This window comes from Duganella violaceipulchra, from assembly GCF_019166075.1.
Taxonomy (GTDB): domain Bacteria; phylum Pseudomonadota; class Gammaproteobacteria; order Burkholderiales; family Burkholderiaceae_D; genus Rugamonas; species Rugamonas violaceipulchra.
In genome coordinates this window covers 57,672-114,095 of record NZ_JAHTGR010000002.1, presented here as the reverse complement: position 1 = coordinate 114,095, position 56,424 = coordinate 57,672, and the positions used below count along the sequence as shown (strand labels likewise).

Here is a 56,424-nt window from a genome sequence, read left to right as displayed (position 1 = left end):
GACCTGGGTGATCGGGGGCTACAACCCCTACAACTGGAATTCCTCAGGCACCCCGACGATGACCGTGCCGCAATATCATCGCATCGGCCTGCTTTTCAATCTCACCTCGGGCAAGATCTACAACCAGATCCCGCGCTATGACATTCCGGACGATTTCGGTGCGGTACTGGCGTTCAACGATCCTTCGAGCGGTCCCATCTTTGGTGCCGGCGCCGACCTGGCGGTGGACTACAACCTGAACACCGGCTCGTCGTCCATGGTCAGCTATTGCAGCAATTCCTGCAATAGCGCGTGGACCAGCCTGCTGGACAATTCGGCCGACACGTCGATCACCTACGGTCGCATCGAGGTGTATAAAATCGCGGCGGTGCCCGAGCCGCAGTTATGGCAGTTGTTGGTCGCCGGCCTGGCGCTGGTCGGTGTCGCGCGGATGCGGGCGGGCCGCCGGGCTTGAGTGGACTCGGGCGGGCCTGATAACCCTTGGTGACTGCCGGTGTAGGCGGTACAATACCAGCCGATTGTGGTCGCCATAGTACAATGGATAGTACAAGGTCCTCCTAAGACTTAGATACAGGTTCGATTCCTGTTGGCGATACCAGCGCCGCGGTCAGCGCAAAGCGCCGGCGCGCGCCATCTGTTGGTACAGTGTCGGTAGCGACAGCCACACCACCAGGTCGTCGAATTCCCCTCCGGGCACATCGCTGTCGGTGCTGCCGGGACGGACGATGAAGTCATTGCTGGCGCTGTCGTTGTGTTGCTCGTCGATGTTGCGGGCCGCGCCGTTGGCCAGTCGCGCACCCTGTTCAGTCACGCCAAAGTTTTTGCGCCCGCTGGAATAGACGATGGCCGGCGCGCACTGCGCGGTGACCTCGCACACGGTTCGCCCCAGCAAAAAATATTTCTCTCCGGTCGCGTTGCGCGTGACCAGGCGCTTGGTCGCCACCGTTTCCACCGCACTGAAGTTTTTCCTGCTCATCGGCGGCGTCACGCTGTAGCGCAAGCGCTTGCCCCAGGCATCGGTGGCGGGAATGCCCAGCGCCTTCCATGGCAGCAAGCCGGTGCACGCGATTTCGTCGGCGCAGTCGGCCTCCCGCTCGCGGCCGTCGGTGGCGGAGATCGCGGGGCGGGGTAGCCGTCCATTGCGCAGCGCAAAGCCGGTCAGCGCTTCGCGCGCTGCGCTCAAGGTCAGCAGCGTTTCGCGCTCGCGCCGCTGGTCGCCCTGGCGCACGTTGAAGCTGTTGATCGCCGCGACGGCGGCGCCCAGGCCTATCGTGGTGACCAGCACCAGCAGCGCGGCGCCGCGCTGGCGGGCAAGGAGGGGGGCAGGTGTCATGGGTTCCTCATCGGATGGCCTGTGGCGATGCTACCCCATCCTGGCGCGCAAGGCCATCCCGTCAAGCTTGTCGGCGCGCTTCGATCTGTTCCCAGCGTTCCAGCGCGGCCAGCAACTCGGCTTCGATCGCCTCGACGCGGGCGTTGACCCGCTTGGCTTCGGCCGCGTTCTTTTTGTAGAAATCGGGCGCCGACAACTGCAGCGCCAGCGCGGTCTGCTCGTTCTCCAGCGTGGCGATCAGGGCCGGCAACTCTTCCAGTTCGCGTTGTTCCTTGAAGCTGAGCTTCTTGGACTTGGTCGCCGCCGCCGGTGTGGAAGGCTCGACCTTGGGCGCCGCCTTGCTCGCCTTGGGCTGCGCGGCGATGGTGTCGCGCACGCGTTCCCAGTCGCTGTAGCCGCCGACGAATTCGCGCCAGTGGCCCTCGCCTTCAGCCACGATGACCTGGGTGACCACATTGTCGAGGAAGGTGCGGTCGTGACTGACCAGGAACACCGTGCCGGGGTAGTCTTCCAGCAGTTCCTCCAGCAGCTCCAGGGTCTCGATGTCAAGGTCGTTGGTCGGCTCGTCGAGCACCAGGCAGTTGGCCGGCTTGGCGAACAGGCGCGCCAGCAGCAGGCGGTTGCGCTCGCCGCCGGATAGCGACTTGACCGGTGAGCGCGCGCGTTCCGGTGCGAACAGGAAGTCGCCCAGGTAGCTCATCACGTGTTTGCGCGCACCGTTGACCTCGACCCAGTCGCTGCCTGGGGCGATGGTGTCCATCAGGCTGGCTTCCTCGTTGAGTTGGCTGCGCATCTGGTCGAAGTACGCCACTTGCAGCTTGGTTCCCAGCTTGGCCGTGCCGCTGTCCGGCGCCAGTTCGCCCAGGATCATCTTGAGCAGGGTGGTCTTGCCGGCGCCGTTGGCGCCGATCAGCCCGACCTTGTCGCCGCGCAGGATGGTGCCGGTGAAATTGTTGACGATGACGCGCTCGCCGAAATGCTTGCTGATGTTTTCCAGTTCGGCGACCACCTTGCCCGAGCGTTCGCCGGCCGTCACCTCCAGCTTGACCTGGCCTTGCTGGTCGCGGCGCGCGCTGCGCTGCAGGCGCAGCGCTTCGAGGCGGCGCACACGGCCTTCGTCGCGCACGCGGCGCGCCTTGACGCCCTTGCGTATCCAGACTTCCTCCTGCGCCAGCACCTTGTCGAACTTGGCGTTCTCGACCTCTTCGTTCTCCAGCAACTCGGCCTTGCGTGCCTGGTAGGTGGTGAAGTTGCCGGGGAAGGACAGCAGCTTGCCGCGGTCCAGTTCGATGATGCGGGTGGTCACGTTGTCCAGGAAGGAGCGGTCGTGGGTGATGAACAGTACGCTGCCCTTGAAGTCGCGCAGCAGGCCCTCGAGCCACAGGATGGAGCTGAAGTCCAGGTGATTGGTCGGCTCGTCCAGCAGCAGCACGTCCGGCGCCGACACCAGCGCGCGCGCCAGCGCCACGCGCTTTTGCATGCCGCCCGACAGGGTCTTCATCTGCATGTCGCCGCGCAGGTTCAGGCGGTCGAGCACGGTTTCGACCTTGTTCGGCAGGTTCCAGGCGTCGGCCGCGTCCAGCTTGACCTGGATGTCGTGCATGCGTTCCATCAGCGCCTCGTCGTTGCCCTGGCCGAATTGGCCGGTCAGCGCGTCGTATTCCTTCAGCAGGCCCGGCAACTCTCCCATGCCGGCGGCCACGGCGTCGTGCACCGCCATGTCCGGATCGAACACCGGCTCCTGCTCGACATAGGCAATTTGCAGGTTTTGCTGCATCACCAGCAGGCCGTCGTCGAGCTTGAAGCGGCCGGAAATGATTTTCAGCAGCGATGACTTGCCGGTGCCGTTGCGGCCGATCAGGCCGACACGTTCGCCAGCCTCCAGGGAGAATTCTGCGTGGTCAAGCAGGGCGACGTGACCGAACGCCAGTTGGGCGGAAGATAAAGAGATGACAGCCATAGGGAATATGAGGGGAAGAGACGTGCCGCGCGCCCGGAGCGGGCCGCTGTTGCGGATGGGGAAACCGGCATTGTACCGGTATCTGCGCTCTGCTGCCATGCAGTTGTCGGCCAGCGTACGCCACACCGGCGCTATGGACAGCCATACTTGCTCCTATTACAATACCGACGGTAGCCACCAGCCCCCCGAGTCTTCCATGCGCCTTCCGTCCTCATGTCCGCCGCCGTGCCGGAGTCCCCGTGTTTGAGCGCGACGCGCTGCCGCGCGTGCTGCCGTTCGCCTGTTACATGGCGTTCATCGCCATTGCCGATCTGTTGCAGCGGCTGCTGGGGGAGGGGGTGGACCTGCGCTGGCTTTATCCGCTCAAGATCACCGTCGTGGCGGCACTGTTGTTATACTACCGGCGCCGCTATAGTGAATTGGCGCTGGCCTGGCCGGCGGGACGCCAGTTGCTGCTGGCGCTGGGCGCCGGCGTGCTGGTGTTGGTGCTGTGGGTTAATCTCGACGCCGACTGGATGCTGATCGGCCACGGCAGCGGCTACGATCCGCGCGACGCGCAGGGGCAGGTCCAATGGGTGCTGGTGGCGCTGCGCATCGTCGGCGCCGCCATCGTGGTGCCGGTGATGGAGGAATTGTTTTGGCGTTCGTTCCTGATGCGGTGGATCGACGAGCCGCAATTTCTCGACGCCCCCCCCGCGCACGCTAGGCTGCGGGGCTTTGTTGTTGCTGTGATATTATTTGGCTTCGAACACAACCTGTGGCTGGCCGGAATGGTTGCCGGCTTGGTCTATGGCTGGTTATATGTGCACAGCGGCAATCTTCGTTCCCCGATATTGGCCCACGGCGTGACCAATGGCTTGCTCGGATTGTGGATTGTTTTCACTGGGAATTGGTCATACTGGTAATTGTCGTCAGTATGCCTGCCCAGCCGACGGACCTTCTCAAAAGAAAATTTTAATGTCGAGATCTTTGCCTAATGTCCCAGTCCGCATGTCCGGACTGCTGACCGTTGTTTTGGGAGTGGCGTGCGTCGCGCCTGCGCGCGCCGAGCTCAGTGATACCATCCATCCCTTCGCCGCCGTCTCGCGCAATTATGACGCCAACCTGTTTCGCCTGCCCGACGGCGCGGCTGGCGCGGGTGGCGAGCGCGACGACACGACGACGCAATATCGCGGCGGCGTGGTGTTTGAGCGGCCGCTGGGCCGGCAACTGCTGACGGGGCGGGTCGAGGCTTCGCGGGTGGCGTTCGCCCGCAATGACTCGCTGGACTACAACGGCAAGGATGCGGCGGCCGATCTGGCCTGGATGCTGGGCAATCACCTGGACGGCCACCTGGGCGTCACCTATGCGCAGACGCTGACCTCGTTCAGCGATTTCCACATCTCCGAGCAGAACTTGCGGGTGCAGCGGCGCGAATACGTGGACGGCGGCTGGCGGTTGCATCCGAGCTGGCGCGTGCACGGCGCCTACAGCACGCAAAAGTCCACCTACAGCCTGGCCGCGCAAAAATTCAATGACCGCACCGAGGACGACGCCAGTGTCGGCCTGGATTACCTGGCCAGCAGCGGCAGCCGCGTCGGCCTGCAGGTGGGGCGGCAGAAGGGGGCCTACCCCAACCATCTGTTGTTGGGTTTCATCCCCATCGACGACAGTTACACGCAAAATGACGTCAAGCTCAACGTGCAGTGGATCTTCAGCGCCACCTCGCAGTTCCAGATGCTGGCCGGACGCGCCCGCCGCACGCACAACTTCCTCGATACGCGCGACGCCAGCGGCGTCAACGGCTCGGCCAGCTTCAACTGGTCGATGCTGCGCAAATTGCGCATGAACAGCAGCGTGTGGCGCCGCTTTACGGCGGTCGAGAGCACCTCGGTGAGCAACAGCATCAACACCGGCGCCTTGCTGACGGGCGACTGGGAATTGACCGGCAAGACGGCCGCGACGTTCTCGGCGCGCCAGGAAAAGCGCGACTTCATCGTCATTCCCGGCGTGACCGCCTTGCGCTCCCTCGACGACCGCACGCGCAACGTCTCGGCCGGCCTGAGCTATCAGCCGACGCAGCAGATCCAGCTGGCGCTGAACCTGTTCCGTGAAACGCGCTCGGGCAACGAGCTGACCAATTACCACACGCATGGCACGTCCTTCTCTGCCAGTGTTCAATTCTAAATAAGTCACCATGACGGTTACCGATATTCCCTTTCTCTCCTTTATCCAGCGCGTGCTCGATCCGCTGCTCATCATGGGGATGCTGTACCTGGTCATCATTCTCGACGGCCAGCAAATGAACGGCTATTCGCTGATCCTGCTGATCCTGGGGTTTTTCATCTCGACCGCGGTGTACCAGCATATTGATCCATACCAGGCCTGGCGCAACGGCCGCATGCTTGCCTACGTGCGCGATCTGATCGGCGGCTGGCTGGTGACGGTGGCGCTGCTGGTGCTGCTGGGCGTGGTCACCGGCATGCGCAGCCACATCGATGGCCAGCTGGCGATGCAGTGGTTCGTCGCCACGCCGCTGTTGCTGCTGGCCGTGCACGGCGTGGTGCGCCGGCTCGGCGGCGGCAAGGGCATGGGCATGGAGCCGCGCTCGGTGGTGATCGTCGGCGCCAACGACGTCAGCGTCAAGTTCGCCAACCGCATCGAGACCTATCCCAATCTCTTCATGTCCGTGCGCGGCTATTTCGACGACCGGGTCGAGGCGCGCCGGCCGGCGAACATCCGCCATGCCATTCTCGGCAACATGAACGACATCGCCGGCTACGTGCGCGAGCACAAGACCAAGATGATCTTCATCAGCCAGCCGATTTCGGCCCAGCCGCGGATACGCAAGCTGATCGACGAGTTGCAGGACACCACGGCCTCGGTCTATTTTTTGCCCGACATCTATGTGTTCGACCTGATGCAGGCGCGCTTCGACAGCGTCGGCGGCATGCCGGTGATCGCCATCTGTGAGACGCCGTTTACCGGCATTAACAGCCTGGTCAAGCGCGTCAGCGACATCCTGCTGGCCTTCGTGATCCAATTGATGCTGTTGCCGGTGATGCTGGTGATCGCGGTGGCGGTCAAGGCCAGCTCGCCCGGGCCGGTCATCTTCCGCCAGCGTCGCTACGGCCTGTACGGCGAGCAGATCATCGTCTACAAATTCCGCTCGATGACCGTCACCGACGACGGCGCCAAGGTGGTGCAGGCGACCAAGGGCGACGCCCGCGTGACCCGGGTCGGCGCCTTCCTGCGCCGCACCTCGCTCGACGAGCTGCCGCAGTTCATCAACGTGCTGCAGGGGCGCATGAGCATCGTCGGACCGCGGCCCCACGCGGTGGCGCACAACGAGCAGTACCGCAAGCTGATCAAGGGCTACATGCTGCGTCACAAGGTCAAGCCCGGCATCACGGGGTGGGCCCAGGTGAACGGCCTGCGCGGCGAGACCGAGACGCTCGACAAGATGGAGGCGCGGGTGCGTTTCGATCTGGACTACCTGCGCAACTGGTCGCTGTGGCTGGATTTGAAGATTATCATGCGCACCGTGCTGGTGGTTTTGAAGCGCGAAAACGCCCATTAGGCGCACGGTTAAGCGAGGCTTAATAGAGCAACAATAAAATTGCACTCTGATAAGTGTTTTGTTGCGCGGCAGGGTTAAGGCTTTGGCATTACTGTAGTATTGTTTATAATCTAATGCGGGTTGCCGTCATGGCGGCGCGCGCACATCGAGTTGATTGTTTTCCATCCTTAAGGACATATCTTGAATCATACTGCCACTGTACGTTTTGGGCGCGGTGCCATCTACCTCGCCGTGGTCGTTGCGCTGGGCCTGGTAGGGTGCGGCAACAGCAAGGAAAAGAAACCTGGCCAGACGCTGGTCAGCGTCAATGGCGAAGAAATCACCATTTTGCAGTTGAATGAAGAGTTGGCGCGCGCCAACGTGCCGGTGGCGCAGCAGGCCGCCGCCCGCAAGCAGCTGATCGAGTCGCTGGTCGACCGCCAGCTGTTGCTCAATCAGGCCGCCAAGGACAAGACCGATCGCGATCCCAAGGTGGTGCAGGCGATCGAGCGCGCCAAGGCGCTGATCGTGGCGCAATCGTATTTGCAAAAGCAGGTGGGGGCGGTCGCCCGTCCGACCAAGGCCGAGATTGGCGAGTATTTCGACAAGCATGCGGACCTGTTCGCGCACCGCAAGACGCTCGACATGCGCCAGCTGGTGGTGGCCAGCGCCGATATGAACGATGCCGCCAAGGCCGCGATCGACGCCAGCAAGTCGCTCGATGAGCTGGCCGGCTGGTTCGACACGCACGGCGTCAAGTACGCGCGCGCCCAGTCGGTGCGCAGCAGCGCCGATCTGCCGCCCGAGTTGGCCGCCAAGCTGCTGGCGATGCCGAAGGGCGAGCGCTTCATCGTCCGTGAGGGCGACCGCAGCATCATCGCCAGCATCAGCGAGGTGCGCGAAACCCCGGTCACCCTCGAGGCGTCGAGCAATCAGATTGAACAGTTTTTGTACAACAAGAAAATCAAGGATGCCAGCGATGCGGAAATCGCCCGCCTGCGCGCCGCCGCCAAGATCGACTATGTGAACCCGGCCGACCAGCCGGGCGCCAAAGCCGCACCGGCCGCGGCGACGCCGCCGGGCGCCGCGTCGGCCGCGCCGGCCTTAGCCCCGGCCGCCGCGCCGGCAACCCCGGCCGAAGACATCAATGCGCGTGGCGTGGCCGGCCTGAAATAACCCCGGCTTTCCGGTCTTTTTTTAAGAAATGAGCACATGATGAAACGATATGTATTGCGGATGGCGCTGTTCCTGCTGGCGCTGACCGGCCAGGCGATGGCTGCGGAACTGACGCTGGGACCGAGCGACGTGGTCAAGGTGACCGTGTATAACAACCCCGATCTGGCGGTGGAGACGCGCGTCAGCGAATCCGGTTTCATCACGTTCCCCTTGTTGGGCCAGGTCGCTGTCAGCGGCCTGACGGTGTCGGCTGCCGAGAAGAAGCTCGGCACGCTGTTGGAAACGGGCGGTTTTGTCAAGAAGCCGCAGGTCAATATGCTGTTGACGCTGGCGCAGAGCCAGCAGGTGTCGGTGCTGGGCCAGATTAACCGTCCAGGGCGCTACCCGATGGACGCGCGCCGTGGCCTGATGGACGTGCTGGCCATGGCGGGCGGCATCGCCGCCGACGGCGGCGACCTGGTCACCGTGGTCAGTACCCGCGGCGATAAGCTGAGCAAGGAAACGGTCGACATCATCCAGATGGTGCGTTCGGCCAATTTCGACCACAATGTCGAACTGGCGCCGGGCGATGTGGTCTATGTCGAGCGCGCGCCGCGCTTCTACATCTACGGCGAGGTGCAGCGGCCGGGTCCGTTCCGCCTGGAACGCAATATGACGGTGGTGCAAGCCTTGTCGGCCGGCGGCGGCCTGACCGCGCGCGGCACCGAGCGTGGCATCCGCATCAAGCGCCGCGACCAGGCCGGCGTGCTGCAGACCATCGACGCCAAGCACGATGACTTGGTGCAGGCCGACGACGTCGTCTATGTCAAGGAAAGCCTGTTTTAAAGTGGTGGCTGGCCGTTTCCAGCCTTTACTGCATTGATTGAAAGCGCACCCATGAATTTCTCACAGTTCTTTTTGATACTACGGGCACGCAAGAAGATTTTCTTGTGGACCCTGCTGGTGACCCTGGTGCTGACCATCGTCGTCAGTCTGGTCATGCCCAAGACCTACAAGGGCATCGCCTCGGTCCTGCTCAATTCCAAAGGCGTCGATCCGGTCACCGGCATGGCCTCGCCGGGCCTGCTGATGCCGGGCTACGTGGCGACCCAGATCGACGTGCTCGGAAGCAAGAACGTCGCGCTGCGGGTGGTCGACCGGCTGCACCTGGCCACCAACCCGGTCATCATCCAGCAGTTCCAGGACGACGCCGACGGCAAGGGCACGGTGCGCGACTGGCTGGCCGAACTGCTGCTGAAAAAGCTCGATATCACGCCGTCGCGCGAGAGCAGCGTGGTGGAGATCAGCTTCAAGGGCGCCGATCCGGATTTTGTGGCGGCGATCGCCAACGCCTTCGTCGAGGAATACCAGAAACTGAGCATCCAGCTCAAGGTCGATCCGTCCAAGAAGGCGGCGCTGTACTTTAACGACCAGATCAAGGTGTCGCGCGACGCGGTCGAGGCGGCGCAGAGCCGGCTCACCAAGTACCAGCAGGAGCACGGCATCGTCAGCATCGACAACCGCCTCGACGTGGAATCGAATCGCCTCAACGACTTGTCGGCGCAGCTGGTCATGGCCCAGGGCCAGTCGATGGAAGCGGCGTCGCGCAAGCGCGCCGCCGGCAGCAGCGATTCGCCCGACGTGGCCAACAACCCGCTGATCCAGAATTTGCGCGCCAGCCTGAGCAACGCCGAGAGCAAGCTGGCCGAGCTGGGCCAGCGCCTGGGCAAGAACCATCCGCAATACCAGAGCTCCAAGGCCGAGGTGGACCAGCTGCACGCCAATCTGGTGACGCAGATGCAGGCCGCCTCCAACAGCGTCGGCAACAACGCCAGCATCCTGAGCCAGCGCGAAGGCGCGATCCGCGCCGCGCTGGCCGAGCAAAAGTCCAAGGTGCTGGAACTGAACCGCACCCGCGACGAGCTCAACGTGCTGCAAAAGGATGTCGAGGGCGCCCAGCGCGCCTACGACACGACCTCGATGCGCCTGTCGCAGACCCGCCTCGAGGGCCAGGCCGAGCAGTCGGAGGTGGCCATCCTCAATCCGGCGGTGCCGCCGGTCGATGCCTGGATGCCGCGCCTGCCGTTGAATATTGCGCTGGCACTGGTGATCGGCACGATGCTCGGCCTGGGCTTCGCGATGCTGGCGGAAATGCTGGACCGCCGCGTGCGCTCCGCCGCCGACCTGGTCGACCTGGCGCAGTTGCCGGTGCTCGGTAGCATCCAGTGGGGCGCGCCTCAGCGTCCCCGTTCCAAACTGGCGAAGGCGTTCGCGCCGCGCCGCGCACGCTTGAATTGAACCATGGATACTACGATGAACCAACCCACCGTTTCCCCTCCGTCGCCGGTCGCAGCCGGCGGGCGCGATTCCAGCATCGGCGCGCTGCTGCTGGCGTCCGGCAAGATCACGCCGGAAAACGCCGAGCGGGTGCTGCGCATGCAAAAAGAGCTGGGCATCCGCTTCGGCGAAGCGGCCCAGCGCCTGGGCCTGATCACCGAGGCCGACATCCAGCAGGTGCTGGCGCGCCAATTCGACTATCCCTACCTGCAGGCCGGCGAGGGCAAGTTCTCGCCGCTGCTGGTGGCCGCCTATGAACCGTTCTCGGCCCAGGTCGAAACCCTGCGCGCCGTGCGTAGCCAGTTGATGTTGCGCTGGTTCGCCCGCGGCCGCAAGGCGCTGGTGGTGGTCGGGCTGGAAAGCGGCGATGGCGCCAGCCTGTTTGCCGCCAATCTGGCGGTGGTGTTCTCGCAGCTGGGCGAGCAGACGCTGCTGGTCGACGCCAACCTGCGCACGCCGCGCCAGCACGAGATTTTCGACTTGCCCAACCGCCACGGCCTGTCCGACATGCTGGCCGGTCGCGCCGACGCCGAAGCGATCCAGAAGGTCGACTCGTTTGTCGCCCTGTCGGTGCTGAGCGCCGGCACGCTGCCGCCCAATCCGCAGGAATTGATCAACCGCAGCAGCTGTGCCAGCGTCAACCTGATGCTCGAGTCGCGCTACGACGTGGTGCTGTACGATGTGCCGGCTGCCGAGCTGGGCTCGGATGCGCTGGCGCTGGCGGCGCGTGCCGGCGGCGTGCTGATCGTGGCGCGCAACAACAAGACGCCGATCGACAGCATCGCCGCGCTGGCGGAGCAAATCTCCCATACCGGCGCGGAGATCGTCGGCTCCGTGCTGGTCGACTTCAAGTGAGTGCTGTGATGCGTAGCCTGCGGATTGGGGAATTGGCCCGTGGCGACGGTATCCGCCTGTGGTGGCCGGTGCTGTTGGGCATGTTGGTGATGTATGTGCCGACCTTCTACGACATGTTCACCGGCATCTGGAGTACCGAGGAGCAGGCGCACGGACCGATTATTTTCGGCGTGGCATTGTGGCTGATCTTCCGCAACTGGCCGGCCATGATGGCGGCCAGCGAGGGCCGCCGCGGCAGCGCCTGGGGCTGGCCGGTCGTGGTGTTGGGCGTGCTGTTCTACATTGTCGGCCGGACCCAGGAAATTCAGATCGTCGAGATGGGTTCCTTCCTGTGGCTGCTGGTCGGTTGCGCGCTGCTGGTGCGCGGCGCCAGGGCGCTGAAGGCCCAGTGGTTCCCGCTGTTTTTCATGCTGTTCATGTTGCCGCTGCCCGGCCCGCTGGTCGACGCGGTGACGATGCCGATGAAGATGGCGGTGTCGTATGTGGCCGAACACGTGTTGTACCAGGTCGGCTATCCGATCGCGCGCACCGGCGTGATCCTGCAGATCGGCCAATACCAGCTGCTGGTGGCCGACGCCTGCGCCGGCTTGCACACCTTGTTTACGCTCGAAGCGCTGGGCTTGCTGTACCTGAACATCGTGCGCCACACCTCGTTCTTCCGCAATGTCACCCTGGCGATCCTGATCGTGCCGATCTCGTTCACCGCCAACGTGATCCGGGTCATGACGCTGACGCTGGTCACCTACCACATGGGCGACGCCGCCGGACAGGGCTTCCTGCACGGATTCGCCGGCATGGTGTTGTTCATCAGTGCATTGCTGCTGATCGTGACCACCGATACGCTGCTGCGCTTTAGCGACCCTGACCGCAAGTCTGCGGCCGCCACCTGATACGCGGGCGCCCGGCGCCCCCCTTTGAGACGAGACGAGACGTGAACAAAACCAAGCTGAGTACGATGATACTGATGTCGCTGATGCTCGCATCGAGCGGCGCCGCGGTGCTGCTGCACCCCGAGCGCCAGGCGGTGGCGCAGGTGGAAAAGTTGGGCTTGGAGACCCTGGTGCCGGCCGCCTTCGGCGACTGGCGCATCGACGACAGCGTGGCGCCGGTACAGCCGCCGCCGGAGGTGCAGGAAAAGGTCGCCAAGATCTATGACGAGACCCTGGCGCGCACTTATATCAACAGCCGCGGCGACCGCGTCATGCTGTCGATCGCCTATGGCGGCGACCAGACCGGCCGGCTGCGCGTGCACCGGCCTGAATCGTGCTACACGGCGCAGGGATTTTCGGTCAAGCAGCTGGCGATCGAGAACCTGCATTTCGGCGACGTGACGGTGCCGGCCAAGCGCCTGATGGCGCAGATGGGCGGGCGCCAGGAACCGATCACCTATTGGATACGGGTCGGCGGCGAAACCGTCACCGGCATGCTGGGCCAGCGCCTGGTGCAGCTGAAGTCCGGTCTGCTGGGGCAGGTGCCGGACGGTTTGCTGTTCCGCGTCTCGTCGCTGGGTGCCGCGCCGGCCGAGCAATACCTGCTGCAGGACGCCTTTGTCGGCGATCTGGTGCGCGCGCTGGGTCCGCAGAAGTCGGAAAAACTGGTCGGCAAGAGCCTGGACGTGGCGAGCGCAAAGCCTGAATAGATGAGTAAGAATTATTCGGGCAAGGTTTTTCGGCTCAGCATTATCTACTACACCGGCGGCCGCCTGCTGAACGCGCTGGCCGGCTTCAGCATCCTGATCTGGATCTCGCGGCGCCTGTCGGCGGCCGAGTACAGCAATTACATCGCCGCGTATGCGATGCTGGAAATCGGGATGCTGGTGTCCGGCTTCGGGCTGGAATGGGTGACCGTCATTTTTCTGCCGCAGATGCAGCAAAAAGCCAGCGGCAGGGCGATCCAGGTGTTTGTCATGCAATGTGTGGCGGCCCAGGCCTTGCTGTTGTTCCTGGGCGGCGCCGTGTTGTTCGCGCTGGCGCCGATGCTGGCTGGCTGGTTGGGGCTGGGCGGCGCCGTGGCCGTGGTGCGCGCGTACGCAGTGGTGATGTGCATAGAAGGTATCAGCCGGGTCTTCCGCGACCAGTTGCTGGCCTGCCTGATGATGCAGAGCGCCGCACAGACCAGCCAGCTGGCCCGCAACGTCTGCATGCTGGGCTTCGTCTTCTTCGCGCTCGAGCATGAGGCGTGGCGCACCGCCGAGGCGCTGGCGGTGGGCGAGCTGTTCTCCAGCACCTTCAGCCTGCTGATGGCGGCCTGGTATCTGTTCCGCAAGCTGGCGCCGACGCGCCATGATCCGGCCAGCGAACCGGGCTGGACCCATCCCGGCTGGCGGAAGATGCTGCAGACCGGCCGCAATGCGTGGATCGCCAATTTCGCCAACCTGACGTGGGGCCCGCAGGCGGTCATCCTGCTGGCGACCCGTATTTTCGGCACCGACGCCACTGCGCCGCTGGGTTTCGCGCGCAATCTTGCCGAGCAGGTGCGCAAGTATATGCCGATGGAATTCCTGTTCTCCATCGTTCGCACCTTGCTCGTGGTCCGCTACGCGGCCGAAGGCAGCGTGGCGCGCCTCGGCGCACGCATCAGCATGATGTATAAGGGTAATCTGCTGTTCTTGCTGCCGCTGATGGTCGTGGCCATCGTGCGCGGCGACCAGGTGTGCGACTTGCTCAGCGCCGGACGCTATGGTTCGGCCCACTGGCTGCTGGTCGGCTGGCTCAGCGTTTTCGTCATGCTGGCCCACCGGCGGCTGACCGATTTGCTGGCGCACGCCCTGGGGCGTTCCATCGTCACCACCCGCGTCAGCCTGGTACTGTTGCTGACCCCGGTTTGTGTCTGGCTGGCTTTGCAAACCCGTCAGTGGCCCTTGCTGTTCCTGATACTGTTCGGCGTCGAGTTTTGCTACACTTCGCTGGTCATCGGCCGCATGAAAACCGAGGCGTGGCGCTATGCGCCGTACTGGCCGGGTCTGCTCAAGTGCGCGATTGCAACGCTTGCCGCCACGCTGGCGCTATGGGTGCTGCCGCTTGGGAATGGTGCGTGGGCCTTGCTGCTGTGCAGCGCGGTCTCCTGCGCCGTTCTCTGGGGGCTGCTCTATGTGCTGGGAATCTGGTCCCGCGAGGAGCTGGAACTGGTCCCCGCCAAGCTGCGCAAGTACGCAGCGTTGCCGTAACGCCATAGCCGACCATAAAAGTCGGACCCGCCACTGGATTAGTGCCATAATTACAGCAGGTAACTAATCTTGTGCCTGGGTCCGTCCGGACTGTTTCAATTTAAATAACAAAGTTGTTGTTTTTGCCTTTAATTATTGTTTGGCAATCTTATGAGTATAACTCCATTCACCTGCTTTTAATCAAATAAAGCTCAGAATGTTGCTAATCGGCAGCGAAAGTTGCTTCGCGCCGTGCTATCGTAGTGGCCTCGGTACCGCACCAATACATGAAGGAGCACGTAATGCCTGAATCTAAATGGAAATTATTGCTGGTTGGCCTGATGGCGAGCGCTGCGGCGCACGCCCAGGTCGATAAATTGGTTGGTGGAACGACAACGCAGACGGACCTGGGTAGCCGGTATGCCGTCGTCAGCGGTGTGGCCGCCAATGTGTCGGTCGAGACCGACCCGATCGGCACCAAGCCGGTACTGAAGATGCGCGTCATGAGCGGCGACCCCACGGTGGCCGGTGCCTCGGGCTCGTATGTCGCGCCGACCAACGAGAGCGTCAAGAGCGGCTTGCGCTGGTATGCGATGAGCGTTTATTTCCCTGCCGGCTGGACCAATAGCGCGAACCCGGTGTCGGTGTTGCAAATCGCCACATCGCAGGCTTCCGGCCTGGCGCCGCCGCTGTCGATCCAGGTGCGCAACGGTAATCTGGAGGTCAGCCAGACCAGCAACCATCTGATGTCGGGCTCGGCCACCCCCGCCAACTCGGCGAATGAGACCTTTCGTCTGGCCAAGCTCGTCACCGGCAAGTGGTATTGTTTCGTTGTCAAGGCGGAATGGTATCAAACCCTGGGCTCGGGCAATATGACGCTGTGGATGAATGGCGACAAGATTTACGATGCCTACCGCGCGATCAACAACTATGGCACCGCCTTCGGCAACACGCCGCGCGTGGGCCTGATGTATCCGGGTGTCGCCGACGTGGCGGACCGAACCATTTACACAGACTTTGTGCGCCTGGGCGGCGCCACCACCTACGTCGAGCAGATTTATGCCGAGACGCCGTGTGCGGCGACCGCGACGACCAGTTTTAGCGCGGCCAAGGCGGCGGCGACCGCGACCTCGGCTCCGGTCAAATAGACGTGCGCGCTTTCCCGCGCGGATACATATCGTTGGCTGGCCGACTGCCGGCCGCGCAGAACAAAGAGAGGTGTAAGATGCGTTTCGCAAAACTAGCAATGTTGGGACTGTGTGGCTTGGCCGGAAGTGCGATGGCTCAAGTCGATCTGGGGCGCGCCGGCCTCGTCACCACGATGGCGCCCAGCACGGTGGTCGTGCCTTCGATCTCGGCGCTGCTGACCTATAATTCCACGGCCACGGTGCGCTACTTCGGTGACTTGTACTCGCTCAATGCCGGCTTGACGGACGCCGTCAAGCTGGTCCCCGATCCTAGCGGCAAGAGCCGCAATGTCTTTAAGATGAGCCGCCTGCAAAGCGATCCGCTGTGGAGCAGCACCGCGCGGACCGAGGTGGCGGCCCGGAACGAGTACATCATCCAGGGCGTGCGCTGGTACGGCATCAGTGTCTATTTCCCGACGGACTGGTTGTTCAATCCGGCGCCGACGGTGGTGGCGCAGTTGCACACCAGCCAGAAGACGCTGGCGGTTTCGCCGCCGGTTTCGATCGTGGCGTCCGGTGCGAACATGTCGTTGGAGCTGAACTACAATCACCGCGCGCTGGACGGCACCGACCCCGCCACCAAGGCCAATTCGGCGCTGAAATCGATACGCCTGGGGTCGATCCAGACCGCCAAGTGGTATTGTTTCGTGGTGCGGGCGGATTGGAACAACAACGCCGGCGCCGGCAACTTCAGCTTGTGGATGAATGGCGATAATGTCTATACGGCAAGCAACCAGACCAACGACTACAGCACTTGGCTGGGCAATTATCCCAAGACGGGCATCTATATGCCGGGGTCGATGACAGTGCCGTATCGCAACATCTACACCGACTTCATCTGGCTGGGCGGGCCGAGCACCACGTTTGCACAGATGTACGCGCAGACCCCTTGCGGCTCCTGAAGCGCTGACTGATTGCCCGGCTGTCACCACTGACGGTCGCCTCCCTTGGCGACCGTCAGTTTTTTTTTGCCTGGACGGCCGCGCCGCCCGGCGCGCACTGCACGCGTATCGGAGCGGCGACATAATGTGTAGAATGATGCTATTATTTCATGTTGATTTTTCACATGCGTCGGCGATGCGGCTCCCTGGGTCGGGTCGGGGCGCCAGTTTGAGGGCTTGCTAGGCAATGGTACTTAAAATTCATCGTATCGCCCATTGGTTGCATTTGCGCGGCGTGCCGTTGTTGCCCTGGATGTTGCGTGCCTTGAATCGTATCGTGTTTTCGGTGGTCTTGCCGCCGGCGACGCGCATCGGCAAGGGTGTGACGCTGGCCTACGAAGGGCTGGGCACCGTCATTCATCGGGCCGCCGTCATCGGCGACAACGTCTATATCGGCTCCGGGGTCACCATCGGCGGCCGCTCGGGCCATCCCGACGTCGCGGTGATCGAGGAGGGCGCCATGATCGGCACCGGCGCCAAGATACTCGGGCCGGTGCGCATCGGCCGCTACGCATCGATAGGCGCCAACTCGGTGGTGCTGGCCGACGTACCGGCGTTCGCCGTCGCCGTCGGTGCGCCGGCCAAGGTCGTCCGTATCAATCGGGAAGAAGATATTCCCACCTATATCAAACAGTAGAGCGGTTGTCTCCGGCTGGGCAGACCAGGTGCGCCGCTGGCGTGCGCCGGCTAGTTGCAAGGCAGCGCAACGCGGCACGCAAGCACCGGATCAGGACCGTGAACAGCCCGGCTGGCAACGAGCGCACAGCGCGACGGAGAATAGAATGAAATGGTTTAAGAAAAAGTCCGCGGCGCAACCCGGTGTGCCGGCGGCGCCGTCCCAGGGCGCTCGCCGCAAGCGTAGCGGGGCGCCGGTGGCGCTGGTGATATTGCTGGTGTTGTCGACGGTGTTTTTCTCGTTGTTGGTCGGCGTGGGCGGCGGGATTTTCGCGGTGGCGGCCTTGCTGCCCGTGGCGCTGTTCTTCGTCATGGCGATGACCGGGTCCTTCAGCAGTTTCCATTTTGGCGGCGAGGGCGCGTTCTGGGCCATTTTCCTGAGCGTCGTCGGGACGGCGTTCCTGGATACCATTTCGCCGGTGCACACGCGCGGGCTGGTGACGGTGATCCTGATGCTGTTGTCGTTTATGGCGGCGCGCGGGCTGCGCGTGTTCATCGGCGAATCGTCGATGGGCAAGGCCATGGTCTTGCTGATCGGCGTCTTCTTCATCACCGGCCTGGCCGGCGCGATCCACTCGCATCCGCATCTGCGCGCCACGCTGTACCAGGCGGCATACAACCTGAAGCTGCCCTTGATGATCGGTCTCGGCTTCGCCGTCACGCTCGGCGACCGGAGCCTGCGCCGTTTCTGGCGCGTGCAGCAGGCCGTGCTGTTCATCTCGGTGCTTGGCTGCCTGTTCCAGCTGGCCAGTCCGCACCTGTATCACATGGTCGCGCGCGGCGGCGCCAATCTCGGCGGCGCCAACCCGCTGATCCCCTTCCTGCCGCTGATGGCCGGTCCGTTCTCCCATCCGGGCGTGATGGCGTTCACGGCATCGCTGTTCTTCTGCCTGTTCGTGGTGCGCCAGCTGTGCGGCGACGGCAATCGCTGGGAGAACTATTTCACGATGGCCGGCTTCCTGGGCATCATGCTGATTTCGGGTGAGCGCCAGGAGACCTTCGATGGCCTGATCGCCGCCCTGATCCTGGTCTTCATTTCCCGCGTCCGGTATTCGATCCGCGCGATGGTCGCGGTGTCGCTGCTGGTGGTGGTGGCCGCCGCGACGTTGCTGGCGGCGCTGGGCGAAGACCGCGTGACGCGCATGGCGGCCGAACACGGCCTGGCGCCGTCGACCCACGCGCTGGAAATGCCGCGCGCCATCATGTACAACGATGCCTTCTACCTGGCGCGACGTGAATTCCCGCTCGGTACCGGTTTCGGCACCTATGGCGGGGATGCCTCGAAGAACTTTGATCGCTCGGTCTACGAGTCGCTGGGCTACCACCGCTACTGGTGGTATCGCGCCGACCTGTATCTGCTCGACACCTACTGGCCGAACCTGTTCGCCGAAAGCGGCTTCCTCGGCGGTGGCGCGGTGCTGCTCTTCGCCATGATGATGCTGGGCTACGCCTTGTACCAGGCCTGGCGGGTGACCGATCCGGGCGCGCGCCTGTGGTGGCGGATGGCGCTGGTGGGGCAGTTGCTGGCGTTCGGCAGCGCGCTCACCGGTCCCAGCTATGGCGACCCGAGCACGGTCGGCGTGCCCTTCCTGTTCTTCGGCATGGCCTATATGCGCGCCCGTCAATTGCGCCTGGCGCAGGGCGCGGCCGCGCCGGCGCCCTCGAACGGCACGGTGGCCGCGGTGCCGATGCGCTTCGCCTGACTTGCTCCATGCAAGTTCTTGTGTTTCCAATTGTGCGCTGCACCGTTGGCCACATCGGTGATGATATACTCATAACTTGAATGAAACATTTGCAATGAAGGGCGACGGCGCCGCAGGCGTCGGGCCCGGCTCGGGTAATGGCGATAGACGATAGGGGGTGGTGGTGGGGAAGCGGCGTATTTTGATGGTGGGAACCAGTTTCCAGGCGCAGGGCGGCATTACCTCGGTGGTCAGGTCGTATGTGGATTACGGAATTTTCGACGCGTGGGGCATCAATTATGTGGTGACCTATGAGAAGTCGGCCAAGTTGACGCAAGTGCGCGTCATGTGCGCGGCCTTGTGGCGCATCTTTTGGCTGCTGGCCTTGGGCCGGGTCTCGCTGGTGCATATGCACAGCGCGTCGCGCGGCAGTTTCTGGCGCAAGTCGCTGGTGGCGGGGATGGCCTGGCTGTTCCGCGTGCCCTATGTTTTTCATATCCATAGCGGCGAGTTCCCGGTGTTCTATGGCGAGTGCGGTCCGCGCGGCCAGGCGTGGATACGCTGGGTGTTGCGCCACGCCGGCCGCGTGGTCGCCCTGACCGGCCATTGGCAGCGCACCATACAGGCCATCGAGCCGGCCGCGCGCATCGCGCTGGTGGGCAACCCGGTGCACGTGCCGGGGGCGCTGGCGCCGCTGCGGGAACCGGCCAAGACCGTGCTGTTCCTCGGCCGCATGCAGCTGAAGAAAGGCATCTTCGACCTGGTCAACGCGATCCCGGCGGTGCTGGCCGCGGTGCCGGACGCGCATTTCGTGCTGGCCGGCGACGGCGAACTGGCCGCCGCCAAGCAACGGGTCGCCGAACTCGGGGTCGGCCACGCGGTCGAGTTCACCGGCTGGGTGGACGGCGTCAAGAAGCAGGCCCTGCTCGAGCGGGCCGACCTGTTCGTGCTGCCGTCGTATTTCGAGGCCTTGCCGGTCGGCCTGCTGGAGGCGATGTCATCGGGTATCCCGATCGTCAGCACCGCCGTCGGCGGCATCCCGGATTTCATCGGCCACGAGGTGGACGGCATGCTCGTCACGCCGGGCGCGGTGGCGCCGCTGGCGGCGGCGATGGTGGCGCTGCTGGGCGACGCCGGCATGCGTGGCCGCTTGCGCGAGCACGCCTTCGGCCGGGTGGGACGCGAGTATTCGTTTGCGGCCGTGATGGCGCAATTGCAGCAGATTTATGTGGAATTGGGCGAACCGGTCGGTGCCATCGTACCCAAGCGGGCGTAAAGACAGACAGGATGGAAGGCCGCGGCAGCTCGCGGCCCGGATGGAATCGACAATTATTTAAGGAGTGCTATTTTGAAAATCAGTATTTTTGGCCTGGGTTATGTGGGCGCCGTGTCGGCGGGTTGTCTGGCAAGCGATGGTCATGCCGTGATCGGCGTCGACCCGAATGAGACCAAGGTCGCCTTGATCAACCAGGGCCACACTCCCATCATCGAGAAGGACATCGGCGAGATGATCGCCGCCACGGTCAAGTCGGGCCTGCTGCGCGCGACCACCGACGTGCGCGACGCCGTGCTGAACTCGGACATGTCGCTGATTTGCGTCGGCACGCCGTCGCAGCTGAACGGCAACCTCGACCTGAGCCACGTGCGCAAGGTCTGCGAGCAGATCGGCGCGGCCATCAAGGACAAGGACGCCTTCCACGTGGTGGTGGCGCGCAGCACCATGTTGCCGGGTTCGATGAGCAGCGTGGTGATCCCGACGCTGGAAGCGGCCTCGGGCAAGAAGGCCGGCGTCGATTTCGGCGTCTGCAACAATCCGGAATTCCTGCGCGAAGGCACCGCCGTCTACGACTACTACCACCCGCCGAAGACGGTGATTGGCGAGAGCGATGAAAAGGCCGGCGCCATGCTGGTCGAGCTGTATGCGAAGATGGAGGCGCCGCTGGTGCGCACCAATGTCGAGACGGCCGAGATGGTCAAGTACACCGACAACACCTGGCACGCCGTCAAGGTGGCGTTCGCCAACGAGATCGGCAATATCTGCAAGGCGGTCGGCATCGATGGCCACAAGGTGATGGAGATCTTCTGCCAGGATACCAAGCTCAACCTGTCGTCCTACTATATGAAGCCGGGCTTCGCCTTCGGCGGCTCCTGCCTGCCCAAGGACGTGCGCGCGCTGACCTACAAGGCGCGCAGCCTGGACCTGGAGCTGCCGCTGCTGAACTCGATCCTGCCGTCCAACGAGAAGCAGGTGGCCAAGGGCTTGAAGATGATCATGGACAAGGGCGCGCGCAAGGTCGGCATCCTGGGCTTCTCGTTCAAGGCCGGCACCGACGACCTGCGCGAATCGCCGCTGGTCGACGTCATCGAGCACCTGCTGGGCAAGGGCTACGAGCTCAAGCTGTACGACAAGAACGTCAACCTGGCCGCCCTGACCGGCGCCAACCAGGATTACATCCTGAACCACATCCCCCACATCTCCAAGTTGATGGTCAACTCGATGGACGAGGTGCTGGCCTTTGCCGACACCATCGTCATCGGCAACGGCGCGGCCGAGTTCAAGACCGTGCCGGGCCAGCTGAAGGCGGGGCAGCACCTGGTCGACCTGGTGCGCATCAGCACCGAACAAAGCGGAGGACAGTACGATGGCATCTGCTGGTAAGCGCCGGGTCCTGATCCTGGTCGAGAACCTGCCGTCGCCGTTCGACCGCCGGGTCTGGCAGGAGGCCACCACGCTGCACGCCAACGGCTACCTGGTGTCCATCATCTGCCCGACCGGCAAGGGCTATGAAAGCCGCTACGAGGAGATCGACGGCATCCATATCCACCGCTACAGCCTGCCGCTGGAGGCGGAGGGGGCCAAGGGCTATCTGGTGGAATACTCGCTGGCGCTGTTCCACACCTTCCGCCTGGCGTGGAAGGTGCATTTCGCGCGCGGCTTCGACGTCATCCACGCCTGCAATCCGCCCGATCTGCTGTTCCTGATCGGCGGCTTCTTCAAGCTGACGATGGGCAAGAAGTTCCTGTTCGACCACCACGACATCAACCCGGAACTGTACGAGGCGAAGTTCGGGCGGCGCGACTTTTTCTACAAGCTGATGGTGCTGTTCGAGCGCTGGTCGTTCAAGACCGCCGACGTCTCGATCGCCACCAACGAGTCGTACAAGAAGATCGCCATCGAGCGCGGCGGCATGCCGGCCGATAAGTGCTATGTGGTGCGCAGCGGACCGAAGCTGGACCGCCTGCGGGTGTTGCCGCCGGTGCCGGAACTCAAGCGCGGCCGCCAGTTCCTGGTCGGCTACGTCGGCGTGATGGGCGCGCAGGAAGGCATCGACCTGCTGCTGCAGGCGGCGCAATACCTGATCCAGACCCTGGGCCGCACCGATGTGCAGTTCGGCCTGGTCGGCGGCGGCACCTCGCTGGAACAGATGAAGCAGATGGCGGTCGAGCTGGGCATCGCCGACTATGTCACCTTCACCGGCCGCGTGCCGGACCAGCAACTGCTGGAAATGCTCAATACCGCCGACGTCTGCGTCAATCCCGACGTGGCCAACGACATGAACGACAAGTCGACCATGAACAAGATCATGGAGTACATGGCACTGGGCAAGCCGATCGTGCAATTCGACCTGGTCGAAGGCAAGGTGTCGGCGCAGGAAGCCTCGCTGTACGCACTGAAGAACGACCCGGTCGACATGGCGCGCAAGATCGCCGCGCTGCTGGACGATCCCGCCCAGCGCGAACGCATGGGCGCCTACGGCCGCCACCGCGTGGTCAACGAACTGGAATGGGAATACGAGGCGCCCAAGCTGCTGGCCGCCTACGAGCGCCTGTACTCGGCCAACGCGCCGTTGCCGGGCGCGGTCGCGTCGTTACGGAAAGAGGGCAAATGAAGATACTCGTGACTGGCGGTATGGGCTATATCGGCTCGCATACCGTGGTGGAACTGCTGGCGGCCGGCCACGAGGTGGTGGCGCTGGACAACCTCGCCAACGCCAAGGCCTCGGTGCAGCAGCGCGTCGAGCGCATCGCCGGCCGGCCGTTCACCTTCGTCGAGGCCGACGTGCGCGACCGCGCCGCGCTGGAGGCGGTGTTCGCCGCCCACCGCATCGACTCGGTGATCCACTTCGCCGGCCTGAAGGCGGTCGGCGAATCGGTCGAGCAGCCGCTGCGCTACTACGACAACAACGTCACCGGCAGCCTGGTGCTGTTCGAGTGCATGGCCAAGGCCGGCGTCAAGTCGCTGGTGTTCAGCTCCTCGGCCACGGTGTACGGCGACCCGGCCTCGGTGCCCATCCTCGAGCACTTCCCGCTGTCGGCCACCAATCCCTACGGCCGCAGCAAGCTGATGATCGAAGAGATGCTGCGCGACCTGCACCGGGCCGATCCGGGCTGGCGCATCGCGCTGCTGCGCTACTTCAACCCGGTGGGCGCCCATGTGAGCGGCCTGATCGGCGAAGAGCCGAACGGCATCCCCAACAACCTGCTGCCGTATATCGCCCAGGTGGCCGATGGCCGGCGCGAGCGCCTGTCGGTGTACGGCGGCGACTATCCGACCCCGGACGGCACCGGCCTGCGCGACTACATCCACGTGGTCGACCTGGCGCTGGGCCATCTGGCCACGCTGGCCAAGCTGGCGACCGGCGCCGGCATCTACACCTACAATCTGGGCACCGGCCGCGGCAACAGTGTGCTGGAGATGGTGCGCGCGTTCGAGGCGGCCAGCGGCCGTCCCGTCCCTTACCAGGTGGTGGCGCGGCGCGCCGGCGACATCGCCGCCTGCTACGCCGACGCCAGCCTGGCCGAGCGCGAGCTGGGCTGGACAGCCCGGCGCGATGTACAACAGATGTGCGTCGATTCGTGGCGCTGGCAGACCACGGCAACGGAATAGGACTACGCATGAAAGCAATGATACTGGCGGCAGGCAAGGGGACCCGCGTGCGTCCCCTGACGTACGATTTGCCCAAGCCCATGATACCCATCCTGGGCAAGCCGGTGATGGCCTATCTGATCGAACACCTGCACAAGTACGGGGTGACGGAGATCATGGTCAACGTCAGCTACCTGCATGAGAAGATCGAGGAGTATTTCGGCGAGGGCCACCAGTACGACGTCCAGATCGGCTACTCCTTCGAAGGCTACACCACCGACGACGGCGACGTCGTGCCGCAGCCGCTCGGCTCGGCCGGCGGCATGAAGAAGATCCAGGAGTTCGGCGGCTTCTTCGATGACACCACCATCGTGCTGTGCGGCGACGCGCTGATCGACCTCGACATCAAATCGGCGCTGTTCGAGCACCGCCGCAAGGGCGCGCTGGCCTCGGTCATCACCAAGGAGGTGCCGTGGGATAAGGTCTCCAACTACGGCGTGGTGGTCGCCGACAGCAACGGCCGCATCACCGAGTTCCAGGAAAAACCCGGCCAGCAGGAAGCCAAGTCCAACTTCGTCAGCACCGGCATCTATATCTTCGAGCCGGAAGTGATCGACCTGATCCCGTCCGGCCAGACCTTCGACATCGGCTCCCAGTTGTTCCCGCTGCTGGCCGAGAAGGGCATGCCGTTCTACGCCCAGACCCGCAACTACAACTGGATCGACATCGGCAGCGTCACCGATTACTGGGAAACCTGCCAGAGTGTGCTGATGGGGGAAGTGGCGCACCTGCACATGCCCGGCATCCAGATCAACGACGGCCTGTGGGTCGGCCTGAACACCAGCATCGACTGGGAGGGCACCACCATCGAGGGTCCGGTCTACATCGGCTCGGGCACCCGCATCGAGGCCGGCGTGCACATCGTCGGCCCGACCTGGATCGGCCACGGCAGCCATATCTGCGCCGGCGCCAGGGTGGTGCGCAGCGTGCTGTTCGAGTACACCCGGGTGTTACCGAATGTTTCGCTCAATGAAATGATCGTGTTTAAGGACTATAGTGTCGACCGCGCCGGCGAGATGAAACACGTGTCCGAGACCGATCCCGACTCGTGGGCCAATGCCCGCGACCGTCGCAGCAAGCGCCGTACCGAACATCATAATGAATTAACAGATAAGAGAATACGCACATGAAAATTTATCCAGTGATCCTGTCGGGCGGCTCCGGCACCCGTTTGTGGCCATTGTCGCGCGCCGTGCTGCCCAAGCAACTGCTGCCGCTGGTGTCGGAGCGCACCATGTTGCAGGATACCGCGCTGCGCCTGCACGGCCGCGCGCAGATGATGGCGCCGCTGGTGGTGTGCGGCAACGAGCACCGCTTCCTGGTCGCCGAGCAGATGCGCGAGATCGGCGTCGCGCCGCTGGGCATCCTGCTCGAGCCGGTGGGCCGCAACACCGCGCCGGCCGTGGCCGCCGCCGCCCACTATCTGCGCGCCATCGACGCCGACGCCGTCATGCTGGTGCTGCCGGCCGACCACGTGATCGACAACGTCGACGCCTTCTACGCCGCCATCGAACACGCTTGCACCATGGTCGACGGCGGCGCGCTGGCCACCTTCGGCATCGTGCCGACCGCGCCGGAAACCGGCTACGGCTACATCCAGAGCGGCAAGCCGGCCGCCGCCGCGCACTGCTACAGCGTCGACCGCTTCGTCGAGAAGCCGGACCGCGCCGCCGCCGAGGGCTTCGTCGCCGCCGGCAATTACTACTGGAACAGCGGCATGTTCCTGTTCCGCGCCGACAGCTACCTGAAGGAATTGCAGGAATACGCGCCGGCCATCGCCAGCGCCACCGAAGCGGCGGTCGGCAAGGATTACCGCGACCTCGATTTCTGCCGCCTGGACGAAGCCTCGTTCACCGCCTGCCCGTCCGACTCGATCGACTACGCGGTGATGGAACACACCCGCCACGCCATCGTGGTGCCGGCCGACATCGGCTGGAGCGACGTCGGCTCGTGGTCGGCGCTGTGGGAAGTGCAGCAACAGGACGCCCAGGGCAACGCCACCCGCGGCGACGTCTACCTCGACGACGTCAGCGGTTCGCTGGTGCGCGCCGAGAGCCGCATCGTGGCCGTGGTCGGCGTCAAGGACGTGGTCGTGGTGGAAACCAACGACGCCGTGCTGGTCTGCCACAAGGACCAGGTGCAGCGCGTCAAGAACATCGTCGAGCACCTGAAGACCCAGCAGCGCACCGAACACCTGCACCACACCAAGGTCTACCGTCCGTGGGGCTGCTACGAGGGCATCGACATCGGCGAGCGCTTCCAGGTCAAGCGCATCACCGTCAATCCGGGCGGCAAGCTGTCGCTGCAGATGCACCACCACCGCGCCGAGCACTGGATCGTGGTCAGCGGCACCGCCCGCGTGACCTGCGGCGAGCAGGTGACCTTGCTGACCGAGAACGAATCGACCTATATCCCGATCGGCACCACCCACCGCCTGGAAAATCCGGGCAAGCTGCCGCTGCACCTGATCGAAGTCCAGTCCGGCAGCTACCTGGGCGAGGACGACATCGTGCGCCTGGAAGACGTCTACCAGCGCGCCTGATCCCGGCGGCGGCCACGGCCGACACAGCGCGGCCGCCGTTTTCCCGTCTTGACGTAGGGCGTTTCCTACGTCGCCTGCAACATCGCTCCCCATCGCCGTTTTTCCCTCTCAGCGCCGGCGCCGCGCGGCCGTGCCCGCCTGGCGGGCCCGGCCGCGCGCGATTGCGGTTCGCGTCACGCCGCCGTTAGCGCCGGTGCTAGGATAAATCCGCAGTATTTATTCATCCATCGGCGGCCGCGCGGGCTGCGGCCGCCTTTCTTGAGGGAGGTGATTTATGAAGCGTACACCAACAGTCGTGGCGGCGTTGATCCTGGCGGCCGCCACCGGCCTGCCGTCAGCGTGGGCAGCCGATATCAGCCAGGGCGTGCAGACCTTGGACCTGAGCAGCGGCAGCGCGGTGCTCATGCATGCGTTTGGCGCCGGCAACGCCGGCAACACGTTCAGCGACCGCTACAACTTCACGGCCGGCTCCACCGAGATGCTGGGCGCCCTGGTCAGCAGCCTGGACCGGCTGGGCCTGGGCGGGGTCAGCTTCGACAGCTTCCGGCTGTACGACTCGGGCGGCCTGTCGATCGACGGCGTCCGCCAGTCGGCGCCCGGCGCGACGGCCGAAGTGTGGACCCTGAGCTCGCCGCACCTGGTGGCCGACAACTACTACCTGCTGGTCAGTGGCACCGTGCGCAACGCCGCCGCCGGCAATTATGTGGGGTCGGTGGCCATCAGCCCGGTGCCCGAGCCGGCCACCTACGGCATGCTGCTCGGTGGCGTGGGGATCGTCGGCTGGCTGGCCCGCCGTCGTAAGCGGTGACAATGGCGCTATAATTCCAACGGAAGCCGCCGCTTCCGTTTTTTTTTGCCACCTTCACCTGCGAACGACACACTTGCGATTTTTCCTACCTCTCCTGGCCTTCATGCTGACGCTGGCCGGCGCCGCTCAGGCGCAATTCGTTCCGGTCGCCGGCCTCGGCGCGGCTCAGCTGGCGGTGGTCGTCAACGATGACGAAGCCAATAGCGTCGAGATCGGCGAGTATTACCGCAAGGCGCGCAATATCCCCGCCGCCAATATCGTCCATGTGCGCATCCCGCACCGGCCGCACAAGCTCGACGCCGAGCAGTTCGAGGCGCTGAAGGCGCAGATCGACGCCAGGCTGGGCCCCGAGATCCAGGCGGTGCTGATGGTCTGGACCGCGCCGTACGCGGTCGAGTGCAATTCGCTGACCTCGGCCTACACGCTGGGCCTGGATAGCGGACTGTGCGCCAAGAGCTGCGCTCCAAGCAAACCCAGCAGCTACTTCAATGCGCCGCAGGGCAAGCCTTACGCCGACTACCAGCTGCGCATTTCCATGCTGCTGCCGACCGAGTCGGTGGAAGCGTCGAAGGCCTTGATCGATCGCGGCGTGCTCGCCGGCTTCGCCACACCCGCCGCCACGGCCTATTTTCTGCAGACCAGCGACGTCGCGCGCAGCAGCCGCGCGCGCTTCTTCCCACGCTCGAACAAGGTGCCGTCGAAGAAGCTGACCATCAAGACCTTGCAGGCCGACAGCGTCGAGCAGGTCGGCGACATCATGGTCTACGAGACCGGCCTGGCCCAGGTGCCCAAGCTGAACACGCTCAAATTCGTGCCGGGCGCGCTGGCCGATCACCTGACCTCGTTCGGCGGCGACTTGCTGGCCGAGGGCGGGCAGATGAGCATCCTGCGCTGGCTGGACGCCGGCGCCACGGCCAGCTATGGCACCGTCAGCGAGCCGTGCAATCATTGGCAGAAATTCCCCAACCCGGCGGTGCTGCTGTCGCATTACCTGCGCGGCAACAGCGCGATCGAGGCCTACTGGAAAAGCGTGGCGTGGCCGGCGCAGGGCGTCTTCATCGGCGAGCCGCTGGCCGCCCCTTACCGCCGCTGATGCCGTTTTGGCGGCGGGCCGCCAGCGCCAGCAGGCCCAGTCCGGCCAGCCACAGCAGGTAGGTGGCCGGTTCCGGCACCGCGGGCAGGGCGCCGCCCTGCGCCAGCCAGGGGTGGCGGCCATCGCGCAGCGCCAACGGCAGCGCCGCCAGCCCGGATGGCGGCCCGGCGTTCGCCTGGGACGGCGGCTGCGGCGTGTCGAACCACCATACGCCCGCTGGCGCGCCACCGCCCTGGCTGCGGTTCCATGCCATCCAGCTATCATATTCCTGCCGTTTCTGGTCCTCCGACAGCGCCGGCAGATTGCCGTGGCGGGCGTCGCGTTCGGCGTCGCTGACGCTGCACGGGTCGAACGGGAAATCGATATTGATCCTCCTGGCGGGCTGGGGCGCGGGCGGATTGGCGGCCTGGGCGGCGTGATCGGGCGCCGGCGCGGCGGGCGCGGCCAGCACGCAGGCGCCAGCGGCGGCCGGGGCGGCTGGCGCGGCCGCGAAGGCCGGCGCCAGCCAGGGATGCAGCAGGCTGCAGGTGATGAGGACGGTGCGTAAGGTGCTCATGATGCGCGCTCCATGGCGATGGTGCGAGGCCCGGAAAGACGGCAGTCCGCAGGGTTGCTGGCTGATAATTCAAATTTCCTTAAAGTAATCCTAGCACGTGCCTGCCCTGGATGCGAGGAAAAACGGCGTTGCCGCTGAAACTATCCTTAGTCCGAACGGACTAAGGGGGTGTCATCAAGGCGTCAAGCCGGCCGTCTAATATGCAAAATGCAATGTTTAAAATCATTTTGTTAAGACCGCCGCGCCGACCTTTTCTCTCCACCAGGATCTACTCATGAAAAAAACTCCCCACCTGCCAACCGCCCAGGCTGTCGCCACGCCGGGCCGGCGCACCATCATCGCCGCAGCCCTGATGGCGGGCCTGTCGGCGTCGGCCCACGCCGATTCGCCGGTCGTGATCAGCCAGGTGTATGGCGGCGGCGGCAACTCCGGCGCCACCATCAAGAACGATTTCATCGAACTGTTCAACCGCGGCACGCAAGCGGTCAGCCTGGCCGGCTGGAGCGTGCAATACGCCAGCTCCGCCGGCTCCTCGTGGCAGGTGACCAAGATCAGCGGCGCGCCGGTGCTGCAACCGGGCCAGTACTACCTGGTGCAGGAAGCGGCCGGCACCGGCGCCGGTTCCTTGCTGACCCCTGACACCACCGGCACCATCCCGATGAGCGGCACCGCCGGCAAGATCGCGCTGGTGAACGACGCCAACGCCCTGTCCGGCGCCGCCCCGTCCAGCGCCACGCTGGTCGACCTGCTGGGCTATAACGCCGGCTTCTTCGAGGGCACGAACGGCCCAGGCCTGAGCAACACCACCGCCGCGCTGCGCGCCAACGGCGGCTGCACCGACACCGACAACAACGGCAGCGACTTCACCACCGGCGCGCCGACCCCGCGCAACAGCGCCAGCGAGCTGCATTCGTGCAGCGTGCCGCCGGCGCCGCCCATCGTCGCCAGCTGCCCGGCCAACCTGGCGATGGCGGTCGGCTTCGCCGGCTCCGCCGACCTGAGCGCGACCGACGCCGACGGCGTGGTCAACAATGCCGTCATCACCTCGACCGCTGTGCCGGGCATCAGCCTGGTGAACTTCCTGGCCGCCTCGGCCGCCGGCGCCAACGCCACCGTCAGCCTGAACGTGGCCGCCGGCGTGCCGCAGGGCAGCTACCCGGTGGTGGTGCGCTTCGATAACGACCAGGCGCAACAGACCAGCTGCACCATCAACGTCAGCGTGGCCGTGCCGACCGCCGTCAGCCACAGCATTCCGCAAATCCAGGGGCCGGGCGAGACCAGCCCCTACGCCGGCACCGTGCAGACCACCGAGGGCGTGGTCACGGCCAAGGTCGGCTCCGGCTTCTTCATCCAGGATGCGGCCGGCGACGGCAATCCGCAGACCTCGGACGGCGTGTTCGTCTACACCACCGCCGCCAACACCGGCACCGTGCAGGTGGGCGACCAGGTGCGCATCACCGGCACCGTCAGCGACTACGCGCCGGTGGCCGGCGGCCACGCCTACACCGAGCTGCAGAACATCACCGCGATCGTCAAGACCGGCAGCGGCATCGCCATCACCCCGACCAACATCGCGCTGCCATACGCCAACCTGGGCCAGGTCGAAGGCATGCTGGTGCGCTTCACCAACGCGCTGACCGTGTCGCAGCTGGAGTTCCTGGGCGACCGCGGCGAAGTGACGCTGTCGTCCGGCCGGCTGGAAGCGCCGACCAACCACTACCGCGCCGGCTCGGACCAAGCCAAAGCGCTGGCCATCGCCAACGCCGGCAACCAGATCGTGCTGGACGATGGCGTCTTCGTCACCCCGGCCACCATCCCCTACCTGGGCGCGGACGGCTCGCTGCGCGCCGGCGATACCGTCTCCGGCCTGACCGGCGTGGTCGACTTCGGCGCCAAGGGCGGCGGCGGCGCCGGCTTCAAGCTGCAGCCGACCGTGGCGCCGGTGTTCTCGCAAGATAATCCGCGCACCGCGCCGCCTGCCCTGGTGGCCGGCAACATCAAGGTCGCCAGCGCCAACGTGCTGAACTACTTCACCACCTTCACCAACGGCAGCGACGTCGAAGGCCGCAGCGGCCAGGGTTGCGCGCTCGGTTCCAGCGTCAGCAAATCCAACTGCCGCGGCGCCGACAACCTCAACGAGTTCAACCGCCAGACCGCCAAGATCGTCGGCGAACTCAAGGCCATCGACGCCGACGTCTTCGGCCTGATGGAAATCCAGAACAGCGGCGAGTACACGGTCGGCTACCTGGTCAAGGCGCTCAACGAGGCGATCGCGCCGGGCACCGGCTTCCAGACCTACGCGGTCGTGCCCAAGCCGGCCGCCACCGGCACCGACGCCATCCGCGTCGCCATGATCTACAAGCCGGCCACGCTGACCATGGTGGGCGGCGCGCTGTCCGACGCCGACAGCATCAACAACCGTCCGCCGATGGCGCAGACCTTCGTCGCCGCCAACGGCGCCAAGTTCTCGCTGATCGTCAACCACCTGAAATCGAAGGGCAGCTGCCCGACCGGTTCCGGCGCCGACGCCGACAGCGGCGACGGCCAGAGCTGCTGGAACGCCACCCGCGTCAACCAGGCCAAGCGCCTGATCAACGTGTTCGCGCCGCAAGTGGCGGCCGCCGCCGGCGACGCCAAGCTGCTGATGATCGGCGACTTCAACTCCTACGGCATGGAAGACCCGATCAAGGCCATCACCGACCTGGGCTACGTCAACCAGCTGGAGCGTTTCGTGCGCGGTGGCGGCGGCATGCCTTACTCCTTCGTCTTCAACGGCGAAGCGGGCTACCTGGACCACGCGCTGACCAACGCCGCGATGAGCGCCTCGGTGGTGGACGCGGCCGAATGGCATAACAACGCCGACGAGCCGACCGTGGTCGACTACAACACCGACGGCAAGCCGGAAGACAAGTACAGCGCCGCGCCGTACCGCGCTTCCGACCACGACCCGGTCGTCATCAGCCTGAACCTGGCCGCGCCGTACAGCGACGTCAGCGCCAGCGTCAAGGCGGTCGGCAGCGGCCTGGTGTTCAACCGCGCCACCGGCAAGTACAGCTCGACGTTCTCGGTCACCAACACCGGCGGCGCCGCGCTGAGCGGTCCGTTCCAGGTCGAGTTCGACGGCCTGCCGGCCGGCGTCACGCTGAGCAACGCCAGCGGCAGCCATGCCGGCGCGCCTTACATCACGGTCAACGCCGCCAGCCTGGCGCCGGGCGCCACCGTTTCGTTCGCGCTGAGCTTCAGCAAGACCGGCACGGCCAATATCAGCTACACCACCAAAGTCTACAGCGGCACTTTCTAAGGATACGACCATGTTCAAACCAAACTTCTCCCTGACCCTGCGCCATGCCGCGCTGGCGCTCGCGCTGAGCGGCCTCGCCGGCCTGGCTACGGCCCAGACCATGCACGTGGAACTGAACACGGCGTCGCTCGGCAGCAGCGGCTTCCTGGACCTGCAGTTCAATCCGGCGAACACCCCGGCCGCCTTCGCCAGCGCCACCATCAGCCACCTGAGCGGCTTCGGCGACCTGAGCGGCGTCGGCCTGACGGGCGACGTGCAGCAGAGCGCCGGCGGCTTCGCGTTCGGCAACACCACCGATTACAACGACCTGTTCCAGGCGTTGTCCTTCGGCGGCAAGGTCAGCTTCGACGTCACCTTCGGCGGCCTGGCCGATCCGTCGCCGGCGGCGATCCCGAGCAAGTTCGCCGTGTCCTTCTACGGCGCCGACGGCATGACGGTGCTGGGCAACGCCGAACCGGACGGCAGCCTGATGTCGCTCAGCTGGCAGCCGACCGCCGGCGCCGGCGCGCTATCGCTGGCCATCACCGACCAGACCATCGCCAACGTCAGCGCGGTGCCGGAACCGTCGGCCTGGGCCATGCTGGGCGCCGGCCTGGCGCTGGTCGGTTACGCGCGCCGCCGCAAACTCGCCGCCTAAGCTTCGTGCTGGTAAAAAAACGACACCTGCGGGTGTCGTTTTTTGCGTTTAGACAGTGTCTTCTAAATGGCAAGCCATGCAGGCGGGGACTGGATATATATCGCCAAACTCTGAATCCCGCTTGGAAATCATATTAGTAATGCCAGATTGCCTGTTGCATAGTTCTTCCTTTACACGGATTTGCCATGCGACCCGCCCCTATCCTTGTCATTGAAAACGAGCCTGCGATCCAGGAACTCATCGCCCTCAACCTGAGCATGGCCGGGCACGGCGTCCAGCGTGCGCGCGACGCCGAAAGCGCATTGCTGATGCTGGAAGACAGCCTGCCGGCCATGGTCATGCTGGACTGGAACCTGCCGGGCCAGTCCGGCCTGTCGCTGATACGCCGCTTGCGCGCGCAGCCGCGCACGCGCGACCTGCCCATCATCATGGTGACCGCCCGCTGCGGCGAGCCGGACAAGATCATGGCGCTGGAAAGCGGCGCCGACGACTACATGACCAAGCCCTTCAGCCCGCGCGAGATGGTGGCCCGCGTGCACGCGCTGCTGCGCCGCCTGCAGCCGGCCACGCAGCCGCAACTGGAGGACGCGGTGCAGATGGCCGGCCTGCGGCTCGATCCGCACACGCTGCGCGTGACGGCTGGCGCCCGCGAGCTGGCCATGGGCCGGGTCGAATTCAAACTGCTGAGCTTCCTGATGAACCACCCGGAGCGGGTCCACACCCGCGCCCAGCTGCTCGACCAGGTGTGGGGCAACGCCGTCTACCTCGACGAGCGCACCGTCGATGCCCACGTCGGCCGCCTGCGCAGCGCGCTGCAGCCCAGCGGCCACCAGGAGCACATCGAAACCGTGCGCGGCAGCGGCTACCGCTTCGTCGCTTGGGAGCGGGGCGCCAGGGCAGCGCGCGCGACGGCCAGGATCTGAGCATGGAACAATTGGTCATCTTGAGCAAGCTGGAGCAGGAATACCTGCTGCACGCGATCGAAGCGGTGCTGCCGGTGCGGCAGGCGCGCCAGCTGTGTCTGTGGACCCAGGGCCAGTTCCAGGCGCTGCTGCCGCACCGCATCATGGTCTGCCTGCAATTCGGCGCCCAGGACGAGCTGCAGCACGTCGAATGCATGCACAGCACGGTGCTGGACGCCGGCCTGCTGGCCCGCCTGGCCGACAAGGCCGACGGCCTGGCGTTGCGCCTGGCGCGCCACTGCCGCGACGGCGTGCGGCTGCCGGCCCTGCTGGACGCCAGCGCCACCACTACCGGGCCGCTGGACGCGCCGCGCCAGCCATTGGCGCCGTTCCAGGGCGAACTGCGCGCGCTGGGCCTGGACAACCTGCTGCTGCACGGCACCGAGCGCCTGCCGGGCGGCTCGACCTTCTTCGTGCTGTTCGGCCTGCCGCACCGGCCGCGCCCGCGCCACGCCTATTTCTTCGAGCTGCTGCTGCCGCATCTGCACCTGGCGCTGCAACGGGTCGGCCAGCAGCAACGCCAGGCCCGCGCCGGCGCGTTGGCGCGGCCGGTCAGCGCGCGCGAAATGGAAATCCTGCACTGGGTGCGCGAGGGCAAAAGCAACGAGGAAATCGGCCTGATCCTCGGCATCAGCGGCCTGACGGTGAAGAACCATCTGCAGCGGACGTACCGCCTGCTGGGCGTGTCCAACCGCGCCCACGCCATCGCGCGCGGCATGGCCTTGCACTTGTTCGAGCAGGCGCCGGCGCCGCTGGCGCGCGCCGCCTGAGCAAAAAAAAAGCGCCGGGCCTCGCGGCCCGGCGCCATGCACTACGTCGACAGCTTACTGGGCGCCGACGCCGCGTGCGATCCGGTCTGGCTGCGCCAACGGCACCGGATTATTGGTTTCCACTTTCAGCACCGTGGTGGCGGCGACGCTACTGTCGAGACCGAGGTACTGGATGCCACCGTAGTAGCGGGTGCCGGCCGCCAGGCCGGACCAGCTGGCGCTGACCGACGCCGTGCTGGCCGCGTACACCTGGCTCGGCACGGCGACCCGCAGCGCGCCACCGGTATCGCTGCGGTTCACCACGGCCGACGACAGCTTGAAGTCGGTCGCGCTGCCGTTGGCGGCGGCGTAGCCGATCACGCACACGCTGTAGCTGCCGGCGTCCGGCGAGGTCAGGATCACCGCCTCGTTGGCGCCGCCGTGTCCGCTGTAACCGACGACGTTTCCGCCGCTCAGCACTGCCAGGTCGAGATCGTCACCGCCGTTGCCGGAGCTGGTGTCGGCATTGAACAGCTCGAACGCCGCCACCACCGTGTTGGCGGCGATGCTGACCGGCACCACCGTGGTGCCGGTGGCGCCGCTGTTGCAGGCGGCCTTCACCTGGTCGAGCGAGTCGACAGTACCGGTGACCGCCTCGGCCACCGTCATGATGGCGCTCTTGGTGACGGCCTTCATGCCGCCGCTGGCGACGTTCATGCGGCCCGAGAAGCCGGTGCCGATGCTCAGCGAGGTGTTGCCGGTGACCTTGGTGCTGGCCAGCAGCGCCGGCGCGGTGATCGGCTTGCCGCTGCGGGCCGTGACCGGGATGCGCACGATGTGGCTGCCATCGGTCCAGGTCAGCGCACCGTACTGCCAGACGTTGTCGGCGGCGCTGGTGCGGGTCAGCTTGACGGTGAAGCTGCCGGTCGCGCCCGGCGCCAGGCTCAGCGACGACGGCGTGACCACCGTGGTGTAGCCGCTGACGCTGGCGCTGGCGCTGTAGGTGGCCTGCGCCGTGCCGACGTTGGTGACGCTGCGGCTGACGGTGACGTTGCCCAGCACATTGCCCAGCGTGATGGACGGCAGGTTCAGGTTGTAGCCGGCCAGGGTGCCGCTGCTGCACTGGCTGGTGACGCCGGCGCCGCACAGGTATTTCTTGTAGTCGGTCGCACCGGCGTCGTACACCAGGCCCGGATCGGTGGCGCCGTTCGGGTTGTAGGACTTGCCGTCGGCCGGGTGCAGCATGGTGCCGAACGGATTGATGTGGCCCGCGCCCTGCGCCCATGGCAGGATGCCCTGCTGGGTGCCGGCCAGTGCGTCGGCAAAGGTCGGGGTGGCGCTGGTCATCAGCGCCGACTTGATCGCCGCCGGCGACCAGCCCGGATGCTGCTGGCGCAACAGCGCGGCCACGCCGGCCACGTGCGGCGCGGCCATCGAGGTGCCCTGGTACAGCGCCCAGGCGGCCTGCGGCGCCAGGGTGCCGGTGTTGAGCGAGGCTTGCTGCGCCGGCGTCAGTTCCGGCGTCACGCCGGCCAGGATGTCGACGCCGGGCGCCGCCATGTCGGGCTTGAGCACGTTGCCGTCGTTGAGGTTGGGGCCGCGCGACGAGAAGTTGGCGATCACCGGCGCCGGCGACGAGCCGACCGCGTTGACGAAGTGGGTCAGCGCGGCGCTGCTGTTGGCCAGCTGGGCGTAGGCCTTGACCAGCGCGCCATCGGCGGCCGACAGGTGGACCGTCGGCACCGAGTGCACCTCGGCCACCAGGCCGGCGCCGTTGTCGACCATCACCATGCCGACGCCGCCGGCCTGCTTGACGGCCAGGCTCTTGTCGACGCGGGCGTTGGTGCCGCGCACGCAGGTGACGATCTTGCCGGCCACCTTGGCCGGGTCGAGCACGGCCACGCCGCCGTTCGAGCCGGCGCTGTAGCACAGCGTGACGAGGCTGGCGTTGGCGCCGGCCACGGCGGCGTCTTCCGAGCGGATGATCGGGGTGCCGGCCGGCAGCGCGTCGATGTTGAGCGAGGCGCCGCTGTAGGTGGCGCCGCTGCCCAGCTTGACGTCAGCCTTGAGGAAGCGGTTGTGGCTGGCTGCGGCGATGGTCGACAGCCACGGTCCGATGTGGTTGACCGTTTGCGCCGGGCCGTCGTTGCCGGCCGAGGCCGAAACGAACACGCCGGCGTTGGTGGCGCGCAGGAAGGCTTGCTCGACTGCGTCGTTCGGCGTGGTGCCGCCGCTGATCGAGTAGTTGATGACGTGCACGCCATCCTGCACGGCGCGGTCGATCGCGGCCACGCTGTCGTCGGTCCAGCAGCTGTTCTTGCCGCCGGTGGCGTCGGTGGCGTCGTTGTAGGACCAGCACACCTTGTACATGGCGATGCGCGCGCGCGGCGCCATGCCCGACAGGGCGCCCATCGGGATGCCGTTCAGCACCGAGGGCACGCCGTTGTTGCCGCCCGCCGTGCTCGAGGTGTGGGTGCCGTGGCCGCCGTGGCCGACGGTGCCGCCGATCGAGTCGCGCGGCGAGACGAATTCGGTCCAGTGCAGCGATTTGCCGGAGGCGTCGAAGCCGCTCTTGAAGTAGCGTGCGCCGATCAGCTTGTTGTTGCAGGCGGCCACGGTGAAGCCTTCGCCGGTCTGGCAGGTGCCGTTCCAGTTGGCCGGCGCGCTGTAGGCGATGCTGCCGCCCTGGTCGAAGGTCGGCACGCCGTTGCCGTCGACGCGGTCGGCGTAGGACGGGTTTTCCGGCCAGATGCCGCCGTCGACCACGCCGATGACGATGTTCTCGCCCGCGTGTTCCTTGCCGCCCAGCTGCGCCCACAGGCCGTTCGGGCCGTCCAGGCCGAGGAAGGTCGGGGTGTAGTTGGTCAGCAGGTGGTTTTCGGTGTTGGCGGTGATGGTCGACACGGCGCTGTTCGCTTGCAGGGTGCGCACTTCACCGTCGGTCAGCATGGCCGAGAAGCCGTTCAGCACCACCTTGTAGTCGTGGTTGATCGGCGCGTTCGGCACCAGCGCCTTGACGTCGGACTGCTTCTGGTCCAGGTAGTCCATGTACAGCTGCACCGTTTGCGCGCCCATCTGCAGGCGCGAGCCGGGCGCCGGCTGGGTGGCGGCCAGGCCGGCCACTTCGCCGTTGTAGGCGGCGACCGGTTTGTCGGCCAGTTGCACGATGTAGGAACGGCGGGTGTCGTCGGCGTGGGCCAGCGACGCGGCGCCGGCCAGCAACAGCGCCACGGCGGCGGCGACGGGATTGAGTTTCATCATTGTTGTTATCCTTGAACGTGAGGGGGCTTCAGGCTTTGCGGCGGCGGGCGGCGGCTGCCAGGCCCAGCAGGCCGGCGCCAAGCATCATCCAGCTCGACGGCTCGGGCACGGCCGAGGTGAGGATGTTGTCGATCGCGAACTGGCCGCGGTCGCTGTTGAACGCGGTGCAGGAGCCGCCGGCGTTGCAGGCGTAGCCGTAGACATAGAACTCGGAGAACAGCGTGGTGCTGAAGGCGCCGCTGGTGGTGTAGTTGGCGAACTCGAAGCCGTTGGCGCCGGGGGCGCCGAGGTTGAAGGTGGCGGTCTGGGTGCCGAACGCGCCGCTGGCCTGAATCTTGAGCAAGCCCGTCACGCTGGGATTGGTCGGGTCGACCGGTCCCAGGAAGGCGGCCTGGAACGACTTGATCAGGAAGCTCTGATGGTCCTGATTGCGGGTGGCGTACATCACGCTGTCGTTGACGGCGGCCAGGTAGGGGCTGTTGGTGATCGGGCACTGCAGGCTCAGCGCGCACTGGTTGGCGCCGTCGTCGACGATCATGCCGACGTAGTCGCCGGGCTGGGCAAAGGCGGAGGTGGAGAAGTTTTCAATGTAAAAGCCGTTGTTCACGTACGACGTTTCACCGTTGTACATCGCCGCGCCGGCGAGGTTGTTGAAGTCGATGGTGGTATTGGCATGGGCGGCTGGCAGGATAGCCAGCGCCAGCGAGCCGGCCAGTGCCGCTTTGATATAGCGGGACAGCACGCGGTGCAGCGGTGACTGCACAACGGTAGAGACGAAATCATCTTGCATGGAAAAACCCCTTTGATGTTTTTAATTTATTGACAACACCCACAACCCCTGATTTGCTCATTGATCAGGTTGCCTTCGAGTATAGGCATAATTGCAATTGAAGTAGGCAATTGGTCAACGATTTTTATACTAGTTAAAGGCCGTTTTTCCGCGCTTAGTTTGGTTTTGACAATGACAGTTTGATGACGGAATTCTTATAGTTTTATTTTGGAAACGTGATGAAATCACCACAGATTGCCAGAAATGAAAAGATGGAAGAGTTGCCATTTTCGTGGCGTCATGTCGACTTTCAAGAAAAGATTGTCCGGTGTGCAATCCGCGTGGTAGCCTCTGACATCTCGCCCTCAAGGCGTGCGAATTAAGGAGTGGTTCGGATGGAAGTTGCAAAGAAATACCGTCAGTCCGCGGCTCACAAGGCTGGCGGCTTTACCCTGCTGGAATTGTTGGTCGTCATCGTGATCATCGGTTTGCTGGCTGCCTATGTCGGTCCCAAGTATTTCGCCCAGCTGGGCAAGTCGGAAGTGACCATCGCCAAGGCGCAGATCGAAGCGTTTGAAAAATCGCTCGACACCTACCGCCTCGACGTCGGCCGCTACCCGACCACCGACGAAGGCCTGGCCGCCTTGCTGGTCGCGCCGGCCACGGCGGGCGCCAAGTGGAACGGGCCGTACCTGAAGAAGGGCGTGCCGCCGGACCCGTGGGGCCATCCCTACCAGTACAAGGCGCCGGGCAGCAAGTCCGAATTCGACATCACCTCGCTGGGCCGCGACGGTCAGCCCGGCGGTACCGGCGAAGACGCCGACATCACCTCACAATAAGTCTCGCCGTCACGGAAAGTAGTTTTCGCCATGCAGTTCGATGTCCGCACCTTGTCGGCCGATATGGCCATCTCCCATCTGGTGATCGATGGCCGTGATGAGGCCGACGCGCGCCGTCAGGTGGAGGCGCGCGGCCTGTACGTCAGCGCCATCGCGCCGGTGCGGGGAGGGCTCGGCCTGCGGGGTGGCAAGGCGCGCGGCAAGGGCCTCTCGCTGGTGCTGTTCAGCCAGGAGCTGCTGGCGCTGCTGACCGCCGGCCTCGGCATCGTCGAAGGCCTGGAGGCGCTGCTGGAAAAGGAAACCAGCCCCGTCACGCGCAGCGTGCTCGAGCGCCTGCTGGCCGGCCTGCGCGAAGGCCAGCGCTTTTCCGCCGTGCTGGCCGAGCAGCCCGAACTGTTCCCGCCGCTGTACATCGGCATCGTCAAGGCCGCCGAGGGCACCTCGGACCTGCCGCGTTCCCTGTCCCGTTTCATCGACTACCAGCAGCGCATCGACCTGGTGCGCGGCAAGCTGGTGTCGGCCGCGATCTATCCGTGCATCCTGCTGCTGGTCGGCGGCGGCGTCAGCCTTTTTTTAATTGGCTACGTGGTGCCGCGCTTTGCCGAGGTCTACCAGGGCGCCGGTCGCAACCTGCCGTGGCTGTCGCAGCAGATGCTGAACTGGGGCCAGTTCGCTGGCGCGCATACCACCGTGCTGCTGGGCGGCATCGCCGCCGTGCTGGGCGCGCTGGTGCTGGGCGTGCGCCAGCTGATGGGCAACGGCGGCTTCGCCCGCCTGATGGGGCGCTTGCCCGGCATCGGCGAGCGGGTGCGCATCTACGAATTGTCGCGGCTGTACCTGACCTTGGGCATGCTCAGCGAGGGCGGCATCACCATCGTCCATGCGATCGAGACCGTGCAGGGCATGGTCTCGGCCGGCATCCGCCAGAACCTGCAGGCGGCGCGCGCCGACATCGAATCTGGCCTGCCGCTGTCGACCGCCTTCGAGGCCAGCCACCTGACCACGCCGATCTCGCTGCGCATGCTGCGTGTGGGCGAGCGCACCGGCGACATGGGCCCGATGCTGACCCAATCCGCGGCCTTCTACGACGGCGAAATCAGCCGCTGGATAGAACGCTTCACCCGAACCTTTGAACCGCTGCTGATGGCCGCCATCGGCCTGGTGGTCGGCGCCATCGTGGTGCTGCTGTATATGCCGATTTTCGATCTGGCCGGAGACATGTCATGACGGCCCAGGCCACCCCGCACCTCGTCGCCGCAACGCCGGCGTTGGACATGGCCCTGGTCGCGCGCGCGCGCCACCTGCGCCAGCAATCGAAGCGCACGCTGGTCGAGGAACTGGTCGCGCTGACCGACATGGAGCCGCGCCTGGCGGTGCAGGCGCTGGCGCAGCCGTTCGGCATGGCCGTGCTGGAGACCATCGACATGCTGGGCTACACGCCGGCCTTCGAGCTGCTGCCGTTGTCGCAGGCCCTGGCGCGTCACTGCGTGCTGCTGCGCGGGCATGACGGCACGGTGGTCGGCGTGATCGCCGATCCCTTCGACCTGGACCTGCAAACCTGGCTGGGCACGCAGGCGCGCGCCACGCCACACGCGCCGCTGCAAACCCGGCTGGCGCTGCAAGCCGATATCCAGGCCTATCTGTCGAAGCAGGAAGAGTCGGCGCGCGCCACCGACACGCTGCTGCCCGGCGCCAGCGAAGGCCGGCGCGACGGCAAGACCGCCGCCGTGCTGTCGTTCGCCTCGGTGTCGGAAGCGGCCAGTCCGGCCGTCCGCCTGGTCAACTCGACCCTGTACGACGCCCTGAAGGCCGGCGCCTCCGACATCCACCTGGAAAGCACCGCCGGCGGCCTGGCCGTCAAATACCGGGTGGACGGCGTGCTCGATCACGCCACCTCGGTCAACGGCATCGACGTCGCCGAGCAGATCATCTCGCGCCTGAAGGTGCTGGCGGAGCTGGACATCGCCGAACGCCGCGTGCCGCAGGACGGCAGCTTCCGCGTCGAGGCCAACTCGCGCGAGATCGACCTGCGCGTCTCCATCATGCCGAGCATCCACGGCGAGGATGCGGTGATCCGTATTCTCGACAAGCGCGCCATGATCGAGGCCTACGGTTCGCTGACCTTGGAGGCGCTGGGCTTCGACGCGCCGTCGCTGGCCACCTTGCGCGTGCTGGCGCAGGAAGCCTACGGCATGCTGCTGGTGACCGGCCCGACCGGCTCCGGCAAGACCACCACGCTGTACGCGGCGCTGACCGAGATCCACAACGGCCGCGAAAAAATCATCACCATCGAGGACCCGGTCGAGTATCAGCTGCCGGGCATCCTGCAGATCCCGGTCAACGAGAAGAAGGGGCTGACCTTCGCCAAGGGCCTGCGCTCCATCCTGCGGCACGACCCGGACAAGATCATGGTCGGCGAGATCCGCGACCGCGAGACGGCGGAAATCGCCGTGCAGTCCGCGTTGACGGGCCACCTGGTGCTGACCACCGTCCACGCCAACAACGTGTTCGACGTGTTCGGCCGCTTCACGCACATGGGCATCGACCCGTATGCGTTTGTGTCGGCCCTGAACGGCATCTGGGCGCAGCGCCTGGTGCGCATCAACTGCCCGCATTGCGCGGCGCAGTACACGCCGGACGATCACGAACTGGCCAGCGTGGGCCTGGCCCGCGCCGACGTCTACGACTACCGCTTCATGCAGGGCAAGGGCTGCGGCGACTGCCGCGGCACCGGCTACAAGGGCCGCCGTTCGATCGCCGAGATCCTGACCTTGAACGACGAGATCCGCGAACTGATCGTCGACAAGCGGCCGATCCGCCAAATCAAGCAGGCGGCCTACGAGAACGGCACGCGCAGCCTGCGCCTGGCGGCCTTGGAACTGGTCAAACGGGGCGGCACCACGCTGTCCGAAATCAAACGAGTAACCTTGCATGCGTAGAGCAATTGGACAATCCCTGCGCATCGGCGTCTCCGGCTTCGCCGTCAGCCTGCTGCGCACCAGCCGCTGGCGCGGCGAGCCGGTGACGGTGCTGGCCGAGCATGCGTTCGCGCCCTCGGGCGAGCATCCGTTCGACGCCATCGCCAACGCCCTGCGCGCGCTGCTGGGCGAACAGCTCGGCGACAAGAGCGTGGCCGGCTGGCCGGTCAGCATCGTGCTGGCCGACGACCTGACCCGCTTGTGGCGCGTGACGCCGCCGCCGGCAGCGGCGCGGCTGGCCGACATCGAAGCGGCGGCCGGCTTCCGCTTCCAGGCGCTGTACGGCGAGGCGCCTGCGGCCTGGCAGATCTCCGGCGACTGGAACGCCACGCAACCGTTCTTCGCCGCCGCCGTGCCGCGCGCCTTGCTGGCCGTGCTGCGGCTGGTGGCGCAGGAATTCAAGCTGCACGTGGTCGGCATCGAGCCGCACTTCATCACCGCCTACAACCGCTGGCGGCGCGGCGTGAAACCGGGCGCGTGGTTCGGCCTGGTGCACGACCACCTGCTGACGCTGGCCGCCATCGAAGCCGACGGCAAGAGCATCCGCGCGATCCGCGCCTTGCCGATGCCGGCCGGGCAGGGCGCCGATCAATACTGGCTGGGCCAGACGCTGAAGCGCGAAGCGCTGCTGCTGGACATGCCCGAGCCGGAGCTGCTGCAAGTGTGCGGCGCCGCGCCGGCCGCGTGGAGCAAGCCGGTGAGCAATCCCGCGCACATCGCTTGCGCCGTGTTGGACCAGGTGCAGCAGGCATCCAGCGGCGGGCTGTCGACGATGGCGCTGCTGGCGCGCGGCGGGAGCCTGACATGAAGAGCATGAATATCGATTTCGCGCCGCGCAGCCTGCGCCGCACCTTGTTTCGCACGCATCCGGCGCTGCTGGCGCTGGCCGGCGCCGGTCTGCTGCTGTGCGCGGCCGCTGCCTTCGGCGGCTGGAAGCTGGTCGAGCAGAAGCGCCTGCGCGAGCATGAGCTGCGCCACCTGCAGGAACGCGCGGCGGCCATCTCGGCGCGGCCGGTGGAAGTGGCGCAGGTGGCGATACCGGAAGGGCAGGCCGCCTTCGTCAACGGCGCCATCCTGCAACTGAACCTGCCGTGGCGCGAGCTGCAAGATGCGGTGGCTGCGGCCACGCCGCGCAACGTCGCGCTGGTGGCGATGGAGCCGGACCCGCGCAAGCAGGTGCTGAAGATCACCGCCGAAACCAAAAACAGCGACGACATGGTGGCCTATGTGGCGGAGTTGAAGCAGCAGGAACTGTTCAGCGGCGTGATGCTGACCCGTCATGAAATCAATGAGCAGGACCCGAACCGGCCCTTGCGCTTCCAGCTGGAGGCGACATGGATAGCACGATGACCAGGATCAACGTGGCCGCCATCGTGCTGCGTGCGCGGCTGGCGCTGGTGCGCCTGGGCGCGCCGGCCTGCATCGCCATCGCATTGTGCGTGGCCGGCGCCGCGGCGTGGGCCTGGCTGCTGCCGCAGCGCGCGGCGCAGGCGCAGTTGATGGCGCGCCCCTTGCCGACGCCGGCCTCGCTGGTGACGGCGCCACCGCCGCCGTCGGCCAACCAGAACCTGGCCGGCTTCTACGAAGTGCTGGGCGAGAAGCGCTACGCCGAGCAGCAGGTCAAGGTGCTGTTCGACCTGGCGGCCAAGAACAACCTGTCGCTGAGCCAGGGCGAATACAAGGCCGCCTACGACAAGGCCAGCCGCGTCAGCACCTACCAGATCCTGCTGCCGGTGAAGGGGCCGTATCAATCGATCTGGCAGTTCGCCATGCAGGGCTTGCGCGACATGCCGTTTGCCTCGCTGGACGAAGTCGGCTTCCGCCGCGAAGTCATCGCCGAGGCCACGGTGGAGGCGCGTTTGCGCTTCACCTTGTACCTGAAGGACGGCGAGCCATGAAGCCTTATCAAATCGCGATGGGTCTCGCGCTGGCCGTCGCCGCTGGCCTGGTGCTGTTCGGCGATAACTCGCCGTCGGGAGACATCGCCGAGCCGGTGGCGCGCGGCCGCGCCACGCCGGCCGCTGCGCCTGCTCCGCGCGCCGGCAAGGAAGCCAAACCGCAGGCCGAGGTGGCGATCCTGCGCCTGACGCCGCGCCCCATGCTGGTCGGCGAATCCGGCGAGGCCACCTTCGCATCGGGCGAGGGCGTGTTCCAGGGACAGAACTGGAATCCGCCGCCGCCACCGCCGCCGCCTGTGTCCAACGCACCGCCGCCAGCGCCGGTGGCGCCGCCGATGCCGTTCACGGTGATCGGCAAGGCCGTCGCCGACGGCGCCTGGGAAGTCTACCTGGCGCGTGGCGACAAGACTTACGTCGTAAAAAACCAGACCGTCATCGACGGCACGTATCGGGTCGAGAAGATCGCGCCGCCGCTGATGTCCGTGACCTATCTGCCTTTGAACCAGGTACAACAGATCAATATTGGAGTCCTCGACTGATGGCTAGTCATCTGAAGAATTTGGGCCGCCGCGCCGCGCTGCCTGCCATGCTGGCGATCGCCCTGAGCGGTTGCGCCGGACAAATGGCCTATCGCGACGGCCGCGACCTGATCGCCAAGGACCAGCTGGAAGCGGGCCTGCTCAAGTACCAGGAAGCCGTCAAGGCCGAACCGGGCAACGCCGAATACCGCTCGGCCTATCTGCTGGCGCGCGACCGCGCCACGCTGCGCTTCCTCGACCAGGCCGAGCGGCAGCAGTCGGAAGGGCAGCTGGCGCTGGCGGAGCAGGGCTTCCGCCGCGTGCAGGCGCTGGACCCGCTCAACGAGCGCGCCCGCGCCGGCCTGCGCGCGCTGGAGCGCGACGACCGCCAGACCAGGCAGATGGCCGCCGCCGCCGAACATATGAACAAGGGCGAGTACGAACTGGCCAGGCAAAAGCTCAACGCGGTGCTGACCGAGAATCCGGCCAACGACAAGGCGCGCCTGATGCTGCGCGAGGCCAGCGACAAGATCGCGCCGCCGGCGGCGGAGCCGGGCCTGTCGAAAGCCTACAAGCAGCCGATCTCGATCGAGTTCCGCGACGCGCCGCTCAAGCAGGTGTTCGAAGTGATCTCGCGCCGCTCCGGCCTGAACTTCGTGTTCGACAAGGACGTCAAGACCGACCAGCGCACCACCGTGCTGCTGAAGAACAGCACCGTCGAATCGGCGATCTATTTCCTGCTGCTGACCAATCAGCTGGAGCAGCAGGTGATGGATGCGAACACCATCCTGATCTACCCGAACGTGGCGGCCAAGCTGAAGGAATACCAGGAGATGACGGTCAAGACCTTCTTCCTGGCCAACGCCGAGGCCAAGCTGGTGGCCAACACGCTCAAGACCATCCTCAAGTCGCGCGACGTGGTGGTCGATGAAAAACTCAATCTGCTGATCGTGCGCGACAGCCCGGAAGCGATCCGCCTGGCCGAAAAGCTGGTGGCCCTGCAGGATGCGCCGGAAGCGGAAGTGATGCTGGAAGTGGAGATCCTGGAAGTGAAGCGCGGCAGCGTGATGGACCTGGGCGTGGTGTGGCCGACCGGCGTCGGCTTGACGCCTTTGTCGACCTCGGGCGGCACCGGCATCACCATCCGCGACTTGAATAACCTGAACCAGCGCACCATCGGCGTGACCGGCATTGCGCTGGGCGTCAACGCCAACAAGAACGATACGGATTCCAACTTGCTGGCCAATCCGCGCATCCGCGTGCGCAACAAGGAAAAGGCCAAGATCGTCATCGGCGACAAGCTGCCGGTGATTACCACCACCGTCTCCTCCGGCGTGGGCGGCTTCGCCAGCGACAACGTGACCTACGTCGACGTCGGCCTGACGCTCAACGTCGAGCCGACGGTCTACCTGAACAACGAGGTGGCGATCCGTGTGCAGCTGGAGGTGAGCAACCTGACCGGCACCATCACCACCAAGAGCGGCGGCACGGCCTACCAGATCGGCACGCGCCAGGCCACCACCATGCTGCAACTGAAGGATGGCGAGAACCAGGTGCTGGCGGGCCTGATCAACAACGAGGAACGCGGCACCGCCAACCACGTGCCGGGCGCGGGCGACCTGCCGATTGTCGGCCGCCTGTTCGGCAGCAAGCGTGACGACAGCCAGAAGACCGAGATCGTGCTGTCGATTACGCCGCACCTGATCCGCAACGTGCAGCGGCCGGAAGCGGCCGCGTCGGAGTTCTCGGCCGGCACGGAGGCGAGCTTCCGCCGCCGCCCGGACCTGAGCGCGCGCCCCAACGTGGCGATGCCGCCATCGCCGGGCGCCTTGCCGCCGCCGCCGGGCGCGGTGACGGCGCCGGTGCGTCCGCTGCTGCCGGTGCAGTCGATGCCGATCTCGCAGGGCCAGCCGGCGCCGCTGCCGCCTAGCCAGGGGCAACAGCCGCAGCCGGTGCTGCCGCCGCCCGAGCCGGAGCCGGTGCCGCAACAGCCGCAGCCGGTGCAGTAAGCGCATGATGAAGCGCGGCCGTGGCTTCACGCTGATCGAGTTGCTGGTGACGCTGGCCATCCTCGGCCTGCTCAGCGCGCTGGTGGTGCCGACCGCGCAAGTGGTGGTGCAGCGTCGCCAGGAGCAGGAGCTGCGCGAGGGACTGCACCAGATCCGCGCCGCGCTGGACGCCTACAAGCTGGCCTACGACCAGGGCAGGGTCGCCAAGACGCTGGCCGCGACCGGCTATCCGAAGACGCTGGAGCTGCTGGTGGAGGGCGTGCCGGATCTGCAGAACCCCAAGCATCTGAAGATGTATTTCCTGCGCCGGGTGCCGCGCGATCCGTTCAACCCGGACGCCACGCTGGGCGAATCGCAAACCTGGGGCAAGCGCAGCTACGCCAGCGACGCCGACCAGCCGAAGGAGGGCGAGGATGTCTACGACGTCTACAGCCTGAGCGACAAGACCGGCCTGAACGGCGTACCCTACAAAAAATGGTGAACATGAAGACCAAAGGATTCACGCTGATCGAGCTGCTGGTGGTGCTGGGCATCGTCGCGCTGATGTTGACGCTGGCCGTGCCGCGCTACTTCCCCAGCATCGACAAGTCGAAGGAGGTGGTGCTGGCCGATAACCTGCGCAATGTGCGGCAGGTGCTGGACCAGTACTACGGCGACACCGGCCGCTATCCCGACTCGCTGGAGCAGCTGGTGGACAAGAAGTATCTGCGGGCGATGCCGGTCGATCCGATCACCGACAGCGATACCACCTGGGTCATCGTGCCGCCGGAAGACGCCACCAAGGGCGGCGTCTACAACATCAAGAGCGGCGCCCCCGGCAACGACCGCAGCGGCAAACCCTACTCCGACTGGTGATGGGTGCGCGACGCCGGAGCCGCAGCGGCGGCTTTACCTATCTGAGCCTGATCATCCTGCTGGCGATCATCGGGCTGGTGACGGCGTCGGCGTTGAAGCTGGGCTCGGTGATACAGCGCAGCCGGGCGGAGCAGGAGTTGCTCGATATCGGCGCCGCCTTCAGCGACGCCCTGAAAAGCTATGCCGACGCCACGCCCGCCGGCCTGCCGCCGCAGCCGCCGTCGCTGAAGGAATTGTTGAAGGACCCGCGCTTTCCCGGCACCCGCCGGCATCTGCGCCAATTGTTCGTCGACCCCATGACCGGCAAAGCCGAGTGGGGCATCGTCTATCTCGGCGACAAGGTCGGTGTGTTGGCGGTGTACAGCCTGTCAACGGCGAAGCCGGTGAAGATAGGGAACTTCCCTGCGCGCTATTCCGGGTTTGAAAGTAAGAATCATATTTCCGATTGGAAGTTTGCGATGGCGCTGGCAGGGCCTGAGCCAACCTTGATGACCGGACCGCAGCCGCAGGTTTCTGCGAAGGCGGTTGAGCAACCACAAACCGCCAGTCCTTCCGCGCCGACGGCGCCCATCCCTCCCGCGCCGCCAGCGCCGCCCGCCGAAACGCCGCCTGCACCACCGTTGGCGCCGGAAGAGCCTCAGCTTCCCAAGGGCCCGGATACGCCCGAGCCGCCGCCAGTGCCGCAGGAATAGTGGTGGGACTCGGCCGGTTGGCGGGTGCAACCGTGTTAGACATACAACAAAGCATTGCTGCAGCCGCACGCGGAGATTTTACATCCGTGCGGCACAGGCAAGAGTGGCGCGCAATAGCTGCGTTGCTTGCATAAAGTAAGCACAAAATCCGTTGCACTGCGGCATATTTTTTACGCTATGAAATAAGTTGCTACTAAGAAAACTAAAATGGAAAATTTACAATGACAAACCGTGTTGTTATGCTATTATTTGTCCCGTAGCACTTCTACACTCCTATTAACACTTCGGTGGTTGGCGAAAGCGCAGCCACAATTCGTTTGATTAAGGAAAATCACATGAAATTGAAATCTTTCGTTGCTGGCGCCCTGCTGGCCGCCGCTTCGGTTAGCGCGTTTGCAGCTGATCAAACTGTCACGCTGGACCTGAACGATGTTGTATCGTTCACCGCAACCTCGCCTATCCTGGCGGGCGGCGATGATGTCATCACTTTCGACGGCGTAACCGCTGGCCACAAGTACAATATCACCGTGACCATCAGCTCGCAGAACATCACCTGGAATGCCGCGCAGACCATGCTGAACGGCCATACCGGTAGCTTCTCGGGTAACAAACTGCAGTTCGTCGACGTGGACTACACCGGCCTGGCTCCTTTCGCGCTGACCCTGGTCGGCGGTGTGACCAAGGCTGGCAAAGCTTACGGTTACTCGGGTGACGTGGCCGTAGCGGCAGTACCAGAACCAGAAACCTACGGCATGCTGCTGGGCGGTCTGGCACTGCTGGGCGTTGTTGCTCGTCGCAAAGCAAACAAAGCAGCTTAAGTTTTCAGCTGTGACGTAAAAAAACCCGCCTCGGCGGGTTTTTTTACGTCTGGCGTTTCCAGTTCATCGGGCCGTGCGTTTGACGTCGCGCAGGCGGAAGCCCATCGCAAACAGCGCCGCGAAGTAGACCGCGCCGCACACGGCTATCAACAGCATCAGCGCGCCGATCCGCAGCAGCGTGTGGTGTTGCATGCCCAGCCAGTCCACCTGCTGCCCGCCGAACCACGCCGCCGCGCCCATCAGCACGCACGCCACCGCCAATTTGGCGCAGAACAGCGGCCAGCCCGGCTTGGGCGTGTAAATACCGCGCTTGCGCAGGCCGGCATACAGGAAGCTGGCGTTGATGCACGCGCCCAGGCCGATCGACAGCGCCAGGCCGGACACTTTGATATACGGCACGAATATCCAGTTCATCAGCTGCGTCGCGATCAGTACGCCGATGGCGATCCTGACCGGGGTGCGGATATCCTGGCGCGCGTAGAACGCCGGCGCCAGCGTCTTGACCAGGATGATGCCCAGCAGGCCGGCGCTGTAGGCGATCAGCGGGTAGGACGACTGCGTGGCCGCCTCGTCGGTGAATTTACCGTAGTGGAACAGGGTGGCGATCAGCGGCTTGGCCAGCGCGGCCATGCCCACCGCCGCAGGCAGCGCCAGCAGGAAGGTCAGGCGCAGGCCCCAGTCCAGCAGGTCGGAATATTCCTGGCTGTCGCCATCGGCCTTGGCCTTGGACAGGCTGGGCAGCAAAATCGTGCCCAGCGCCACGCCCAGCAGGGCCGTGGGGAACTCCATCAGGCGGTCGGCGTAGGACAGCCAGGAAATGCTGCCCTCGGCCAGCCGCGAGGCGATGCTGGTGTTGATCATCAGGCTGATCTGCGCGGCCGACACGGCGAACACGGCCGGTCCCATCTTCTTCAGCACGCGCCGCACGCCCGGATCGCCAAGGCCGGCGGCCGGATTCCACGACAGGCGCGGCAGCATGCCGATCTTGATCAGCGCGGGGATTTGTATCGCCACCTGCAAGATGCCGCCGACGAACACGGCGATCGCCATCGCGTAGATGGGCTGCTCCAGGTGCGATTGCAGGAACAGCGAGGCGGCGATGAAGGATATATTCAGCAACACCGGCGTGAAGGCCGGAATTTTGAACTCGCGCCAGGTGTTGAGCACGCCCCCGGCCATGGCCACGAAGGCCATGAAGCTAATATAGGGGAACATCAGCCGCGTCATCCAGACGGCGGCGTCGAAGGCGCCCGGCTGCTTGTCCAGGCCGGTGGCGATGAGGTAAACAAACAACGGCGCGCCTATAATGCCGAGTGCGCTGACGAACAAGGTCGACCACACCAGCGTGTTGGCCACATGGTCGGCCAGCGTCTTGCTCGCTTCCTGGCCGTGCTGGTTCTTGTACTCGGACAGTATCGGCACGAAGGCTTGCGAGAAGGCGCCCTCGGCAAACAGGCGGCGCAGCAGGTTGGGAATGCGGAACGCGACGATGAAAGCGTCCGTGTAGGCGCCGGCGCCAAAGGCCCGGGCAAACAAGGTTTCACGCAATAATCCGGTTATGCGGGACAGCATGGTCATGCTGGAGATGGCGGCTAGAGTTTTAAGCAAGTTCATGGGCAGTGATTATAGTTGCTCCTGACGGAAAACATCGCTATAATCGCAGGCTGTACAGAATTCTGTTACGCAGACACTAATGTTTGGCAGGCAGTAGTTTGACTCACATGGTTCGGCAGACGCACTGAACGCACCTGTTTGGCAAACAATAATGTTTGCAAACGCACCTTTACCCTGTTTTAGGAAATTCCATGGCAAATACCGCACAAGCGCGCAAGCGCGCTCGTCAAGCAGTCAAGCAAAACGCTCACAACTCGTCCCAGCGTTCGACCCTGCGTACCGCTATCAAAGCAGTACGCAAAGCGATCCAAGGCGGCGACAAAGCTGCTGCGACGGCAATCTTCCAATCGTCCGTGTCGACCATCGACAGCATCGCGGACAAGAAGATCATCCACAAAAACAAGGCAGCTCGCCATAAGAGCCGTCTGGCAGCTGCCCTGAAGGCACTGTCCGCTTAATCCCCTCGCTGGGATTTAAAGCAAGAACCCGCCTGACCTTTGGTCAGTGCGGGTTTTTTCGCATGGTTGGACGTAAAAAAAGCCGGCCCGAGGCCGGCTTGCTGGCGCTGCAGCGCTTACTTGGCTGGCATCGAGGCCGAGGCCGAGGCCGAAGCTTCTGCCGAGGCTTTCTTGTGTTTGGCTTTCTTGGCTTTTGGTGCGGAAGCGGAGGCGGAGGCCGATGCGGAAGGGGCCGATGCCATCGGGGCCGAAGCCGCGGCCGAAGCGGATGCCGACGCCGATGGGGCGGCAGCAAAAGCGGAAGCGGCAAACAGGGAGGCAACCAGGGCAGCGATGATCTTGGACATGATGAGTTCCTTTGGCAGTGGATTGAACCGGCTAAAAAAAACGAAGATTCATATGAATCTATCTCATTAACGCTGCCCGAAAATTTCCAGTTGACACAAAAACGCACAAAAAGCGGAATTTTATTTGCTGCGACGCATCAATCTAGCCGGCCAGGTCCTTGGCCGATACCTCCATCCATTCGCCCGGCATCAGCGGGTGGGTGGCCAGCGAAATGGCGCCGATGGCGCTGCGCACCAGCCGCAAGGTCGGCAGGCCGACCGCCGCCGTCATGCGCCGCACCTGGCGATTCTTGCCTTCCTGTAGCGTGATCGCCAGCCAGCTGGTCGGATGTTCGGCCCGGCTGCGGATCGGCGGATTGCGCGGCCACAGCCACGCCGGCTCGGCGATTTGCACCGCCTTGCAGGGTTTGGTGACGAAGTCGCCCAGGTCCAGCGGCGCTTGCAGCCGGGCCAGGCTGTCGGCGTCCGGCACGCCATCGACCTGCACCAGGTAAATCTTCGCTTCCTTGTGGTCGGGGTGGGCGATGCTGTGTTGCAGCTTGCCGTCGTCGGTCAGCAGCATCAGGCCTTCGCTGTCGGCATCGAGGCGGCCGGCGGGGTAGATGTTGGGGATCTTCAGGTGGTCGGCCAGGGTGGCGCGGCCGTCCTGTGGAGAGAACTGGCACAGGACCTGGAAAGGTTTGTTAAATAGAATGAGGGACATACTTCTCTTAAGATGATTTTGGTGTAGGCTTGACGGCCGGTGGAGGAAAACCGTAGCGCCCACTAAAATACTGGTGCATAATGTGAAACAGAGTCTTATGTCTTATAGAAGACCTAGGATAAATGTACTAAACCGGCAACGCCCATTTCGGAGATCACGATGTATCAGCATATCAAAGTACCTGCCGACGGCCAAAAAATCACCGTCAACGCCGATTTTTCCCTGAATGTACCAGATAACCCGATCATTCCCTACATCGAGGGTGATGGCACCGGCGTCGATATCAGCCCGGTCATGATCAAGGTGATCGATGCGGCGGTGGCCAAGTCCTACGGCGGCAAGCGCAAGATCAGCTGGATGGAAATCTTCGCCGGCGAAAAATCGACCACCGTGTACGGCCCGGACGTCTGGCTGCCGGAAGAAACCCTGACCGTGCTGAAGGACTACGTGGTTTCGATCAAGGGCCCGCTGACCACCCCGGTCGGCGGCGGCATCCGTTCGCTCAACGTGGCCCTGCGCCAGCAGCTCGACCTGTACGTCTGCCTGCGCCCGGTGCGCTACTTCACCGGCGTGCCTTCGCCGGTCAAAGAGCCTGAGAAGACCGACATGGTGATCTTCCGCGAGAACTCGGAAGACATCTACGCCGGCATCGAATACCAGCAGGGTTCGGAGGGCGCCAAGAAGCTGATGGACTTCCTGATCAAGGAAATGGGCGTCACCAAGATCCGCTTCCCGGAAACCTCGGGCCTGGGCATCAAGCCGGTGTCGATCGAAGGCACGCAGCGCCTGGTGCGCAAGGCGATCCAGTACGCCATCGACAATGACAAGCCATCGGTGACCATCGTCCACAAGGGCAACATCATGAAGTACACCGAGGGTGGCTTCCGTGACTGGGCCTACGAACTGGCGCAAAAAGAATTCGGCGCCGAGCTGATCGACGGCGGCCCATGGTGCAAGTTCAAGAATCCAAGGACCGGCCGCGACATCATCATCAAGGATTCGATCGCCGACGCCTTCCTGCAACAGATCCTGCTGCGTCCTATCGAGTACAGCGTGATCGCCACCCTGAACCTGAACGGCGACTACATCTCCGACGCGCTGGCGGCGCAAGTGGGCGGCATCGGCATCGCGCCGGGCGCCAACCTGTCGGACTCGGTGGCGATGTTCGAAGCCACCCACGGCACCGCGCCTAAGTACGCCGGCAAGGACTATGTGAACCCGGGTTCGCTGATCCTGTCCGCCGAAATGATGCTGCGCCACATGGGCTGGATCGAAGCGGCCGACCTGATCATCAAGGCGATGGAGAAAGCCATCGACTCGAAGAAGGTCACCTACGACTTCGCCCGCCTGATGGAGGGCGCGACCCAGGTATCGTGCTCCGGCTTCGGCGACGTGATGATCGAGCAGATGTAAGACAGCCACTGGCACACACCAGCCCCGCCTCCGCAATGGAGCGGGGCTATTTTTTTGACAGGAGTCCCCACGATGACGCCTTCCGACGCGCCGCCGGCGCCCACCCTCTGGCAAGCCTTCCGCTTCTGGCTCAAGCTGGGCTGCATCAGCTTTGGCGGACCGGCGGGCCAGATCGCCATCATGCACCAGGAGCTGGTCGAGCGCCGCCGCTGGATCTCCGAGCGCCGCTTCCTGCACGCGCTGAACTACTGCATGCTACTGCCCGGTCCCGAGGCGCAACAGCTGGCCACCTACATCGGCTGGCTGCTGCATCGCACGCGTGGCGGCATCATCGCCGGCGCCTTGTTCGTGTTGCCATCGCTGCTGTTGCTGGTGCTGTTGTCGTGGGTGTACATGGCGTTCGGCCAGCAGCCGCTGGTGGCCGGTCTGTTCTACGGCATCAAGCCGGCGGTGACGGCGATTGTGCTGCAGGCCGCGCACCGGATCGGCACGCGCGCCTTGCGCAACGGCTGGCTGTGGGCCATTGCCGGCGCCGCTTTCGTGGCGATCTTCGCCTTGCAGCTGCCGTTCCCGCTGATCGTCGCCGGCGCCGCGCTGGCCGGCTACGCCGGCGGCCGCTTCTTGCCGCAGGCGTTCAAGACCGGCGGCGGGCATGGCGCCGCCAAGGCATCGTATGGGGCCGCCGTGATCGACGATGCAACGCCGCCACCGCCGCACGCCCGTTTCCGCTGGAGCCGCCTGGCGCTGGTCTGCGGCTGCGGCGCGCTGTTGTGGCTGGCGCCGATGGCGCTGCTGGTGGCGACCGCCGGCTGGCAGCACAGCTATACCCAGATGGCCTGGTTCTTCACCAAGGCCGCCTTGCTGACCTTTGGCGGCGCCTACGCGGTGCTGCCGTATGTGTACCAGGGCGCGGTGGTCAACTTCGGCTGGCTGACCCCGCCGCAGATGATGGATGGCCTGGCGCTGGGCGAAACCACACCCGGCCCCTTGATCATGGTGGTGGCGTTTGTCGGCTTTGTCGGCGGTTGGGGGCAGGCGCCGTTCGGCGCGGCGCAACTGCCGCTGGCCGGCGCCGTGGCGGCGGTGCTGGTGACCTGGTTCACCTTCCTGCCGTCGTTCGTGTTCATCCTGGCCGGCGGCCCGCTGGTCGAGGCCACGCGCGACGATATCAGCTACACCGCGCCGCTGACCGGCATCACGGCGGCCGTGGTTGGCGTCATCCTCAACCTGGCGCTGTTCTTTGCGTGGCATGTGATCTGGCCGGCCGGCCTGGCCGGCTCGCCCGACTGGGCGGCGGCGTTGATCGCGGTGGGGGCGGCGGTGGCGCTGCTGCGCTACCAGCAAAAGGTGCCGCGTGTGATCGCGGTCTGCGCCGCGGCAGGGCTGTTGCTCAAGCTGTTCATGCCCTGATACTGATTAACGGGCAGCGCCGCTGGCGCTGGCCCGTCAACCCCGGTGGCGCTTAGCAGGCGTCTTCGCAGGCGGTGAGCTCATCGTTGCACTGGTCGGCGGGCTGGCCGGAGTTTATGCATGCCTTGTATTCAACCACGCAGTAGTGGATGCAGCTGGCCATTGCCGGTGCCGATGCGGCGCCAATGCCGATTGCAAACAAAAACAGTTTCAGTTTCTTATTCATATCGTGCTCCTCCAAAGTGACTGGACGTGGATGACGCCTGCAACCGTGCCGTCCATATACACGGCCCCCAAACCGGGTGGCGCTCAGCGATTCGCTGCTGGCTTCAACTGTTCGAGCGCGGCTTCGATCACCGGCAGCTTGAAGCCGGTGATGCGGCGGTTGCCGATCAGGATCACCGGCACGGCGGTCTCGCCGAAGCTGCGATAGTCCTGCTGGCCTTTGCCGGCGTGGCCGACGTCGATGTCGGCATAGGCGATGTGGTGTTCGTTCAGGTAGGCCCGGGTTTGCTGGCAATACGGACAGGTCTTGGTGCCATACAGCACCACCTTGGTGGAGGCGTCGGGATAGTAGGCCTGGAAGTTGCCTTCGACATAGGCCGGCGTCAGCCATTGCGGCACCTTGGATGCCACCCGGCCCACGCCCAGGCCCAGCGCGAGGATGGCGGCGTAGGCCAGGACGGTTTTGAGTTTCTTGACGTGCATGCTATTCATATGGCCCTTGATAAGAGACGAACGGCGGCGGCGGCACATGCCTGATAGGCACTATTACCTTAACGCATAAGATTATGCATTTTTCAATTTTGGCAATTCTATTGAATTGTCACAGGGGGGGGAGGCGGGAGGCGCCGGTTGTCGGAGTTCTGCAACAGTCGGGCTGAGGTCGGGACGAAAAAAAACCCCGCGTCGCGAGGTTTTTCACATCTACTGCTTAAAAAAATTAAGCCGATTGGATGTTGGAAGCTTGCTTGCCTTTAGGGCCTTGCGTGACTTCGAATTGAACTTTTTGACCTTCTTTGAGGGTCTTGAAACCGTTCATGTTGATTGCGGAGAAGTGAGCGAACAAATCCTCGCCGCCGTCATCTGGAGTGATGAAGCCAAAACCTTTGGAATCATTGAACCACTTAACTGTACCTGTTGCCATAAAAAGAACTTTCAAAATTAAAACGGATCACACGAGCCATAAAAGCAAGAAGCTTCTTGCCCCCTCCTCACGCCTCACTTCTTATCACCTTGTACATTTCTGCACGCAGTCGATAACGCATTGTTAGCGGACCAAATTCTAAAGTCAAGCAGATTTGTATGCATTTTGCTATTTTTAAGCCAATTGGCGAAAAAGCAACTCTTGATTTTGGCGAATGGGGCGCCATCTGCGTCAAGTTCAGAAAACGCGTAAGATGGAAAACAATTGAATGTGTATAGTGAAATGCACATTGCATCAACCCCGAAAGCATTA

General features: G+C 64.7%; 53 protein-coding genes and 1 tRNA gene (1 of these 54 cut by a window edge). 44 read left to right on the top strand and 10 right to left on the bottom strand.

All coding sequences use genetic code 11. The features are described 5' to 3' along the window. Positions 1 to 454: the 3' portion of a PEP_CTERM-anchored TLD domain-containing protein gene (locus KVP70_RS03375; protein WP_217940643.1), read on the top strand. 269 nt of this gene lie to the left of the window's left edge; 454 of the gene's 723 nt are visible here — the last part of the coding sequence; its start codon lies off the left edge, out of view; it ends in the stop codon at positions 452 to 454. Positions 455 to 523: 69 nt separating this feature from the next. Further along, positions 524 to 598, top strand: a tRNA-Arg gene (locus tag KVP70_RS03370). Between the two features lie 9 nt (positions 599 to 607). Here the strand turns inward: KVP70_RS03370 and KVP70_RS03365 are convergent. Both KVP70_RS03365 and KVP70_RS03360 read right to left on the bottom strand, forming a co-directional pair. Further along, the gene (locus KVP70_RS03365) at positions 608 to 1,333 is read right to left on the bottom strand and encodes a hypothetical protein (protein WP_217940641.1); all 726 of its coding nucleotides are present in this window, start codon (positions 1,331 to 1,333) and stop codon (positions 608 to 610) included. Positions 1,334 to 1,394: 61 nt separating this feature from the next. Continuing rightward, positions 1,395 to 3,293 carry an ATP-binding cassette domain-containing protein gene (locus tag KVP70_RS03360; RefSeq protein ID WP_217940639.1) on the bottom strand — a complete coding sequence of 633 codons (1,899 nt, stop codon included), beginning with the start codon at positions 3,291 to 3,293 and terminating at the stop codon, positions 1,395 to 1,397. Between the two features lie 239 nt (positions 3,294 to 3,532). Here KVP70_RS03360 and KVP70_RS03355 point away from each other — a divergent pair, with 239 nt between their 5' ends. The 22 genes from KVP70_RS03355 (at position 3,533) to KVP70_RS03250 (ending at position 28,178) form a co-directional block, all read left to right on the top strand. Next, the gene (locus KVP70_RS03355; protein ID WP_217940638.1) at positions 3,533 to 4,198 is read left to right on the top strand and encodes a CAAX prenyl protease-related protein; all 666 of its coding nucleotides are present in this window, start codon (positions 3,533 to 3,535) and stop codon (positions 4,196 to 4,198) included. Between the two features lie 85 nt (positions 4,199 to 4,283). Continuing rightward, positions 4,284 to 5,459, top strand: a complete 1,176-nt coding sequence (epsL, locus tag KVP70_RS03350; protein WP_217940636.1) for an XrtB/PEP-CTERM-associated polysaccharide biosynthesis outer membrane protein EpsL — start codon at positions 4,284 to 4,286, stop codon at positions 5,457 to 5,459. Between the two features lie 10 nt (positions 5,460 to 5,469). Beyond that, positions 5,470 to 6,852, top strand: a complete 1,383-nt coding sequence (locus KVP70_RS03345; protein ID WP_217940634.1) for an undecaprenyl-phosphate glucose phosphotransferase — start codon at positions 5,470 to 5,472, stop codon at positions 6,850 to 6,852. A 180-nt stretch (positions 6,853 to 7,032) separates the two neighbouring features. Continuing rightward, entirely contained in the window at positions 7,033 to 8,007 is a 975-nt protein-coding gene (locus tag KVP70_RS03340) for an EpsD family peptidyl-prolyl cis-trans isomerase (RefSeq protein ID WP_217940632.1), read from the top strand. Positions 8,008 to 8,046: 39 nt separating this feature from the next. Continuing rightward, on the top strand, positions 8,047 to 8,832 hold the full coding sequence (gene epsE, locus KVP70_RS03335; protein WP_217941132.1) for a polysaccharide export protein EpsE: 786 nt from the start codon (positions 8,047 to 8,049) through the stop codon (positions 8,830 to 8,832). A gap of 51 nt (positions 8,833 to 8,883) precedes the next feature. Further along, on the top strand, positions 8,884 to 10,284 hold the full coding sequence (epsF, locus tag KVP70_RS03330) for a chain length determinant protein EpsF (protein WP_217940630.1): 1,401 nt from the start codon (positions 8,884 to 8,886) through the stop codon (positions 10,282 to 10,284). Positions 10,285 to 10,299: 15 nt separating this feature from the next. Next, positions 10,300 to 11,178: a chain length determinant protein tyrosine kinase EpsG gene (epsG, locus tag KVP70_RS03325; RefSeq protein WP_217940628.1), complete on the top strand. Its 879-nt coding sequence runs from the start codon at positions 10,300 to 10,302 to the stop codon at positions 11,176 to 11,178. 32 nt (positions 11,179 to 11,210) lie between these two features. Then, positions 11,211 to 12,068: an exosortase B gene (gene xrtB / locus KVP70_RS03320; RefSeq protein ID WP_255575744.1), complete on the top strand. Its 858-nt coding sequence runs from the start codon at positions 11,211 to 11,213 to the stop codon at positions 12,066 to 12,068. 41 nt (positions 12,069 to 12,109) lie between these two features. Next, complete coding sequence (gene epsI, locus KVP70_RS03315) at positions 12,110 to 12,817, top strand: exosortase-associated protein EpsI, B-type (protein ID WP_217940625.1); 708 nt, start codon at positions 12,110 to 12,112, stop codon at positions 12,815 to 12,817. Next, positions 12,818 to 14,344, top strand: a complete 1,527-nt coding sequence (locus KVP70_RS03310) for a lipopolysaccharide biosynthesis protein (protein WP_217940624.1) — start codon at positions 12,818 to 12,820, stop codon at positions 14,342 to 14,344. Between the two features lie 281 nt (positions 14,345 to 14,625). Then, a complete protein-coding gene (locus KVP70_RS03305) occupies positions 14,626 to 15,471 on the top strand; it encodes a heparin lyase I family protein (protein ID WP_217940622.1) in 846 nt (281 codons plus the stop codon). Between the two features lie 131 nt (positions 15,472 to 15,602). Further along, positions 15,603 to 16,412 (top strand): polysaccharide lyase family 20 protein, encoded by an 810-nt coding sequence (locus KVP70_RS03300; RefSeq protein WP_217940621.1) that lies wholly within the window; start codon positions 15,603 to 15,605, stop codon positions 16,410 to 16,412. A gap of 304 nt (positions 16,413 to 16,716) precedes the next feature. Further along, the gene (locus KVP70_RS03295; protein ID WP_229224575.1) at positions 16,717 to 17,088 is read left to right on the top strand and encodes a serine O-acetyltransferase; all 372 of its coding nucleotides are present in this window, start codon (positions 16,717 to 16,719) and stop codon (positions 17,086 to 17,088) included. Between the two features lie 145 nt (positions 17,089 to 17,233). After that, on the top strand, positions 17,234 to 18,829 hold the full coding sequence (locus KVP70_RS03290; RefSeq protein ID WP_217940619.1) for a hypothetical protein: 1,596 nt from the start codon (positions 17,234 to 17,236) through the stop codon (positions 18,827 to 18,829). Positions 18,830 to 19,013: 184 nt separating this feature from the next. After that, entirely contained in the window at positions 19,014 to 20,084 is a 1,071-nt protein-coding gene (locus KVP70_RS03285) for a glycosyltransferase family 4 protein (protein ID WP_217940618.1), read from the top strand. Positions 20,085 to 20,156: 72 nt separating this feature from the next. Then, positions 20,157 to 21,467, top strand: coding sequence for a nucleotide sugar dehydrogenase (locus KVP70_RS03280; protein WP_217940617.1), 1,311 nt, complete (start codon positions 20,157 to 20,159; stop codon positions 21,465 to 21,467). After that, positions 21,451 to 22,698 carry a glycosyltransferase family 4 protein gene (locus tag KVP70_RS03275; protein ID WP_217940616.1) on the top strand — a complete coding sequence of 416 codons (1,248 nt, stop codon included), beginning with the start codon at positions 21,451 to 21,453 and terminating at the stop codon, positions 22,696 to 22,698. Before KVP70_RS03280 ends, KVP70_RS03275 begins: the two co-directional genes overlap by 17 nt. Beyond that, positions 22,695 to 23,696 (top strand): UDP-glucose 4-epimerase GalE, encoded by a 1,002-nt coding sequence (galE, locus tag KVP70_RS03270; protein ID WP_217940615.1) that lies wholly within the window; start codon positions 22,695 to 22,697, stop codon positions 23,694 to 23,696. The genes KVP70_RS03275 and galE overlap by 4 nt, the downstream gene beginning before the upstream one ends. Positions 23,697 to 23,704: 8 nt before the next feature. Further along, positions 23,705 to 24,865, top strand: a complete 1,161-nt coding sequence (locus tag KVP70_RS03265; RefSeq protein ID WP_217940613.1) for a nucleotidyltransferase family protein — start codon at positions 23,705 to 23,707, stop codon at positions 24,863 to 24,865. Next, the gene (locus KVP70_RS03260; RefSeq protein ID WP_217940612.1) at positions 24,862 to 26,277 is read left to right on the top strand and encodes a mannose-1-phosphate guanylyltransferase/mannose-6-phosphate isomerase; all 1,416 of its coding nucleotides are present in this window, start codon (positions 24,862 to 24,864) and stop codon (positions 26,275 to 26,277) included. The genes KVP70_RS03265 and KVP70_RS03260 overlap by 4 nt, the downstream gene beginning before the upstream one ends. 274 nt (positions 26,278 to 26,551) lie before the next feature. Continuing rightward, entirely contained in the window at positions 26,552 to 27,085 is a 534-nt protein-coding gene (locus KVP70_RS03255; protein ID WP_217940611.1) for an FxDxF family PEP-CTERM protein, read from the top strand. Positions 27,086 to 27,188: 103 nt separating this feature from the next. After that, positions 27,189 to 28,178 carry a TIGR03790 family protein gene (locus KVP70_RS03250; protein ID WP_217941131.1) on the top strand — a complete coding sequence of 330 codons (990 nt, stop codon included), beginning with the start codon at positions 27,189 to 27,191 and terminating at the stop codon, positions 28,176 to 28,178. Here KVP70_RS03250 and KVP70_RS34145 read toward each other — a convergent pair. Next, positions 28,141 to 28,734, bottom strand: coding sequence for a PEP-CTERM sorting domain-containing protein (locus tag KVP70_RS34145; RefSeq protein ID WP_229224574.1), 594 nt, complete (start codon positions 28,732 to 28,734; stop codon positions 28,141 to 28,143). The genes KVP70_RS03250 and KVP70_RS34145 overlap by 38 nt on opposite strands. A gap of 274 nt (positions 28,735 to 29,008) precedes the next feature. Between KVP70_RS34145 and KVP70_RS03240 the strand changes: the two genes are divergently transcribed. The 4 genes from KVP70_RS03240 to epsA all read left to right on the top strand — a co-directional run bounded on the left by KVP70_RS03240 (position 29,009) and on the right by epsA (position 34,404). Continuing rightward, positions 29,009 to 32,035 (top strand): ExeM/NucH family extracellular endonuclease, encoded by a 3,027-nt coding sequence (locus KVP70_RS03240; RefSeq protein WP_217940610.1) that lies wholly within the window; start codon positions 29,009 to 29,011, stop codon positions 32,033 to 32,035. A 10-nt stretch (positions 32,036 to 32,045) separates the two neighbouring features. Continuing rightward, positions 32,046 to 32,672, top strand: a complete 627-nt coding sequence (locus KVP70_RS03235) for an NF038129 family PEP-CTERM protein (RefSeq protein ID WP_217940609.1) — start codon at positions 32,046 to 32,048, stop codon at positions 32,670 to 32,672. 185 nt (positions 32,673 to 32,857) lie between these two features. After that, positions 32,858 to 33,595 (top strand): phosphate regulon transcriptional regulator PhoB, encoded by a 738-nt coding sequence (phoB, locus tag KVP70_RS03230; RefSeq protein WP_217940608.1) that lies wholly within the window; start codon positions 32,858 to 32,860, stop codon positions 33,593 to 33,595. A gap of 2 nt (positions 33,596 to 33,597) precedes the next feature. Beyond that, entirely contained in the window at positions 33,598 to 34,404 is an 807-nt protein-coding gene (gene epsA / locus KVP70_RS03225) for an XrtB/PEP-CTERM-associated transcriptional regulator EpsA (RefSeq protein ID WP_217940607.1), read from the top strand. 54 nt (positions 34,405 to 34,458) lie between these two features. On the opposite strand, the gene KVP70_RS03220 is transcribed toward epsA, so the two are convergent. Further along, complete coding sequence (locus KVP70_RS03220) at positions 34,459 to 37,644, bottom strand: S8 family serine peptidase (RefSeq protein WP_217940606.1); 3,186 nt, start codon at positions 37,642 to 37,644, stop codon at positions 34,459 to 34,461. A 28-nt stretch (positions 37,645 to 37,672) separates the two neighbouring features. Beyond that, on the bottom strand, positions 37,673 to 38,434 hold the full coding sequence (locus KVP70_RS03215; RefSeq protein WP_217940605.1) for an NF038120 family PEP-CTERM protein: 762 nt from the start codon (positions 38,432 to 38,434) through the stop codon (positions 37,673 to 37,675). Between the two features lie 374 nt (positions 38,435 to 38,808). Between KVP70_RS03215 and gspG the strand changes: the two genes are divergently transcribed. The 12 genes from gspG (at position 38,809) to KVP70_RS03155 (ending at position 49,020) form a co-directional block, all read left to right on the top strand. Further along, a complete protein-coding gene (gene gspG, locus KVP70_RS03210; protein ID WP_217940604.1) occupies positions 38,809 to 39,252 on the top strand; it encodes a type II secretion system major pseudopilin GspG in 444 nt (147 codons plus the stop codon). A gap of 30 nt (positions 39,253 to 39,282) precedes the next feature. Then, positions 39,283 to 40,479 carry a type II secretion system F family protein gene (locus KVP70_RS03205; RefSeq protein WP_217940603.1) on the top strand — a complete coding sequence of 399 codons (1,197 nt, stop codon included), beginning with the start codon at positions 39,283 to 39,285 and terminating at the stop codon, positions 40,477 to 40,479. Continuing rightward, positions 40,476 to 42,191, top strand: a complete 1,716-nt coding sequence (locus KVP70_RS03200; RefSeq protein WP_217940602.1) for a GspE/PulE family protein — start codon at positions 40,476 to 40,478, stop codon at positions 42,189 to 42,191. The genes KVP70_RS03205 and KVP70_RS03200 overlap by 4 nt, the downstream gene beginning before the upstream one ends. After that, a complete protein-coding gene (locus KVP70_RS03195; RefSeq protein ID WP_217940600.1) occupies positions 42,184 to 43,038 on the top strand; it encodes a hypothetical protein in 855 nt (284 codons plus the stop codon). Before KVP70_RS03200 ends, KVP70_RS03195 begins: the two co-directional genes overlap by 8 nt. Beyond that, positions 43,035 to 43,580, top strand: coding sequence for a PilN domain-containing protein (locus KVP70_RS03190; protein ID WP_217940599.1), 546 nt, complete (start codon positions 43,035 to 43,037; stop codon positions 43,578 to 43,580). The genes KVP70_RS03195 and KVP70_RS03190 overlap by 4 nt, the downstream gene beginning before the upstream one ends. Further along, the gene (locus KVP70_RS03185; protein ID WP_229224573.1) at positions 43,565 to 44,128 is read left to right on the top strand and encodes a hypothetical protein; all 564 of its coding nucleotides are present in this window, start codon (positions 43,565 to 43,567) and stop codon (positions 44,126 to 44,128) included. Before KVP70_RS03190 ends, KVP70_RS03185 begins: the two co-directional genes overlap by 16 nt. Continuing rightward, on the top strand, positions 44,125 to 44,667 hold the full coding sequence (locus KVP70_RS03180; RefSeq protein WP_217940598.1) for a hypothetical protein: 543 nt from the start codon (positions 44,125 to 44,127) through the stop codon (positions 44,665 to 44,667). The genes KVP70_RS03185 and KVP70_RS03180 overlap by 4 nt, the downstream gene beginning before the upstream one ends. Then, positions 44,667 to 46,655, top strand: a complete 1,989-nt coding sequence (locus KVP70_RS03175) for a secretin GspD/PilQ domain-containing protein (RefSeq protein ID WP_217940597.1) — start codon at positions 44,667 to 44,669, stop codon at positions 46,653 to 46,655. The genes KVP70_RS03180 and KVP70_RS03175 overlap by 1 nt, the downstream gene beginning before the upstream one ends. 4 nt (positions 46,656 to 46,659) lie before the next feature. Next, complete coding sequence (locus KVP70_RS03170; RefSeq protein WP_217940595.1) at positions 46,660 to 47,136, top strand: type II secretion system protein; 477 nt, start codon at positions 46,660 to 46,662, stop codon at positions 47,134 to 47,136. Beyond that, a complete protein-coding gene (locus tag KVP70_RS03165) occupies positions 47,130 to 47,510 on the top strand; it encodes a type II secretion system protein (protein ID WP_217940593.1) in 381 nt (126 codons plus the stop codon). Before KVP70_RS03170 ends, KVP70_RS03165 begins: the two co-directional genes overlap by 7 nt. Then, the gene (locus KVP70_RS03160) at positions 47,510 to 48,202 is read left to right on the top strand and encodes a type II secretion system protein (protein ID WP_217940592.1); all 693 of its coding nucleotides are present in this window, start codon (positions 47,510 to 47,512) and stop codon (positions 48,200 to 48,202) included. The genes KVP70_RS03165 and KVP70_RS03160 overlap by 1 nt, the downstream gene beginning before the upstream one ends. Positions 48,203 to 48,537: 335 nt before the next feature. After that, complete coding sequence (locus KVP70_RS03155; protein WP_217940591.1) at positions 48,538 to 49,020, top strand: FxDxF family PEP-CTERM protein; 483 nt, start codon at positions 48,538 to 48,540, stop codon at positions 49,018 to 49,020. A gap of 63 nt (positions 49,021 to 49,083) precedes the next feature. Here the strand turns inward: KVP70_RS03155 and murJ are convergent, their stop codons facing one another. Continuing rightward, on the bottom strand, positions 49,084 to 50,634 hold the full coding sequence (gene murJ / locus KVP70_RS03150; RefSeq protein WP_217940590.1) for a murein biosynthesis integral membrane protein MurJ: 1,551 nt from the start codon (positions 50,632 to 50,634) through the stop codon (positions 49,084 to 49,086). Positions 50,635 to 50,825: 191 nt separating this feature from the next. Here murJ and rpsT point away from each other — a divergent pair, with 191 nt between their 5' ends. Both rpsT and KVP70_RS03140 read left to right on the top strand, forming a co-directional pair. Then, positions 50,826 to 51,092, top strand: a complete 267-nt coding sequence (gene rpsT, locus KVP70_RS03145; protein WP_008446456.1) for a 30S ribosomal protein S20 — start codon at positions 50,826 to 50,828, stop codon at positions 51,090 to 51,092. A gap of 120 nt (positions 51,093 to 51,212) precedes the next feature. Beyond that, on the top strand, positions 51,213 to 51,509 hold the full coding sequence (locus KVP70_RS03140; RefSeq protein WP_217940589.1) for a hypothetical protein: 297 nt from the start codon (positions 51,213 to 51,215) through the stop codon (positions 51,507 to 51,509). A 72-nt stretch (positions 51,510 to 51,581) separates the two neighbouring features. On the opposite strand, the gene KVP70_RS03135 is transcribed toward KVP70_RS03140, so the two are convergent. Then, the gene (locus KVP70_RS03135) at positions 51,582 to 52,142 is read right to left on the bottom strand and encodes a pseudouridine synthase (protein ID WP_217940588.1); all 561 of its coding nucleotides are present in this window, start codon (positions 52,140 to 52,142) and stop codon (positions 51,582 to 51,584) included. Between the two features lie 159 nt (positions 52,143 to 52,301). Here KVP70_RS03135 and icd point away from each other — a divergent pair, with 159 nt between their 5' ends. Together icd and chrA are read left to right on the top strand one after the other, a co-directional pair. Continuing rightward, complete coding sequence (icd, locus tag KVP70_RS03130) at positions 52,302 to 53,555, top strand: NADP-dependent isocitrate dehydrogenase (protein ID WP_217940587.1); 1,254 nt, start codon at positions 52,302 to 52,304, stop codon at positions 53,553 to 53,555. 72 nt (positions 53,556 to 53,627) lie between these two features. Continuing rightward, complete coding sequence (chrA, locus tag KVP70_RS03125) at positions 53,628 to 54,965, top strand: chromate efflux transporter (protein WP_217940586.1); 1,338 nt, start codon at positions 53,628 to 53,630, stop codon at positions 54,963 to 54,965. A 52-nt stretch (positions 54,966 to 55,017) separates the two neighbouring features. On the opposite strand, the gene KVP70_RS03120 is transcribed toward chrA, so the two are convergent. The 3 genes from KVP70_RS03120 to cspE all read right to left on the bottom strand — a co-directional run bounded on the left by KVP70_RS03120 (position 55,018) and on the right by cspE (position 56,112). Next, positions 55,018 to 55,191: a hypothetical protein gene (locus tag KVP70_RS03120; RefSeq protein WP_217940585.1), complete on the bottom strand. Its 174-nt coding sequence runs from the start codon at positions 55,189 to 55,191 to the stop codon at positions 55,018 to 55,020. 83 nt (positions 55,192 to 55,274) lie between these two features. Next, a complete protein-coding gene (locus tag KVP70_RS03115; RefSeq protein ID WP_229224572.1) occupies positions 55,275 to 55,673 on the bottom strand; it encodes a glutaredoxin family protein in 399 nt (132 codons plus the stop codon). 235 nt (positions 55,674 to 55,908) lie between these two features. Next, a complete protein-coding gene (gene cspE, locus KVP70_RS03110) occupies positions 55,909 to 56,112 on the bottom strand; it encodes a transcription antiterminator/RNA stability regulator CspE (RefSeq protein ID WP_008446468.1) in 204 nt (67 codons plus the stop codon). Positions 56,113 to 56,424 lie beyond the last annotated feature (312 nt).

Excerpts from the sequence above, each read along its gene's own strand:
- KVP70_RS03365 (WP_217940641.1), bottom strand. The coding sequence starts at position 1,333 with ATGACACCTGCCCCCCTCCTTGCCCGCCAGCGCGGCGCCGCGCTGCTG.
- KVP70_RS03360 (WP_217940639.1), bottom strand. The coding sequence starts at position 3,293 with ATGGCTGTCATCTCTTTATCTTCCGCCCAACTGGCGTTCGGTCACGTC.
- epsL (WP_217940636.1), top strand. The coding sequence starts at position 4,284 with ATGTCCGGACTGCTGACCGTTGTTTTGGGAGTGGCGTGCGTCGCGCCT.
- KVP70_RS03345 (WP_217940634.1), top strand. The coding sequence starts at position 5,470 with ATGACGGTTACCGATATTCCCTTTCTCTCCTTTATCCAGCGCGTGCTC.
- epsE (WP_217941132.1), top strand. The coding sequence starts at position 8,047 with ATGAAACGATATGTATTGCGGATGGCGCTGTTCCTGCTGGCGCTGACC.
- epsF (WP_217940630.1), top strand. The coding sequence starts at position 8,884 with ATGAATTTCTCACAGTTCTTTTTGATACTACGGGCACGCAAGAAGATT.
- epsG (WP_217940628.1), top strand. The coding sequence starts at position 10,300 with ATGAACCAACCCACCGTTTCCCCTCCGTCGCCGGTCGCAGCCGGCGGG.
- KVP70_RS03310 (WP_217940624.1), top strand. The coding sequence starts at position 12,818 with ATGAGTAAGAATTATTCGGGCAAGGTTTTTCGGCTCAGCATTATCTAC.
- KVP70_RS03305 (WP_217940622.1), top strand. The coding sequence starts at position 14,626 with ATGCCTGAATCTAAATGGAAATTATTGCTGGTTGGCCTGATGGCGAGC.
- KVP70_RS03300 (WP_217940621.1), top strand. The coding sequence starts at position 15,603 with ATGGCTCAAGTCGATCTGGGGCGCGCCGGCCTCGTCACCACGATGGCG.
- KVP70_RS03290 (WP_217940619.1), top strand. The coding sequence starts at position 17,234 with ATGAAATGGTTTAAGAAAAAGTCCGCGGCGCAACCCGGTGTGCCGGCG.
- KVP70_RS03285 (WP_217940618.1), top strand. The coding sequence starts at position 19,014 with ATGGTGGGAACCAGTTTCCAGGCGCAGGGCGGCATTACCTCGGTGGTC.
- KVP70_RS03275 (WP_217940616.1), top strand. The coding sequence starts at position 21,451 with ATGGCATCTGCTGGTAAGCGCCGGGTCCTGATCCTGGTCGAGAACCTG.
- galE (WP_217940615.1), top strand. The coding sequence starts at position 22,695 with ATGAAGATACTCGTGACTGGCGGTATGGGCTATATCGGCTCGCATACC.
- KVP70_RS03265 (WP_217940613.1), top strand. The coding sequence starts at position 23,705 with ATGAAAGCAATGATACTGGCGGCAGGCAAGGGGACCCGCGTGCGTCCC.
- KVP70_RS03260 (WP_217940612.1), top strand. The coding sequence starts at position 24,862 with ATGAAAATTTATCCAGTGATCCTGTCGGGCGGCTCCGGCACCCGTTTG.
- KVP70_RS03255 (WP_217940611.1), top strand. The coding sequence starts at position 26,552 with ATGAAGCGTACACCAACAGTCGTGGCGGCGTTGATCCTGGCGGCCGCC.
- KVP70_RS03250 (WP_217941131.1), top strand. The coding sequence starts at position 27,189 with ATGCTGACGCTGGCCGGCGCCGCTCAGGCGCAATTCGTTCCGGTCGCC.
- KVP70_RS34145 (WP_229224574.1), bottom strand. The coding sequence starts at position 28,734 with ATGAGCACCTTACGCACCGTCCTCATCACCTGCAGCCTGCTGCATCCC.
- KVP70_RS03240 (WP_217940610.1), top strand. The coding sequence starts at position 29,009 with ATGAAAAAAACTCCCCACCTGCCAACCGCCCAGGCTGTCGCCACGCCG.
- KVP70_RS03235 (WP_217940609.1), top strand. The coding sequence starts at position 32,046 with ATGTTCAAACCAAACTTCTCCCTGACCCTGCGCCATGCCGCGCTGGCG.
- phoB (WP_217940608.1), top strand. The coding sequence starts at position 32,858 with ATGCGACCCGCCCCTATCCTTGTCATTGAAAACGAGCCTGCGATCCAG.
- epsA (WP_217940607.1), top strand. The coding sequence starts at position 33,598 with ATGGAACAATTGGTCATCTTGAGCAAGCTGGAGCAGGAATACCTGCTG.
- KVP70_RS03220 (WP_217940606.1), bottom strand. The coding sequence starts at position 37,644 with ATGATGAAACTCAATCCCGTCGCCGCCGCCGTGGCGCTGTTGCTGGCC.
- KVP70_RS03215 (WP_217940605.1), bottom strand. The coding sequence starts at position 38,434 with ATGCAAGATGATTTCGTCTCTACCGTTGTGCAGTCACCGCTGCACCGC.
- gspG (WP_217940604.1), top strand. The coding sequence starts at position 38,809 with ATGGAAGTTGCAAAGAAATACCGTCAGTCCGCGGCTCACAAGGCTGGC.
- KVP70_RS03205 (WP_217940603.1), top strand. The coding sequence starts at position 39,283 with ATGCAGTTCGATGTCCGCACCTTGTCGGCCGATATGGCCATCTCCCAT.
- KVP70_RS03200 (WP_217940602.1), top strand. The coding sequence starts at position 40,476 with ATGACGGCCCAGGCCACCCCGCACCTCGTCGCCGCAACGCCGGCGTTG.
- KVP70_RS03195 (WP_217940600.1), top strand. The coding sequence starts at position 42,184 with ATGCGTAGAGCAATTGGACAATCCCTGCGCATCGGCGTCTCCGGCTTC.
- KVP70_RS03190 (WP_217940599.1), top strand. The coding sequence starts at position 43,035 with ATGAAGAGCATGAATATCGATTTCGCGCCGCGCAGCCTGCGCCGCACC.
- KVP70_RS03185 (WP_229224573.1), top strand. The coding sequence starts at position 43,565 with ATGGATAGCACGATGACCAGGATCAACGTGGCCGCCATCGTGCTGCGT.
- KVP70_RS03180 (WP_217940598.1), top strand. The coding sequence starts at position 44,125 with ATGAAGCCTTATCAAATCGCGATGGGTCTCGCGCTGGCCGTCGCCGCT.
- KVP70_RS03175 (WP_217940597.1), top strand. The coding sequence starts at position 44,667 with ATGGCTAGTCATCTGAAGAATTTGGGCCGCCGCGCCGCGCTGCCTGCC.
- KVP70_RS03170 (WP_217940595.1), top strand. The coding sequence starts at position 46,660 with ATGATGAAGCGCGGCCGTGGCTTCACGCTGATCGAGTTGCTGGTGACG.
- KVP70_RS03165 (WP_217940593.1), top strand. The coding sequence starts at position 47,130 with ATGGTGAACATGAAGACCAAAGGATTCACGCTGATCGAGCTGCTGGTG.
- KVP70_RS03160 (WP_217940592.1), top strand. The coding sequence starts at position 47,510 with ATGGGTGCGCGACGCCGGAGCCGCAGCGGCGGCTTTACCTATCTGAGC.
- KVP70_RS03155 (WP_217940591.1), top strand. The coding sequence starts at position 48,538 with ATGAAATTGAAATCTTTCGTTGCTGGCGCCCTGCTGGCCGCCGCTTCG.
- murJ (WP_217940590.1), bottom strand. The coding sequence starts at position 50,634 with ATGAACTTGCTTAAAACTCTAGCCGCCATCTCCAGCATGACCATGCTG.
- rpsT (WP_008446456.1), top strand. The coding sequence starts at position 50,826 with ATGGCAAATACCGCACAAGCGCGCAAGCGCGCTCGTCAAGCAGTCAAG.
- KVP70_RS03135 (WP_217940588.1), bottom strand. The coding sequence starts at position 52,142 with ATGTCCCTCATTCTATTTAACAAACCTTTCCAGGTCCTGTGCCAGTTC.
- icd (WP_217940587.1), top strand. The coding sequence starts at position 52,302 with ATGTATCAGCATATCAAAGTACCTGCCGACGGCCAAAAAATCACCGTC.
- chrA (WP_217940586.1), top strand. The coding sequence starts at position 53,628 with ATGACGCCTTCCGACGCGCCGCCGGCGCCCACCCTCTGGCAAGCCTTC.
- KVP70_RS03120 (WP_217940585.1), bottom strand. The coding sequence starts at position 55,191 with ATGAATAAGAAACTGAAACTGTTTTTGTTTGCAATCGGCATTGGCGCC.
- KVP70_RS03115 (WP_229224572.1), bottom strand. The coding sequence starts at position 55,673 with ATGCACGTCAAGAAACTCAAAACCGTCCTGGCCTACGCCGCCATCCTC.
- cspE (WP_008446468.1), bottom strand. The coding sequence starts at position 56,112 with ATGGCAACAGGTACAGTTAAGTGGTTCAATGATTCCAAAGGTTTTGGC.